Origin of the sequence: Cellulomonas sp., assembly GCF_035634735.1 — a bacterium.
GTDB lineage: Bacteria > Actinomycetota > Actinomycetes > Actinomycetales > Cellulomonadaceae > Cellulomonas.
In genome coordinates this window covers 1-47,440 of sequence record NZ_DASQCJ010000045.1, presented here as the reverse complement: position 1 = coordinate 47,440, position 47,440 = coordinate 1, and the positions used below count along the sequence as shown (strand labels likewise).

Here is a 47,440-nt window from a genome sequence, read left to right as displayed (position 1 = left end):
TCGGAGAGCCCGGCGGGGTCGTCCGTCGGCGGCTGCGCGGCCATGAGCGCGTGCAGCACGTCGACGTAGCGCTCGGGCGAGGCGTCCGCGACGACCGCCAGCGCGTTGACGGCGCGGGTGGAGTAGGTGCCGCCGAACCGGGCGTCGAGGAACGCGAGCGGCCGGTGCACCACGGTGACGCCGCCCTGGTCCACCAGGTCCATGAGGGCGTCCGCGTACTGCTCGTCGAACCGCTGGCACCAGGGGCACCACGGGTCCGCGTACACGTCGACGACGACGTCGCCCTCGCCGGCGACCCCGACGCCCGCCGCACTGATCGGGATGCCGCCCCGGTCGTCCGCCGCCTCCGGCGCGGTCACGTCCGCCAGCGCCGGCGGCACCACGTCCTCGTCGCCGCCGCCGTACCAGACCTGGTTGCCGGCGTCCCCGGGCGCGTCGTCGCCGCCCCCGCAGGCCGCGAGCGGCAGGGCGACGAGGCAGGCGGCGAGCAGGGTGCCGAGGGCGCGGGCCGTGCGGGACGGCGTGCGGTGCGCGCGGGCGCCGGCGCGGGTGCGCCACGGCGACGGTGCGGTCGTCATGGATGACTCCTCCGGGTGTGCCCCCCTCGAAGCGTCCGGCCCAGGCTCGCACGGCCCCGCGCGCCGGCGCCGCCCCCTAGGTCCCGGGTCCGGCGCAAAGCGCCCGACCTCCGCCGGACCTCCACGCGGCGACCACCGGCCCCGCCCGCCCGCGGGTCGCGACGCCCGCGGGGACGAGGGCCGGGGACGCCGGCAGCGCTCAGGGCCTGGCCGTCCGCGACGGGCACCTCTCCACCCACGCGACGACGGCTGTGGCGGCGGGGCTGCGGGTGCTCGCGGGGGCCCTCGCGGCTCTGCCGGTCGTTCGCTGTCCGGGAGGACCCGACCTCCCGCAGTGCGGACGAGGTTCGTCGGACACTGCCACCACCACCTCTCCCTCGCGGCAGCGAGGTCGAGGCGCCCCACTCCCACCCGGGACATCAGGTGCTGCGGCTCAGGTCGGAGGCGGCGTCGCGAGCCCAGGGACGCCGCCCACCTACGCAGTGCGGGGCCAGTCGCGTCATCCACAGGCCGGGGGCGGCCGCGCCTCCCGCGCTCACCCCCGCCGCGGCGCCAGCGCCCGGTCCACCGCGGCGAGCACCGTCGCCCCCGCCCCGGCGGCGAGGACCAGCCAGCCGATCGCGTGCAGCCCCGCGTCGGTCGGCTGCTCTCTGAACACCAGGCCGATCACGGCCGAGGACCCGATCGCCGCCAGGTACACCGAGGTCCGGGACAGGCCCGAGGCCGTGCCGATCTGGTCCGGCGGCGCCTGGCGGTACAGCGCCGCCTGGTTCGACACCGACGCCAGCCCCTGCGGCACCCCGAACACCGCGGCGACGACCAGCAGCAGCCACACCGGGGACGCCGACGTCAGCCCGAGCAGCAGCGTGCCCCCGACCACCGCGAGCGCCCCGGCGGCCACGAGCGGCGGCCGGAGCCGGGTGTTCCGCGCGACCGCGACCGACGCCAGCCCGGCGAGCACCGCCGTCGGCAGCTGGAGCAGCCCGGCGGCGTCGGGGTCGTACCCGGCCGCGCCCTGCAGCCACTGCGAGTAGCCGTAGACCACCGAGTACGCCGCGAGGTAGACGAGGAACATCCGCGCGTAGGTCCGGGTCAGCGCGCCGTTGCGGGCGAGCATCCGCACGTCGACGAACGGCGCCGCTCTCCCCCGCTCCCACAGCACGAACCCCGCCAGCAGCGCGACGGCGAGGGCGAGCAGCCACCACAGCGGGCGCGCGAGCTCGAGCAGGAACACCAGCAGCGCCGCGAGGCCCGTGGCGAACAGCAGGATGCCCACGACGTCGACGCCCGCCCGCGGTCCCGGCGCGTCCCGCGGCGGGCGCTCGTCGTCGCCCGGCACCCAGGCCGCCGTCATCGCCAGGGCGGTGAGCGCGAGCGGGACGTTGACCAGGAAGATCGCCCGCCAGTCGAACGCCGCGATCAGCACGCCGCCGAGCACCGGCCCCACCGCGGACGTGGTGAGGCTCGCGATCGACAGCCCGGACAGCAGGGCGGGCGGCGTCGGCCGGCCGGACCGCCGGGACTGGTCGCTGATCAGGGTCATCGCCGACGGGTACGCGGTGGACGTGCCGAGCCCGATGAGCACCCGGGCCGCGAGCACGCCGCCGAACCCGGGCCAGAGCAGCGGCAGCACGCCCGCGACCAGGACGCCGACCAGCCCGGCGGTGTAGACCCGCCGCGGGCCGAGCAGGTCGGCGAACCGGCCCATCACCGGCTGGGCGACCGCGCTCGCCAGGTACAGTCCCGCGACCAGCCAGATGGCGCGGGACGTCGGGATGCCCAGGTCCCGGGAGATCGGCACCAGCGCGACGGAGATCATCGTGGTGTTGATCGGGTTCAGCACGGGGCCGATCAGCACCGGCGCGACGAACCGGGGACCGAATCCGCGTTCTGAGGGCACGGCTCCCCACGCTACGACGTCGGGCGCCGCGGGGTTCACCCGGGCGGATCCCTCCCGGCCGCGGCACGGCTGCCGATGGGAGGCGGCGTCCCACCACCCCCTCCCCCGAACGGCGGTCCCGTGACCAGCAGCTGGAACCGGCAGTCCATCGGCGCGCGCATGGCGGCGGTCTTCGGGCTGCTGACCTCGCTGATCGTCGTCGCGATCGCCCTCGGCGTCGTCACCGCGCAGGTGCAGCGCACCTACGCCGGGCGGATCGCGGAGGCCGACCGGGTGCTGCGGCTGGCCGAGGAGGCGCGGTTCCAGATCGCCGACGCCACCGGCTGGCAGGGGCTGGTCGTGGCGGACACGGCGGCGCTCGGCCCCGAGGCGGCGCTCGCCGACTCGGCGTACAACCGCAGCAGCCTGCTGGCGACCGAGGTGGACGTGCGGGCCTGGCTCGCGGACCTGGACACCACCGGGGCGACGGCCGACGAGGTGCAGGCGTTCGACGCGCTGGCGGGCGCGTGGGACTCGTTCTTCGCCGGCGACGCCGCGGTGGTGGCGCTGCTCGCGACGGGGGACCCCGCGGACTACGCGGCGGCGCTGACCTCGATCAACGAGGGCGCCGCCGGCGACTCGTACGACGAGGTGCTGACCCTGGCGGACCAGATCCAGGCCTCGGCGGAGGCGCGCGTGCAGGACCTCCAGGCGCGGCAGCAGGCCGAGCAGGAGCAGGGCCGCGCGGTGCTCGTCGGGCTCGGGGTGCTGTCCGCGGCCTTCGCCGCGTACGCCGGCCGCAAGGTCACCCGGGACATCGCCGGGCCGGCCGGCCGCATCTCGGAGGTCGCCGCGGCGCTCGCCGAGGGCGACCTCACCCGCCGCACGGGCCTCGACGCGGGCGGCGAGATCTCCCGCGCGGGCAGGGCGCTGGACGACGCCGTCGACGCGGTGTCCGCGCTCGTCGGTCAGGTCGCGCGCACCGCGCAGGGCTCCGACGCCACGGTCGGCGCGCTGCGGGGTGCCGCGGCCGAGGGCGCCGCCGCCGCGCGGGACACGAGCGCGCAGGTCGGCGCGGTCTCGGCGTCCGCGGAGCAGGTGTCCCGGAACGTGCAGGCCGTCGCGGCGGGCGCCGAGCAGATGGGCGCGAGCATCCGGGAGATCGCGCAGAACGCGACCGAGGCGGCGCGGGTGGCCGCCCAGGCGATGTCCGAGGTGACGGCGACCAACGAGACCGTGGCCCGGCTCGGCGCCTCGTCCCAGGAGATCGGGAACGTCGTCAAGGTCATCACCTCGATCGCCGAGCAGACCAACCTGCTCGCGCTGAACGCCACCATCGAGGCCGCGCGCGCCGGCGAGGCCGGCAAGGGGTTCGCCGTCGTCGCGGGCGAGGTCAAGGAGCTGGCGACGGAGACGGCCCGCGCGACCGAGGACATCGCCCGCCGGGTCGAGGCCATCCAGGGCGACACCGCCGGCGCGGTGGACGCGATCGACGGCATCTCGCGGATCATCGGCCGGATCAACGACTACCAGCTGACGATCGCCTCCGCCGTCGAGGAGCAGACGGCGACCACGTCGGAGATGTCCCGCGGCGTCGCCGAGGCGGCCACAGGGGCCGGGGAGATCGCCGCGGGCCTGGGCTCGGTCGCGGCGGCGGCGGACGTGAGCGCGGGCACGCTCGCGCGCGTCGACGGCGACATGGCCCGGGTGGCCGACGCGTCGCGCGACATGGCGACGCAGATCGCCGCGTTCCGGGTCTGACCCCGGGCGCGCCGCGGGGTGCGCGCCCCGACGCGGACCGCACCGCCCGACCGCCAGGTGACCCCACCCTTGCGCGCCGCCCGGGCCCGGGAGAACACTCGCGGGCAGGTCCGCCGCCGTCCGGGCAGGCGCGGCGCACGCGGGCCCGGCCGAGGGGGTGGGCGCATGGACCTGGGGGCGCGCGCGATCGCGTTCTACCTGCCGCAGTTCCACCCGGTCCCGGAGAACGACGCGTGGTGGGGGCCCGGGTTCACCGAGTGGACCAACACCGTCCGCGGCCGGCCGCTGTTCCCCGGCCACCGCCAGCCGCACCTGCCCGCCGACCTCGGCTTCTACGACCTGCGGGTCCCCGAGGCGCGCGCGGCGCAGGCCGACCTCGCCCGCGCCCACGGCGTCGAGGCGTTCGCGTACTGGCACTACTGGTTCGGCGGGGGCCGGCGCCTGCTGGAGCGCCCGTTCGCCGAGGTGCTGGCCTCGGGCGAGCCGACGCTGCCGTTCTGCCTCGCGTGGGCGAACGAGACCTGGACCGGCACCTGGCACGGGGCGCCGGACCGCGTCCTGGTGGAGCAGACGTACCCCGACGGCGACGACCGCGCCCACCTGACGGCGCTGCTGCCCGCGTTCCGCGACCCGCGCTACCTGCGCGTCGACGACCGGCCCGTGCTGGTCGTGCACAAGCCGGGCGAGCTGCCCGACGCCCGGGCGTTCGTCGACCGCTGGCAGGCGCTCGCGCGCGCCGCCGGGCTGCCGGGCCTGTACCTGGTGGCGGAGGTCTCCGACTGGTTCGACTGGGGCGAGGGGTTCCCGGACGTCGAGGCGGTCGGCTTCGACGCGGGGATCCAGATGCGGCTGCCGGTGCGGTTCGGGCGACGGGAGTTCTGGCGCCGCCGGGTGGGACGGCGGCTGACCCGCGGGCCGGAGCACTACCCCGTGGACCCCGACCACCTCGCCCGCCGCGGGCTGGCCCCGACCCGGCAGCCCTGCGTGATGCCGAACTGGGACAACACCCCGCGGTCCGGGCGTCGCGGCGTCGTGATGACCGGCACCTCGCCCGCCGTGCTCCGCCGGCACGTGGCCGACGCGGTGGCGCTGCTCGCGGACCGGCCCGCGCCCGAGCGGCTCCTCTGGGTCAAGTCCTGGAACGAGTGGGCGGAGGGCAACTACCTGGAGCCGGACCAGGAGCACGGCACCGGCTGGCTCGAGGCGCTGCGGGACGGGCTGGCGGTGCCGGCGGCGAGGGCCGCCCACCGGGCCCCGGACCCGGCGCCCGCCTGACGATCAGCCCCGCGTCGCCCCGAACGGCCCGCCGGCCGCGAACGCCGCGGTCGCGAACCGCTCCCCGATCAGCCGGTGCGTCGCCGCGTCCGGGTGCAGCGCGTCCGGCAGCGGGTGCTGCTCGGCGTCCGCCGGGCCGTAGAGCGACAGGCCGTCGAGCAGGTGCAGGTGCGGGTCGTCGGCCCGCCGCCCCGCGACGGCCGCGAGCGCGTCCCGCACGACCCGGAGCGTGAGCCGCCCGGACGACGGGTCGCCGCCGCCCGTCGCCACGAACCGCGCCCGGCCCGCCGCGAGCTCCGTCACGTCGAACGCCCCGGGCCCGGGGGTGTCCTCGTGGATGCCGCAGAAGATCGGCGTCACCAGCACCAGGGGCGTGTCCGGGTGCCCGTCGCGGATCGTGTCGAGGAACCCGTGCACCGCCGCCTCGAACGTCCGCCGCCGCATCCCGTCGAGGTTCACGACGTTGATCCCGAGCTTCACGCTGATGAGGTCGGCCGGGGCGTCCCGGATCACCCGCGCGGTGGCAGGGTCGACCAGCGCGCTGCCGCCGAGGCCCAGGTTCCGCAGGTCGACGCCGCCGAGGCGCGCCGCGACGGCGGGCCAGGTCCCGGTGGGCGTCGCGGCGTTGGACCCGTGGCTGATCGACGAGCCGTGGTGCACCCACACCCGGCGGTCGTCGGCCGCGGGCCGCACCGGGGCGTCGGCGCGCAGGGCGACGACCTCGACCGACTCGTTGTGCGGCAGCCACACCTCGACGGTCTTGTCCCCCGCGGGCAGGCCGGTGAACGCGACGGCCTGCGGCGCGCCGGGCAGCAGCACGGAGGCGCCGGTCGCGAGGTCGGTCTCGACCGCGTCGCCCCCGGTCAGCGGCTCGCTCGCGAGCACGGCGCCGTCGACGACCAGGTCGACCGCGCCGCGGGGCCGCTCGACCTGGCGGTAGGCGAGCCGGGTCGGGTGCAGCACGACCTCGACGGCGGTGGCCGTGGTCGCGAACGCGAGCCGGACGCCGGACGGCTGCGCCTCCATCGCGGCCAGCTGCGGGTCGCCGAGCTGCCGGCCCACCCAGGCGGGCAGCCGGTGCGGGCGCAGCCCGCGCGCGGTCGTCTCGGTCCACGCGGCGCCGCGGACGAGGGCGGCGAGGTCGGACGGGGGGACGTCGATCATGCGGGGGTGTCCTCGGGGTCGGTGGCGGACGCGCGGGGCGACGCGGGGGCGGGCCAGGCCCGCAGGAGGGCGTCGAGCGCGTCGACGGCCCGGCCCCACGAGTCGGCGGGGGCGGGTGCGCTGTGGTCGAAGCTGCCGATGCGCTCGAGCTGGACGAAGCCGTTGATGGTGCTGCCGAGCAGCCGGATGACGTGCACCCGCTGGTCGGCGGGCAGGGCGTAGCCGCGGAGCAGGGCGTCCGTGAGCGCGACGACGTCCACGGCGGACGGCGCGGCGACCGCGGCCGGCCCGGCGCGGCGCTGCATCGCGGCCCACCGGCCGGGGTGCTCGCGCGCGTAGTCGCGGAACGCGTCGGCGTACCCGCGCAGCGCGTCCCGGCCCGACCGCCCGGCGATCCCGGTGGCGATCCGGGCCGCGACCTCGGCCATCGCGAGCGCCGTGACGCCGTCGAGCAGCGCGGCGCGGTCCCGGACGTGCGCGTACAGGCTGGCGGTCTGCACCCCCAGCCGCCGGGCGACGGCGGACAGCGTGAGCGCGTCGAAGCCGGCCTCGTCGGCCAGCGCCGCGGCGTCGGCGACGACGAGGGCGGGGGTCAGTCCGGCGCGGGTCACGGGCCCAACCTACACCTCGTAGGTAGCAACCTCACGGGCATAGGAACCCGCAGGTGCGAGAGGATGGGTCGCGTGACTGCTGCGCCCTCGGCCCCCCGGTACGTGTTCCTCGACGTCGACGGGACGTACGCGCACCACGGCGAGGTCCCCCCGGGCCACGAGCGGGTCGTCCGGGCGGCGCGGGCCAACGGGCACCGGGTGCTGCTGTGCACCGGCCGGCCGACGTCGATGCTGCCGGAGCGGATCCGCGCGGCGGGCTTCGACGGGATCGTGGCCTCCGCCGGCGGGTACGTCGAGGTCGGCGGCGAGGTCCTGCGCGACCAGCGGTTCCCCGCGGACCTCGCGGCGCGCGCGATCGAGGTGCTCGACCGGCACGACGCGGCCTACCTGCTGGAGGCGCCCGACGCGCTCTACGGCCGGCCCGGCGTGGACCGGCGGCTGGGCGAGCTGCTGGACGGCCACTTCGGCCGCGGCGGGGCGGACGGGGCGGCCAGCCCGCTGGAGATCCTCTCCGCGCTGCAGACGCCCGACGACCTGACGGCCTGCTCGTTCGCCAAGATCACCTACTTCGGCGCCGCGATCCCGTGGCCGGAGCTCGGCGCCGAGCTCGGGGACCGCCTCGGCATCCTGCCCAGCTCGATCGCCGCGATGGGCGAGTCCGCGGGCGAGATCTACCTGGTCGGCGTGCACAAGGCGCTCGGCATCGAGGCCGTCACCGCGCACCTGGGCGTGCCGCGCGAGGACGTGATCGCGTTCGGCGACGGGCTCAACGACCTGGAGATGCTGGAGCACGCCGGCACCGGCGTCGCCATCGAGGGCGCGGACCCGCGGCTGCTCGCGGTCGCCGACCTGGTCGTGGCCGGCCCGCAGGCCGAGGGCCTGGTGGCGGGGTTCGCGCGGGTCGGCCTGGTCTGACGCCGGGCGGCTGGGGAGGAACCGGGGTCGGCGGCAGATCGGCCGCCGAACCGGCCCACCGGGGGCGCCGACTGGCCTAGCGTGGCGGCGATGAGCCTGCCCAGCGCCGCCCCGCTCCCGCCCGCGCCCGGACCGCGCCTCGTGCCGCCGTCCTCCCGCGCCCTGCTGACCGCCCGCCTGGTGCTGGTCGTCGTGGTGCTCGCGGGCGCGGCGTACGCGCTGACCCGGCCTGGGCCCGGGGAGCCGTCGGCGACCGGGGCGCTCGGGGTGCTGGACGTCCTGCTGTCGGTCGCCGCGCTCGGCGGGACGATCGCGGTGGTCGCCGGCTGGCCCGAGCCGCGGCTCGCGACCCGGTGGGCGTGGTTCTGGCTGATCGCCTACTTCTGGCCGGCCGCGCTCGTGTTCCTGCTCCTGGAGCCGACGCCGGCCTGGCGCCGCGGGCCCGTCCGCGCGCCGCGCCGGCGGCTGACCGGCGGCTGGGGCTTCCTCCTCGCGCTGCTGCTCGGGACGCCGCTCATCGCGCTGCTGACGGGACGCTGACCGGCCGGTGAGCGCGACGACCCCCGCCGTGGCCCCCGACGTCCACCCCGCCGCCGGGCGCCGGGTGCCGCCCTCGTCGCGCGCGCACCTGGTCCTGCGGCTGGTGCTGCTCGTCGCGCTCGCCGCGGGCGCGGTGCAGTCGGCGACGCAGCCCGCGCAGCGCACCGCGGACCAGCTCGCGGCGGCGCTGGCGGCGGGCGAGGTCGCCACCCTCACCATCGAGCGGCCCACCGTGCCCACGGGCGGCGAGCTCGGCGTGGCGTGGACCGGCGACGGCCGTCCCGGTCGAGCGACGTACCGGTACGACTCGATGTCGGACACCCCGGTGGACGAGGGCCGCCGGCTGCTCGCCGCGGCCGCCGCCTCGCCGCGGGACGTCGAGGTGCGCCAGGTCGAGGAGCTCGCGAGCGCGTCCAGCCCGACGTGGCAGCTGTACCTCGCGCTCGGCGTGCTGGTCGCGCTGCCGCTCACCCTGTTCGCCGGCCCCGAGCCCCGGCTCGCGACGCGGTGGGCGTGGTTCTGGCTGGTCGTGCACGCGTGGCCGGCCGCGCTCGCCTACGTCGCGCTGGAGCCGACCCCCGTCTGGGACCGGCGCGGTCTCGCCGCGCCGGAGCGCCGGCTCACCGCCGGGTGGGCGTTCCTCATCGGCCTGCTGGTCGGCCCGCCGCTGCTGCGCGCGCTGACCGGCGCCTGACGCGCCCGCCCGCCGGGGTCACCAGCCGGCGACCTGCCGCAGCCCCTCGGCGGGCGTGAGCTGCACGAGCGAGAAGCCGCCCGCGTCCTCGACCTCCAGGCTCACCGCGGCGGCGCGGCCGCGCTGGTGCCGCGCGACCCACTCGAGCACCTCGAGCACGTCCCCGACGTCGACCAGCCGCCAGCGCTCCGCCGGCGCGCCCACCGAGGCGAGGAGGTCCACGACGTACACCGGGTGCTCCACCTGGACCCACGAGTACCGCGTGCCCACGTCCCGAACCGCCTGCATCCGCCCGACCTCTCTCGCGCCCGACCGTCGGCACCGAGTGTGGCGGGCGCAGGTGAACGCCGGGGGTCCGGGAGATGGGGACTCGCTGTGCGTCCGCGGGAGCCGTCCCCCTTGCCGCCATGCATCGCGCCGCGATATATATCGCCCATGGCCATGCGACTCACCGAGCAGGCGTACCTGGTGCTGCTCGCCCTCGCGGACGAGCCCCGGCACGGCTACGGCGTCGTCCAGGAGGTGCGCGCGCTGTCCGGCGGCACGGTGCGGCTCGGCGCGGGCACGCTGTACGGGATCCTCGACCGGCTCGTGGGGGCCGGCTACGCCGAGGGCTCGGGCGAGGTGGTCGTCGACGGGCGGCTGCGCCGGTACTACCGGCTCACCCCGGAGGGCCACGACGCCCTGACCGCCGAGACCGCGCGGCTGGCCGCGCTGGCCCGGCGCGCCGACCGGCTGCTCGGCGGCGTGGCCCGCCCGGGGATCGCCTGATGGGCCCGAGCGTGGACCCGGCGTTCGTGCGCTCGGTCGGCCGGTGGCTGCGCGCGTACCCGCGCCGGTGGCGGGTCGCCCGCGGGGCGGAGGTCACCGCGGTGCTCGCCGACCTCGCGCCCGCGGGAGCCCGGCGGCTCGACCTGCGCTCGGGGCTGGGGTTGCTCGTCGCCGGCTGGGCGACCCGGTGGCGGGAGCACCCGCCGCTGCTCGCGTACCTCGGCTACGTGGGCCTCGAGCTGCGGCTCGACCCGCGGTACCGCGACTGGGCGCGCGACGACATCGAGGGGCCGTGGTTCGCCGTCCGCCGGTGGCTCGTCACGTTCGCGGTGGTCGGCGTGATCGCCTGGCTCCCCGCGCTCGGCGGCGACGCCCTGTCGTTCGACTCGTCCACCTTCTTCCGCGCCTGGGCTCCGACGATACTGCTCGGCATCGCGATCTGGGGCGGGCACTGGCGCGCCCGGATGGTCGCCCGCCAGCTGGTGGTGCACCCCGGGGAGACGGTCACGCCGAGCGGGCGCATCCCCGGGCGCGTCGCCCGGCCCCGGGTCGAGGCGCGGTCCTGGCTGGCCGCCGCGCGGGTGGTGGCGGTGTCGGTTCTGGTGCTGTGCGGGGTCGCGCTCGCGATCGCCCCGAACCGGACCGACGCCGTCCTCGACGGCGTCGGCTTCCAGGTCACGTCGGCCCCGATGACGACGGGGACGCGGGCCGCCGGGATCGGGCTCGCGGCGCTCGGCGCGCTGGTGGGCCTCGCGCTCGCCCGGTGGGCGGTCGGTCCGCGCCTGCGCGCGTGGCGACCCGCCGCCCAGCCGTACCGGTGGGTCGTGCCGCTCGGCGCCCCGGGCCGCACCCGGCTCGCGGCGGCCGTCGGCGGCGGGGCACTGCTGGCCCTGGTGGTGCCGGGGTTCGCCGCGCTGCTCGCCGGCCCGGTCGCGGCGCTCGCCGCGGCGGCGCTCCCGGTGCTGGCCGCCGCCCGGCGCGTCGTCGCGGCCGGCGGGACGGGTGCCGTGGCCGGGGTCGACGTCGTCCGCGCGCTGCGCCGGCAGCCGGACCGGGCCGACCTCCCGGTCGACGGATACCTGCCCGCGGCCGACTGGCTGCCGGTCGGCACGGTCGTGCCGCTGCCCGGCGACCCGGCACCCCCCGCCCCCGCGCCGGGGACGGCGGTCGAGCGCCGGGGCTGAGCGCTGACGGCGACGCCGGGGCTGACCGCCGCGGCCCCGCCGAGATCGGTGGCTCTGCGCGAGATCGGTGGTGGCAGGCACCGATCTCGGCCCGAACCACCGATCTCGCCGCCCCGGTGGCCGGGCCGGCGCCCGCCCGGCGCGACCCCCGCCGCGGTCAGCCCACCGGCGCCGCGCGCCGGGTCAGCCGCCGCCCGACCCCGCGGGACAGCCGGTGCGACGGCCGCTCCACCGCCCGGAAGAACCCCTCCGCCAGGAGCAGGGACGCCGGCACCGTGAGCAGCAGCACCGCGGGCGAGGTCCACCCGGTCAGGTAGCCGACCGCCACGACGACCGGCTCGTGCACCAGGTACAGGCTGAACGACCGGGTGCCGAGCCAGCGCACCGCGGGGTGCCGCAGCGGCCGGGCGAGCGGCCCGAGCGCCGCGAGCACCAGCAGCCCCGCGCCCGCGGCCTGCAGCACGCGGGTCAGCGCCGCCACCCCGAGCGGGACGTCCGCGCGGTCCCCGCCGAGGTCGAGCAGCCAGTAGCTCGTCGTCAGCAGGACGGCCGCGACCAGCACCCCCGCCCACGCGGCGCTCCCCCACCGCGCCGTGACCGCGGCCACCCGGTCCCGCCCGGCGGCCAGCACGCAGCCCAGCGCGAACAGCGGCAGCTGGTACAGCGCGCCGAGCGCGTACGGCTGGTCGACCGGACCGGTGACCGCCCCGAGCCAGGCCACGGCCGCGAGCGCGCCGAGCACCAGCGGGGCCCAGTGCCGCAGCCGCGTCGCCAGCAGCACGAACGCCGGCAGCAGCAGGGAGAACAGCACCTCCCAGCGCAGCGACCACAGCGCCGTCATCGTGGAGCCGGCCGGGCCGACGAGCAGCAGCAGGTCGCCGAGCACGCCGGCCCGGCCGACGTCGCCGTGGAACGTCAGCCACGGGCTGAGCCCGGACGTGTCACCCGCCGGCACGGCGAACCGCAGGGCCACCGCCAGCACGACCGCGGCCCACACCGGCAGATACAGCCGGAGCAGCCGCTGCGGGTAGTACGGCCCCCAGCGGTGCGCGGGGCGGGTCGCCGCGACGGTCAGCACGAACCCGCTCAGCACGAAGAACACCTGCACCGCGACCTCGCCGTCCCAGAGCAGGTGCAGCGGGGTCGCCGACACGGCCTGGACGAGCGCGCCGCGCGGGGCGGCCGGGTCGTCGTGCACCGCCATCAGCGCCGGGGTCAGCAGCAGCGAGTGGTGCACGAGCACGACGAGCGCCGCGACGCCGCGCAGACCGTCGAGGCCCGGCAGCCGGCCGCCGGTCCCGCCGGCCGGTGCTCCCGGGGCCCGGCCGCGCACGGCCGTCGGAGCGGACATCGGCACCTCCGCGTCGAGGGGCCGGCCCGGGCGCCCGACGCGCCCCGGCGTCGCGACCCGAGGGTCCGTTGATAGCCCGGATCGCGGGCGCGCGTGTCCGTTTTGCACGGTTTTCGCCCGTTCGGCCCCGTCGACTCACCCGCCGCGGCCCGTCGGCGCCGGGGTCGAGTGGACGTCTGTGACGGACACGCCGTCGGCGTGTCCGTCAGCAACGTCCACTCCCGGGCGGCGGGAGGGGCGCGGGCGGGGAGCACCCGGGGAGCACCCGGGGAGCACCCAGGCAGGCCCGACGGTGGCAGGCTCGACGCATGGGTGCGACGACGCACGACGACCTGGTGGCCTCCGCCTGGACCTGGGCGGGCGACGTCCGGCCCGGCGACCCCTCCGAGGCGTCGCCGGTGCCCGTGCTCGAGCGCCTGGTCGCCGTGCGGGACGCCGGATGGGCGGGCGTCGGCCTCGTGCACGCGGACCTCGTGGCCTGGCGGAGCACGCTCGGCCTGCGTCGGCTGCGCCGGCTGCTCGCCGACCACGGCGTCACGCACGTGGAGGTCGAGCTGCTGGACGGCTGGTGGCGCCACGGCGACCCGCGGGCGGCCGCCGTCCGGCGGGACCTGCTCGACGCCGGCGAGGCGCTCGGCGCGGCGACCGTCAAGGCGGCGGTGGGCGTCGGCGCGGCCGGCCGGGGCCCGGTCGGGCGCGCGCGGCTCGCGGACGCCCTCGGGGCGCTCGCGACGGAGGCCGCGGGGCGCGGGCTGCGGGTCGCCCTGGAGCCCATGGCCATCTCCCGCCTGCCGTCCGTGGCGGAGGCCTGTGCCCTGGTGCGGGAGGTCGACCACCCGGCCGCCGGGCTGGCGCTCGACACCTGGCACGTGCACCGCGGCGGCACCCCGTACGCCGACCTGGCCGCGCTCCTGCCGCCGGGGCGGCTGCTGCTCGTCGAGCTCGGCGACGCGCGCGCCGCGCCGGCGGGCGACCTCGTCGCCGACGGCCGGGACCACCGCCTGCTCCCGGGGGACGGCGACCTCGGGACCGCCGCGTTCGCGGCCGCGCTGGTCCGGGCGGGCTGGTCGGGGCCGTGGGGCGTCGAGGTGCTGTCGGCGGCGCACCGCGCGGCCCCGCTGGGCGAGGCGCTGGCGGCGGCGCACCGGGCGGGGGTCGCGACGGTGGCCCGCGCGCGGACCCTCGCGGGGGCCTCGGCCTGACGGCCGCGCGCGCCGCGCCGCCCGCCGCGGCCGGCGCGCCGCGGCGCCTCCCCGGTTGCCGGGCGGCGCGGCGCGTGCGGGGATGGGGCGTGCCCGCCGACCCCGCCGGGGCGCGCCCGTGACCGGCCGCCCTCCCCTGCGCATCTCCGTCGTCGTCCCCGCGCGCGACGAGGAGGACCGGCTGCCCCGGTGCCTCGCCTCGCTCGCCGCGCAGACCCGCCCCGCCGACGAGGTCCTCGTCGTGGACAACGCGAGCGGCGACGGCACCGCCCGGGTGGCCGCGGCGGCCGGGGCGCGCGTCCTGCACGAGCCGGAGCTCGGCATCTGGCCCGCCGCCGCGGCCGGGTACGACGCCGCGACCGGCGACGTGATCGCGCGCGTCGACGCGGACACCGTGCTGCCGCCGGACTGGCTCGCCCGGGTGGAGGCGCTGCTCGCCGAGGACCCCGGCTGCGCCGCGGTGACCGGCCCGGGGCGGTTCCGGCTCGGGCCGCTCGGCGGGTGGCTCGCGCACCGGCTCTACATGCGGCCGTACTTCGTGCTCGGCGGGCTCGCGCTCGGCGGGTCGCCGGTGTTCGGCTCCGCCTGCGCGGTGCGGCGGTCGGCGTGGCGTGCGGCGCGGGCGGACGTGCACCGGGACCACGACGTGCACGACGACCTGGACCTGAGCTTCCACCTGCCGCGGGGCTCCGTGCGGTACGACCGGTCGCTCGCGGTGTCCATCTCCGCGCGCCCGCTGCGGTCGCCGGGCGGGATGCTGCGGCGGCTGGCGCGGGGCTGGCGGTCGGTGGTGCTGCACTGGCCCGAGCAGGCGCCGTGGCGCGCGGCCGCCCGCCGGTGGGACGCGCGGCGCGCGACCGGGAGCCCCCGGGGCCGACCCCGCTGACCCCGCTGACCCCGCCCGTCAGCCGACCGGCCGGACCGGCTGCCGCAGCACCGTCCGCAGCCGCTCCGCCGGGACCCGCCGCGGGTCGCCGAGGTAGATCTCGTGGTGCCGGCCGTTCCACGTGAGCCCGCGCGCGGGCATCAGCTCGTGGTGCAGCCGCGCGAGCATCGGCGCCTCGTCGTCGTACGACCCGACGTGCAGCACCTGCAGCGACCGTCCCTCGTCGAGGGTGAGCGGCCGCACCCGGTCGACGGGCCGCGCCGGCCTGCGCGTCGCGGCGGCGGCCAGCCCCGCCGCGACGTCGTCGGGCACGACCGCCCCCGGGAGCGGGATCAGCATCGTCCAGTCCCAGTCGGCCTTGCGGCCCTCGGCGAAGGCCGCCGGGTCCGGGCTCGACCACAGGCCCTCCAGCGGGCCGACCACGAACGCCTCCGCCGTGCGCGCCTTCAGCACGGCCCGCACCGCGTACGCCGAGGTGTACAGCGCGGCGACCGCGTCCGCGTACTCCGCGGCGGTGTTCGGGTCGCCGTGCCCGTCGACCGCGAGGTACTCGGCCGGCGGCACGTCGACCTCGGCCCAGTCCCGGCCGGCCCGGTACAGGTCCGCGCGCTCGCGCCGCACGTCGATCGCCATGGTCGTGCTCCCGCCGCTCCGCCGCCGCCCGTCCCGCCCATGATGGACCCGCGACCGGCGGGCGCGGGGGCGGTCCGGCCACCGGCCGCACCACCTAGGCCGCCGGACCGCAGCACTCAACCGCCGGCTGAGGGGCGCGCGACCCCTGCCTAGCGTGGCGCGGTGCCCCCGCCGACGGCCCCGGAGCCCGCCCCCGCGTCGCCCGGTCGCGACGGCGCCGGCAGCCATCGGCTGCTGCTCGGCGCCGCCCTGACGCTCGTGGTGCTCGGCCAGGTGATGGTGCTGTCCGCGTCGGCGGTCGGCGAGATCGCCCGCGGGAACTCCCCCTACGCGCTGGCCGCCGAGCAGGCGCGGTTCGCGGTCCTGGGGGTCGCGGTCATGCTCGCCGCCTCCCGCGTCCCGCTCCGGGTGCACCGCCGGGCGGCGGCCCCGCTGCTGCTCGGCGCGCTCGCGCTGCAGCTGCTCGTGTTCACCCCGCTCGGGCTGAGCCAGGGCGAGCGGCGGAGCTGGGTCGCGCTCGGGCCGGTGGCCGGCCAGCCGGCGGAGCTGCTCAAGGTCGGGCTGGTGCTGTGGCTCGCCCGGGTGCTGGCGGAGCGGCAGGACGGCATCCACGACTGGCGGACCGCCGCGCTCCCGGCGGTCCCCGGGGCGGTCGTGGTGGTCGCCGCCACGCTGGCGGGCCACGACGTCGGCACCTCGCTCGTGCTGGCCGCGCTGGTCGCGACGGCGCTGTTCGTCGCCGGCGCGCCGCTGCGGCTGTTCGCCGTCGGCGGGGCCGGGGTCGTCCTCGCCTTCCTCGCGGTCGCCGCCTCCGCGCCCCGCCGGGTGCAGCGGATCAGCGACTGGCTGGGCGGCGACTGCGACCCCCTGGGCAGCTGCTACCAGACCACCCAGGGGGTGCGGGCGCTGGCCTCGGGCGGCTGGCTCGGGGTGGGGCTCGGTCAGTCGCGGCAGAAGTGGTCCTACCTGCCGGAGGCGCACAACGACTTCATCTTCGCGATCGTCGGCGAGGAGCTCGGCCTCGCGGGGACGCTGCTGGTGCTCGCGCTGCTCGGCGCGCTCGCGCTGGCGATGATCTGGGTGATCGGCCGGCACCCGGACCCGTTCGCCCGCATCGCCACCGGCGGCGTCCTGGGCTGGGTGGTGTCGCAGGCGCTGGTCAACATCGGGACGGTCATCGGCCTGGCGCCGGTCATCGGGGTGCCGCTGCCGCTGGTGTCGGCGGGCGGGTCGGCGCTGGTCGCGACGATGCTGGCGCTCGGCGTCGTGCTGGCCTGCGCGCGCGGCGCGGCGCCGGGGCCCGGCGCCGGGGCCGCGGTCAGCCGCCCACGCCCGCCGCCCGGACCGCGAACGCCTGCAGGCGCTCCTGCACCGCCCAGTACGACGTCGCCGCCGGCGGCGTGCCGCCGTCCCGCACCGCCGTCGCCGACCCGACCGCCGCGTCGACCGCCGCGCGGTACGGCAGGGAACCCGTGCTGACCCGCCGGACCCCGAGCTCGCCCAGCCGGGCCAGCGTCAGCCCCGGCACCAGCAGGACGTTCACCGGCAGGTCGATCGCGGCGGTCAGCGCCGCGATGTCCGCCGGGTCGGTCGCGCCCGGCACGAAGATCCCGTCGGCCCCCGCGTCGGCGTAGGCCAGGGCCCGCGCCACCGTCGCCCCGACGGTCGCGTCCTCGCGCAGCCAGTAGGTGTCGACCCGGGCGTTGACGAACAGCCCGGGCGCGGCCGCCCGGATCGCCGCGACCTTGGCCGCGGCCCGCGCCGGGTCGGTGAGCGCCCCGGCGGCCGAGTCCTCGACGTTCACCCCCGCCGCGCCCGCCTCGGCCAGCTCGGCGACCGCGGCCGCAGCCTCCGCCGGGTCGTCGGCGTAGCCGTCCTCGGCGTCGGCGGACACGTGCACGGGCAGCGCGTGCAGCGCCTGCACCAGCCGGAGCGTCGCCTCGCGGGTCGCGCCGGAGGCGTCGGGCGCGCCGCGGGACGCCGCGACGCCGAGGCTCGTCGTGCCCACGGCCGGGAAGCCCGCCTCGGCGAACGCGAGGGCGGAGCCGACGTCCCAGGCGTTCGGCAGCAGCAGCGGGGCGGGTCCGTCGTGCAGGGCGGCGAAGGTCATCGGGGGTCCTCTCGGCGCCGCGCGCCGGGGCGGACCGCGCGGCCCCTCGATCGTAGGAGGACGGCTCCCGCGCCCCCGCCGCCGGGCGCCGGCGGTCGGGACGATCGTCCCGTTGACGATGTGTCAACGAGTCCTACGGTCGAGCCGTGACCAGCACGAACACCCGCACGGTGCTCGACCCCGAGGAGCGCCGCGCCGCCCTCCTCGACGCGGCCGAGCGCGCGTACGCCGCGAGCGGCCTGAGCCGGACCACCGTGAGCGACGTCGCTCGCGCCGCGGGTGTCACCCGCGGGCTCGTCTACCACTACTTCCCGACCACCGAGGACCTGCTCGACGCCGTCCTGGCCCGGCGGGTGGCCGCCTTCGCGGAGTCGGTGCGCGCGTGGGACGACCAGCGGACGGTCGGCGACGTCGAGGGCGCGCTGCGCGACGTGATCGCCCTGTTCCGCGCGCAGACCGCCCCCGCGGACCCGCTGCGCGCCGACCTGCGCCGGCCCGAGAACGCCGCGCTCTACCAGCGGTTCGTGGACGCGGCCGTCGGCGCGGTCGTGGACGCGCTCCAGGTCACCACCGTCGAGGCCTACTCCGCCCGGCACGGCCTCGCGATCGCCCACGTCCGCGCGACGTTCGTCGTCCTGGTGCACGGGCTGGTCGGGCTCGTCCGCACGGAGCCCGACGTCCCCGACGCCGTCCTCGCCGCGCTGGTCCGGCAGACCCTGCGGCTGGACCTGGTCGGCCGCACCCGCCCCCCGTCGTCCTGATCCCCCCGCGCCGCCGCCCGGCGGCACCGCTCGCAAGGAGGCAGCACCCGTGTTCCTGTTCGAGTCGATCCCGTGGTACTCCGCGGTCATGTGGTGCGTCGTGCTCGCGGCGCTCATCGGCCTCAACGAGGTCACCCGCCGCCGGCGCGCGGCCGGGCTCGCCTTCTTCGTCGCGCTGCCCGTCGTGCTGACGATCTTCGTCTGGCCGCACACCGCCGGCGCCGGCTCCAGCACCGGCACCTGGTTCCACTGGGTCAAGGTGTACTCGGCCCTGGCCGGCTGCCTCGGGTTCATGGCGCTGCGCTACCACCCGCGGCTGGCCGCGAAGCGCTGGGCGCTGGTGTTCCCCGCCGCGATCCTGGCGATCAACATCGCCGAGGCCGTGCTCCGCGACTTCCAGGTCGCCGGGATGTCCGAGGGCGTGGTCGACGGCGTCTACATGGTCCCGGGGCCGTGGAACGTCATGAACGGCGTCGCCGGCATCCTCAACCTGGTCACCATCTGCGGCTGGGCGGGGATCCGGATCAGCCGGTCGCGGTCCCGCGACATGATCTGGCCCGACATGCTCTGGTTCTGGATCATCCCGTACGACCTGTGGAACTTCGCCTACGTCTACAACTGCGTCGGCGACCACGCGTTCTACGCCGGCGCCGCGCTGCTGATCTCCTGCACCATCCCGGCCTTCGCCCTCAGGCGGGGCGCCTGGCTGCAGCACCGCGCGCACACGCTCGCGCTCTGGATGATGTTCACGATGGCGTTCCCGACCTTCGTGTCCTCGTCGCGGTTCGCGGTCGACGCCTCGCACGACCCGACGGCGCTGTTCCTGGTCAGCGCGGTCTCGCTCGCGGCCAACGTGGCCCTCGCGGCGTACCAGGTGCACCGCGTCGTCACCACGCGCCGCAACCCCCTCACCGGGACCGAGCTGTACCCGGAGCTGGCGGCGTACCGCCGGGTCGTGGCCGAGGAGCAGGCGCAGGCGGACGGCGACGGCGCGCCGCGGACGCCCGTGGCGGTCTGACCCCGGCCCCGTGCTCGACGCGAGCCCCCGTCCCCGCGGACCCCGCCGGGGCGGGGGCTCGTCGCGTGCGGGGCGCTCTGCGTCGGAAAACCGGAGGCGGCAGGCGGCGGCACCTTGCTACGGTCACCGGCGTGGAGACGATCGAGGTCGACAGAGCCTAGCCACCGGACCGCCGGTGGCTCGCCCCGTCGTCCGACGCGCAGCGCCGGTCCGCCCGCCGAGGGCGCCGACCGCGCGGCGACGAGCCCCCGCGCCCTCCGGCGCCGCGCCGCCCCGGCCCGCGCCCTCCGCGCACCCGGGGACCGGCCGCCCGAGCCGACCACACCCGCCCCGCCCCGCACCGCGGCACGCGAGGGAGAGAAGAGCACGCCCATGTCCCCGTCCCCCTCCGTCACCCTGCGCGCCGTCACCCTCGAGTGGCCCGACGGCACCCTCGCCCTGGACCGCGTCGACGGCACGTTCACCCCCGGCCGCACCGGGCTGGTCGGCCGCAACGGCTCCGGCAAGTCCACGCTGCTGCGGCTCGTCGCCGGCCTGCTGACGCCCACGTCGGGCGCGGTCGAGGTCGCCGGTGAGGTCGGCTACCTCCCCCAGACGCTCACGCTCGCCCGGGACGCCACGGTCGCGGAGCTGCTCGGCGTCGACCGCACGCTCGCGGCGCTCCGCGCGATCGAGTCCGGCGACGTGGACCAGCGCCACTTCGACGTCGTCGGCGACGACTGGGACATCGAGGCCCGCGCCGACGAGGCGCTGCACGCCCTGGGTTTCTCGGCCGGCGACCTCGGCCGGCGGGTGGCGGAGGTGTCCGGCGGCGAGGCGATGCTGATCGCGGTCACCGGCCTGCGCCTGCGCCGCACGCCCGTGACGCTGCTCGACGAGCCGACCAACAACCTCGACCGCCCCACCCGCGCGCGGCTCGCCGAGCTCGTCGACCAGTGGCCGGGGACGCTCGTCGTCGTCAGCCACGACCTGGAGCTGCTGGAGCACGTCGACCGGATCGCCGAGCTGCACGGCGGCACCCTGGAGACGTTCGGCGGGACGTACCGCGCGTGGCAGGAGCACCGGGAGGCCGAGCAGGCGGCGGCGGAGCAGGCCGCCCGGTCCGCGCAGCAGGCGCTCCGGGCGGAGAAGCGGCAGCGCGCCGAGGCCGAGACGACGCTCGCCCGGCGGGCCCGCACCGCCCGCGCGACCCAGCGGGACGGCGGCATCCCGAAGATCCTCGCGGGCAACCGGGCCAGCCGGGCGCAGCACTCCGCCGGCGCCCTGCGGTCCACGCTCGACGACCGGGTCCGCGCGGCGCAGACGGCGGTCGACGCCGCCGACGCCCGGGTGCGGGACGACGAGCACATCCGGCTCGTGCTGCCCGACCCCGACGTGCCGCGCGGGCGCCGGATCGCCGAGCTCGCGGACGCCGGGGGGACGCTCGTGGTGCAGGGGCCGGAGCGCGTCGCGCTCGTCGGGGCGAACGGCACGGGCAAGACCACGCTGCTGGAGCAGCTGGTCCGCGGGACCGCGCCGGCGCCCGGCCGCCCGCACGGCCGGCTGCTGACCGGCGCCGTCGGGTACCTGCCGCAGCGGCTCGACGGCCTGGACGACGAGGCGGGCGCGCTCGCCGCGGTGCAGGCCGTCGCGCCGGGCACGCCGCCGGGCACGCTGCGGAACCAGCTCGCCCGGCTGCTGCTGCGCGGCGACGCGGTCGACCGGCCGGTGCGCACGCTGTCCGGCGGCGAGCGGTTCCGGGTCGCGCTCGCCCGGCTGCTGCTCGCCGACCCGCCCGCGCAGCTGCTGGTGCTCGACGAGCCGACGAACAACCTCGACCTCGCGAGCGTCGCGCAGCTCGCGGAGGCGCTCGACGCGTACCGCGGGGCGCTGCTGGTGGTGAGCCACGACCGGCCGTTCCTGGAGCGGATCGGGGTGGACGCGGTGGTCGAGCTGGGTGCCGACGGGCGGATGCGGCGCCGGGCGGAGCTGCCCGCCTGAGGCGGGCCGCCCGCGTGCGCGTCCCCGTCAGCGGCGGCCCGCGCGCGGGCGGTCGCCCGCCTGGACGCCCTCCCACCCCGGGCGGCTCGGGCGCGCGCCCAGGCGGTCCGGGCGGGAGCGGTACACGACGTACGGCCGCCACAGGTAGCCGAGCGGGACGCTGAACACGTGCACCAGCCGGGTGAACGGCCACAGCGCGAACAGCAGCATCGCCGCCATGCCGTGCAGCTGGAACCCGAGCGGCGCGTCGGCCATGAGCTCCGGGTGCAGGTCGAACCGGAAGATGCCGCGGAACCACACCGAGACGCCCTCGCGGTAGTCGTAGTGCCCGCCGAGGTTGAGGATCGACCCTGCGACGGTGTTCCACATCCCGAGCGCGATCACGACCGCCAGCACCAGGTACATCACCTTGTCCATGCGGGTCGTCGCGCGGAACACCGGCCCGACGGTCCGGCGCCGGTAGATCAGCAGCACCAGCCCGACCAGGGTGCACACCCCGGCGACGGCCCCGATGCTGATCGCCAGCGCGTGGTAGACCTCGTCGCTCATCCCGACCGCCCGGGTCCAGGACTTCGGGATGCCGAGGCCCATCACGTGCCCGAGGAACACGGCGAGGATGCCGAAGTGGAACAGCGGGCTGGCCCAGCGCAGCAGCCGGCGCTCGTAGAGCTGGGAGGACCGGGTGGTCCAGCCGAACTTGTCGTACCGGTACCGCCAGACGTGCCCGAGCACGAACACGGCCAGGCAGACGTAGGGCACGACGACCCAGAGCAGCACGTCGCGGGTGGAGGTCATGGGCGGGCTCCGATCGTGACGGGCTGCGGTCCGGGGTAGCCGTCGAGGCCGACGTCCTCGTCGGGCGGGCCCTCGGCGGCGAGCCGGGCGACGGCCTCCCGGTCGTCGCCGCCGAGGGGCGGCAGGGTGGCGGACACCGCGACCAGGACGTCGGCCCACGGGGACCGGGCGTCCAGGAGCGCGAGCCGCAGCAGCTCGACGCCGGCGCGGTGCGCGAGCAGCAGGCCGATGCCGGCTGCGCGGCCGTCGGCATCGCCGGCGCCGCACAGCTCGAGCACGACCGCCAGGTGGTCGGGCAGCTCGCCGTCGGCGACCTCGAACCCGGCGCGCCGCAGCGCCCGGGTGACCTCGACCAGCGCGACGCCGCGGCGCCGGGTGTCGCCGTACGCGTAGTAGGTCAGGTACGGGCTGCACCGGCGCCTCAGGTCGAAGGTGGCGACGTAGTCGACGGCGAGCTCCGCGACCGGGCGGGCGCCGAGGTGGTCGGCGACCCGGCGCAACGGGTCGGCGACCTCCGGCCGCACCTCGTCGAGCGCGGCCCGGACGGCGGGCAGCAGCGCCACCAGGTCGTCGGTCGGGTAGTCGAGCAGCAGCGCGGCGGCGCGGTGGGCGACCGCGTGCTCGCGGGTGGCGAGGCGCCGCGCGGTGGCCGCCCGCTCGACGCGGTTCACGGGGCACCCGCCCCGGGCGCGCGCGGGTCCGCGGGCGGCCCGGCGTCCGGGCCCGGCTCCCCCGGGTCGTCCGCCCGCGGCGGGAACATCCCCTCGGGCGCGCCCTTCCCGTCCCAGTTGAGCAGGTTCACCCGCGCCCGCCGGCTCGACGGGTCGGCCACGGTGTCCGCCGTCTGCCGCTGCTGGAGCATGTGGAAGTTCTCCACCGCGACCGGGTCGTTCCGGAACGCGCCGCCCGACCCCTCGCCGAACGGCCCGGACCCGCCCATCCCCGGTCCGCCGTCGTAGTCGAGGGCGCACTCGGTGGCGAGCTCCTCCAGCTGGTGCGCCTGCTCGGCGTGCGCGGTCGGGATGACGTACCGCTCGTCGTACTTGGCGATCGCCAGCAGCCGGTACATCTCCCGCATCTCCGCCTCGTCCATCCCGACGCCCGCGGGGATGTCCGGGTCGCCCGCGCGGCCCATGTTCAGGTCGCGCATGTAGGACCGCATGGCCGCCAGCCGGCGGAGCACCGCGGTGACCGGGGCGGTGTCGCCCGCGGTGAACAGCTCGGCCAGGTACTCGACCGGGATCCGCAGGGCGTCGATCGCGGCGAACAGGTTGCCCGCGCCCTCGGCGTCCTCGCCCGTCTCGGCCACCACGTCGACGACCGGCGACAGCGGCGGGATGTACCAGACCATCGGCATCGTGCGGTACTCGGGGTGCAGCGGGAGCGCCACCTCGTAGTCGTGGATCAGCCGCCACACCGGCGACCGCTGGGCCGCCTCCACCCAGTCGCGCGGGATGCCCGCGCGCTCGGCCTCCCGGACCACCTCCGGGTCGCGCGGGTCGAGCAGGACCTCGCGCTGGGCGGCGAGCAGCCGCTGCTCGTCCGGCTCGCTCGCCGCGGCCAGCACGCGGTCGGCGTCGTAGAGCACCAGTCCGAGGTACCGCAGCCGGCCGACGCACGTCTCGGAGCACACCGTCGGCAGGCCGACCTCGATGCGCGGGAAGCAGAACGTGCACTTCTCCGCCTTGCCGGTGCGGTGGTTGAAGTAGACCTTCTTGTACGGGCACCCGGTGACGCACTTGCGCCAGCCGCGGCACTTGTCCTGGTCGACCAGGACGATGCCGTCCTCCGCCCGCTTGTAGATCGCGCCCGACGGGCAGGACGCGGCGCAGGACGGGTTGAGGCAGTGCTCGCAGATCCGCGGCAGGTAGAACATGAAGGTCTGCTCGAACTCGAGCCGCACCTTGTCCGAGACCTTCTGCAGCACCGGGTCCGCCGCCGTCAGCGTCGGGCCGCCGCCCAGGTCGTCGTCCCAGTTGGCGGACCACCGGACCTGCATGTCCTGGCCGGTCAGGAGCGACTTCGGCCGGGCGACCGGGCTGTGCTCCTGCAGCGGCGCCGACGTCAGCCGGTCGTAGTCGTAGGTCCACGGCTCGTAGTACGCGTCGATCGACGGCTGCTTGGGGCTGGCGAAGATCGTCAGCAGGTTCTTCAGCCGGCCGCCGGCCCTGAGCTGGAGCCGGCCGCGGCGGTTCAGGGTCCAGCCGCCCTCCCAGCGCTCCTGGTCCTCGTAGCCGCGCGGGTAGCCCTGGCCGGGCCGGGTCTCGACGTTGTTGAACCAGACGTACTCGGTGCCCGCGCGGTTCGTCCACGCCTGCTTGCACGTGACCGAGCAGGTGTGGCACCCGATGCACTTGTCGAGGTTCATCACCATCGCCATCTGCGCCATGACTCGCATCAGTACTGCACCTCCTGGCTGCGGCGGCGGACGACCGTGACCTCGTCGCGCTGGTTGCCGGTCGGACCGAGGTAGTTGAACGCGTAGGACAGCTGCGCGTAGCCGCCGACCAGGTGGGTCGGCTTGATGAGCAGCCGGGTCAGCGAGTTGTGGATGCCGCCGCGCCGCCCGGTGGTCTCGGTGAGCGGCACGTCGATCAGCCGGTCCTGCGCGTGGTGCATGTAGACCGTGCCCGCGGGCATCCGGTGCGAGACCACCGCCCGGGCCACGACGACGCCGTTGCGGTTGACCGCCTCGACCCAGTCGTTGTCCGCCACGCCGATGGTCGCGGCGTCCCGGTCGCTCATCCAGATCGTCGGACCGCCGCGGGACAGCGACAGCATGAACAGGTTGTCCTGGTACTCGGAGTGGATCGACCACTTGTTGTGCGGGGTCAGGTACCGCACCGTGACGCCCACCCCGCCGTCCCGCGCGCCGCCCGGTCCGCCGAGCAGCGGCTCGTCGAACAGCCGGTTCATGTCGAGCGGTGGCCGGAACACCGGCAGGTTCTCCCCGAGCTCGGTCATCCAGTCGTGGTCGAGGTAGAGGTGCTGCCGGCCCGTGAGCGTGTGCCAGGGCTTCAGCCGCTCGACGTTGATCGTGAACGGCGAGTACCGCCGGCCGCCCGTCTCGGAGCCGGACCACTCCGGGGAGGTGATCACCGGCACCGGCTCCTGCTGGGTGTCCCGGAAGCTCACCCGCTTGCCCTCGTGCTCCTCGGCCAGGTCGGCGAGGGGCCGTCCGGTGCGCGCCTCGAGGGTGTGGAAGCCCTGCACCGCGAGCCGGCCGTTGGTGGTGCCGGACAGCGCGAGGATCGCCTCGCAGGCGTCGACGTCCCGGGCCAGCGACGGCCGGCCCGCGGCCGGTCCGCCGCGGACGACGCCGTTGACCCGGCCGAGCAGCTCCACCTCCGCCGTCACGTCGAACGTGACGCCCTTGGTGGTGGTGCCGAGCGTGTCGACCACCGGCCCGAGCGCCGCCATCCGGGCCGCGACCGCCGGGTAGTCCCGTTCGACCACGACCAGCTTCGGCATCGTCCGGCCCGGCACCGGCTCGCACTCCCCGTCCTTCCAGTCGAGCACCCGGCCGTGCGGGGTCGCGAGCTCGTCCGGGGTGTCGTGCGTGAGCGGCACGGCGACGACGTCGCGGCGTACCCCGAGGTGCTCGGCGGCGAGCTCGCTGAACCGGCGCGCCAGGGTGTGGAAGGCGTCGAAGTCGGTGCGCGTCTGCCACGGCGGCGGGATCGCGGGGCTGAACGAGTTCACGAACGGGTGCATGTCCGTCGTGTTGAGGTCGTGCTTCTCGTACCAGGTCGCGGCCGGCAGCACGACGTCGGAGTAGATCGTCGTGCTGGTCATCCGGAAGTCCAGGGCGACGAGCAGGTCGAGCTTCCCGGACGGGGCGTCCTCCCGCCAGACCACGTCCCGCGGCCGGTCGCCGGGCGGGGCCTCGTCGGCGCGGAGGTTCGAGTCGGTGCCGAGCAGGTGGTGCAGGAAGTACTCGTTGCCCTTCGCGGAGCTGCCGAGCAGGTTCGCGCGCCAGACGGTCAGCACCCGCGGGAAGTTCTCGGGGGCGTCCGGGTCCTCCGCCGCGAACCGCAGGTCCCCGGACCGCAGCTGCTCCGGGATCGTCTCGGTCACGGGCCGCCCGGCGCGCTCGGCCTCGTCGGCGAGGTCCAGCGGGTTGCGGTCGAACGTCGGGTACGACGGCATCCAGCCCAGCCGGGCGGACTGCGCGATCAGGTCGGCGGTGGTGCGCCCCGTGAATCGGCCCCCGGTGCCCGGCGCGGCCGCCGCGAGGGTGTCGGCGGAGAACGGGTCGTACCGGAACTGGTCGGTGTTGAGGTACCAGTACGCGGTCTGGATCATCGTCCGGGCCGGCCGGCCCCAGTCGAGCGCGTTGGCGTACATGCCGTGGCCGGTGACCGGCCGGACCTTCTCCTGCCCGACGTAGTGCGCCCAGCCGCCGCCGTTCACGCCCTGGCAGCCCGTCAGCGTCGTCAGGGTGAGGAACGCGCGGTAGATGGTGTCGGAGTGGAACCAGTGGTTGGTCCCGGCGCCCATCACGATCATCGACCGGCCCCGGGACTCCTCCGCGTTCGCCGCGAACTCCCGGCCGATCCGCTCCGCCTTCGCCGCGGGCACGCCGGTGAACTGCTCCTGCCACGCGGGGGTGCACGGCGAGTCGGCGTCGTCGTAGCCGGTCGGCCACTGCCCCGGCAGCCCGGGCCGGCCCACGCCGTACTGCGCGAGGACCAGGTCGAACACCGTGGTCACGAGGTGCCCGCCGACCCGGCGGACCGGCACGCCGCGGGTGACGGTCGCCGCCGCGCCGTCGAGCGTGTCGAACCGCGGCAGCACCACCGCGACGGCGCCCTCGCCGGCCGGGTCGTCGGCCATCGTCAGCAGCGGGTCGACCTCCCCGAGGTCGAGGTTCCACCGCCCGGCGCCCGCCTCGCCGTAGTGGAACCCGAGCGACCCGCCCGGGACCACCGGCGCGCCCGTCACCCGGTCCACCAGGACGGTCTTGAACGCCGCGTGCTCGCCGGTCGCCTCGGCGCCCGGCAGGTCGGCCGCGGTGAGGAACTTGCCCGGGACGACGCCGTCGGCGGTCTCGTCGAGCCGGACCAGGAACGGCAGGTCGGTGTACCGCTTCACGTAGTCGGTGAAGTACGGCACCTGCCGCTCGACGTGGAACTCCCGGAGCATCACGTGGCCCATGGCCATCGCCAGCGCGCCGTCGGTCCCGGGCGCGGCGGCCAGCCACTCGTCCGCGAACTTGACGTTGTCCGCGTAGTCCGGCGCGACGGCCACGACCTTCTGCCCGCGGTACCGCGCCTCCGCCATCCAGTGCGCGTCCGGGGTCCGGGTCACCGGCAGGTTCGAGCCCCACATGACGAGGTAGCCAGCGTCCCACCAGTCGCCCGACTCCGGGACGTCCGTCTGGTCGCCGAAGACCTGCGGCGACGCGACGGGCAGGTCGGCGTACCAGTCGTAGAACGACAGCATCGGCGCCCCGATGAGCGAGTGGTACCGGGCGCCAGCGCCGTGCGACACCATCGACATCGCGGGGATCGGCGAGAACCCGGCCACCCGGTCCGGGCCGTAGGTGCGGATGGTGTGCACCTGCGCCGCGGCGACGATCTCGATCGCCTCGTCCCAGCTCGCGCGGACCAGGCCGCCCTTGCCGCGGACCTCCTTGTACCGGCGGGAGACCTCCGGGTCGTCGACGATGCTCGCCCACGCCGCGACCGGGTCGCCGCCGGCCCGGCGCCTCGCGTCCCGGTACAGCTCCAGCAGCCGCCCGCGGACGTAGGGGTACCGGACCCGGGTCGGCGAGTAGGTGTACCAGCTGAACGCGGCGCCGCGCGGGCAGCCGCGGGGCTCGTACTCCGGCCGGTCGGGGCCCACGGACGGGTAGTCGGTCTCCTGGGACTCCCAGGTGATGATCCCGTCCTTGACGTAGACCTTCCACGAGCACGACCCGGTGCAGTTGACGCCGTGCGTCGACCGGACGACCTTGTCGTGGCTCCACCGGTCCCGGTAGAAGGTGTCGGCGTCCCGGCCGCCCTGCTGGTAGAGCGTGCGCAGGTCGGGCGACACCTCGCCCCGGCGCAGGTGCCGCCCCAGGCGGAGCAGGGCGTCCGAGGCGGGCGTGTCGAGCCCCGGGGCGAGCGGGGCGGGGTCGGGTGCGTTCACGGGGGCTGCTCCTCGGTCGGACGGGTCAGCTCGGCTTCTCGGCGCCGGGCCGCGCGTAGTACCACCAGGTGAGCGCCGTGCAGAGGGCGAAGTACACGACGCAGCCGATGAAGAAGGTCCGCGGCGCCATCATCGACAGCGCGGTGCCGACCAGGAACGGCCCGAAGGCCGCGACGGAGGCGGTGAACCCGATGACCCCGCCCGCCTGACGCCGGGGGAAGATCATCGGCATCTGCTTGAAGGTGCCGGCGTTGCCCATCCCGGCGAAGAAGAAGATCGCGAGCATGCCGAGCAGCAGCCCGGTGAACTGCCCGCGGTCCGTCGGCGACAGGTAGAAGGCCGTGACGACGGTGCTGACGGTCATGCCGATCCCCGAGACCAGCGTGAAGACCGCGCCGCCGTACCGGTCGCACAGCGGGCCGAGCGCCGCCCGCACCACCGAGCCGATCAGCGGCCCCAGGAACGCGAACGCGAGCGGGTCGGGCGGGTTCTCGAAGCCGCCGTACTCGTTGGTGATGATCAGCCCGAACTGGGCGGCGAACCCGCTGAAGGCGCCGAACGTCATCAGGTAGATCGCCGTCATCACCCAGGTGTGCTTCTCCCGGAAGATGTCGAGCTGCTGCCGGATGTTCGCCTGCACCGGGACCCGGCGCAGCAGCACGGCCGCGAGCACGCCGCCGAGCACCACCCACGGCACCAGCACGAGCCCGGCGTTGTGCAGCCAGAGGTCCCCGCCGGTCGTGGTCTGCTGCGGGGTCAGCGCCGCCGTGCCGAGCAGGCCGAAGCCGACGACCCAGGGCGTGAGGAACTGGATGAGGCTGACGCCGAAGTTGCCGATGCCGGCCTGCAGGCCGAGGGCGGTGCCGGACAGCCGCCTCGGGAAGAAGTAGCTGGTCGAGGGCATGAACCCCGAGAACGCGCCGCCGCCGATGCCGGCCGCCGCGGCGAGGAAGATCAGCACCCAGTACGGCGTGGTGGCGTCCCGGACCGCGATGGTCCAGCCGAGCATCGGCATCAGCATGAGGGTCGCGGTGCCGCCGACCAGGGTGCGGGTGCCGACGATCGGCGGCAGGAACATGTAGACCATGCGCAGGAGCCCGCCGGCGAGGCCGGGCACCGCGACCAGCCAGTAGAGCTGGCCCTTGGTGAGGTCGAAGCCGATGTCGTTCAGCCGCGGCGCGATCGCGCTGACCAGGTACCAGACGCAGAAGGCGAGCGTCAGGTTGTAGGTCGTCACCCAGAGCGTGCGCCAGGCGAACCGCCGGTCCCAGGCCTCCTCGCGCTCCGGGTCCCAGCGCGCCAGGTCCACCTGCGGGTCGAAACGGCTCATGCGGTCTCCTTCGCACCACCCCGCGCCGCCTCGTCGCGCCGCCGGAGCACCCCTGTCGCGCCAGTCAACCGAGCACGCCCGCCGGGGCCAACCGCGGATCGCCGTGACAAATCCTGACCCGAGGGTGTGACGCACGTCTCACCGGCGAGGCTAGCGGGTCGCGGACTCCGGGGCGGGCCCCTCGCCCGGACCGGCGTCGGCGCGCTCCGTCGCGGCGCCGCCCGCGGCCGGCCGGAGCCCGAGGTGCAGCCGGCAGCGGTCCGGCTCGACGAACGGCTCCAGGCGCTCCGCGGTGAGCGGGCCGCCGCACGCCGCGAGCACCCCGCGGATCAGCCCCAGGTGGACGCCGCACACCTCGGCGGTGCGCTCGCGGGCGAGGTCGGCGAACGGGCACCGGTGCAGGCCGACCGCCAGCGGCTCGGGCTCCACCACCGGGTCGAGGCCGACCTCCTCGAGGTGCACCTCCAGCGCCGCGAGCTGGGGGCGGCAGGTGTCGGGGACGGCGCCGTCGTCCGTGCCGGCGGCGTCCTCGAGCAGCCGGGCCCGCAGCCGCTCGTCGAGGCCCGCGCCGGCCGGGCGCTCGACGCAGCGGTAGAGGACCCGCGGCCGGCCGCGGGTGGTCCGGCGCTCGGTCGTCCGCGCGACGAAGCCCGACGCGGCGAGCCGCTCGAGGTGCTCGCGGGCGGTGTTGACGTGCACCCCGGCCCCGCGGGCGAGGTCCTCCACCGCGACGTCGCCGCCCGCCCGCTGCAGCAGGTGCAGCAGCACGACCCGGCTCCGCGAGCCGAGCGCGGCTGCGGCGGGGGCGGGACGGGCCGGCATGGCGCCGAGTATCACGCCGCCCGCCGCGGGGGTCCACCCCCGGTTCCGCCGCGCGGTTTTCCACGGCGACGTCGTCTGGTCGGGCGCCCCGGCCGCGGGTAGCGTCGCGAGGGCGGCGCCGACGCCGCGCCGACCGGGACGCCACGGGGGGACCATGCTGCACGGCGAGGTGGTGGGCCACGACGGCGCGCGGCCGGGCGCGGCGGCCGGTCACCGCGCGGCCCGGCCGGCCGGACGCGGCGCGGTCGTGGTCGCCTCCGACCGGTGCGCCCGCGGGGAGACGACCGACCGCTCCGGGCCGCTCGCGGCCGACCTGCTGCGCGCCGCCGGGCTCGACGTCGGCGACCCCGCGGTGGTGCCGGACGGGGCAGACCCCGTCGCCGCGGCGATCCGCGCCGCCGTCGCCGGGGGCGCGCGCGTGGTGGTGACCAGCGGCGGCACCGGCGTCGGGCCGCGGGACGCGACGCCCGAGGGCACCCGGCCGCTGCTCGCGCGCGAGCTGCCCGGCCTCGCCGAGGCGCTGCGCCGGCACGGCGAGGCGCACGTCGCCACCGCGGTGCTGTCCCGCGGGCTCGCGGGCGTGACCGCCGAGGGCGCGCTGGTGGTCAACCTCCCCGGGAGCCCGGCGGGCGTCGAGCAGGGGCTCGCCGTGCTGGTGCCGCTGCTCGGCCACCTGCTCGACCAGCTCGACGGAGGAGCGCACGGATGATCCACGCCCGGCTGACGGCGGAACCGCTCGACCTGGCCGCCCACCTCGCGGTCCTCGACGACGCGCGGTCCGGCGCCGTCGCGACGTTCGTCGGCCGGGTCCGCGACCACGACCCCGAGGCGGACGGACCGGTGGTCGCGCTCGAGTACTCGGCGCACCCCGACGCGGAGGCGGTCCTGGCCCGGATCGCGGCGGAGGTCGCCGCGGGGCCCGACGTGCTCGGCGTCGCGGTGTCGCACCGGGTCGGCCGGCTGGAGGTGGGCGGCACCTCGGTCGTCGCGGCCGTCAGCACCGCGCACCGGGCGCCGGCGTTCGACGCGTGCCGGGTGCTGGTCGAGCGGGTCAAGGCGGAGCTGCCCGTGTGGAAGCGGCAGCTGCTCGCCGACGGGTCGCACGTGTGGGTGGGGTCGGCGTGACCGGGGGCCGGGGCGGCGCCGCCGACGCCGGCGGCCCGCTGGTCGACCGGTTCGGCCGGGTGCACCGCGACCTGCGGGTCTCGCTGACCGACCGCTGCCAGCTGCGCTGCACGTACTGCATGCCCGCGGACGGCGTCCCCTGGCTGGCCGGCCCCACGATGCTCAGCACGGACGAGATCGTCCGCGTGGCGGGCGTCGCCGTCGGGCTCGGCGTCCGCGAGGTGCGCCTGACCGGCGGCGAGCCGCTGCTCCGCCCGGACGTCGTGGACGTGGTGCGCCGGGTCGCCGCCCTCGAGGGCGCCGAGGGGCCGCCCGAGGTCTCGATCACCACGAACGCCCTCCGGCTGGCCGGCCTCGCGGGGCCGCTGGCCGACGCCGGCCTCGCGCGGGTCAACATCAGCATCGACACCCTGGACCGCGAGCGCTTCGCGCGCCTGACCCGCCGCGACCGGCTGCCGCAGGCGCTCGCCGGCATCGCCGCGGCGGACGCGGCGGGGCTGCACCCGGTCAAGCTCAACGCGGTCGCGATGCGCGGCGTGAACGACGACGAGGTCGTCGCGCTGACCGAGTTCGCCGTCGAGCGCGGCTACGAGATGCGGTTCATCGAGCAGATGCCGCTGGACGCCGGCCACACCTGGCAGCGGACGGACATGGTGACCCAGGCCGAGATCCTCGCCGCGCTGCGCACCCGGTTCGCGCTGACCGAGCTCCCCGGGCGGGGCTCGGCCCCCGCCGAGCGGTGGCTGGTCGACGGCGGCCCGGCGACCGTCGGGGTGATCGCCTCCGTGACGGCCCCGTTCTGCGGGTCGTGCGACCGGGTGCGGCTCACCGCGGACGGGCAGCTGCGCGCGTGCCTGTTCGCGCGGACCGAGACGGACCTGCGCGCGCTGCTGCGCTCGGGGGCCGACGACCGGGCGCTGGCGGCGGCGTTCCGGGCGTGCCTCGCGGGCAAGCGGGCGGGGCACGACATCGACGACCCGGGCTTCCTGCAGCCGGACCGGCCGATGAGCGCGATCGGGGGCTGACGCGTCGCGCGGCCGGGCCTCGGCGCCCGCTCAGCCACCCGCGAACGGCGGCAGCACGTCGACCACCCCGCCCGCGGCCAGCGGGCTGCCCGGGTCGTCGAGCCGCCGGCCGTCGTGCAGGAGCGCGCACCGCCCGAGCACCCGCTCCAGCTCCGCGCCGTGCCGGTCCGCGAGCGCCGCGCGGAGCTCGCCCGCGGTGCCCGCGTCCAGCTGCTCGGTCGCGGTGCCGGCCGCCTCGGCGGCGGCCGCGAAGTAGCGCACCGTGATCACGGCGCCCCCGTCCCCGGGTCGTCGTCGCCCCACGTCCGGGCCGCGGCGGTCAGCCGCGCGAGCACCCGCTCCAGCGCCGCGCGGTCCCCCGAGCCCGCGCCCACCGCGTAGCCGGCGAGGAACCCGGTCAGCGGCACCGCGGGCCGCCCGACGCCGTGCGCGACCTCGCGCGCCAGGTCGAGCACCCGGTCGACGTCGACCGCCGACGGGTCCACGCCGAGCGCCGCCGCCTGCGCCGCGACCCAGCGCTCCAGGTCCTCGCCGGCCGGCTCGTGACGGTCCGTGCTCATCCGGGTCCCTCCCCCGTGCCCGGCCGGCCCGGCGGGCCGGCGTCCGTCAGCGACCGCTCGAGCGCGGCCACCGCCTCCCAGGTGTCCGCGTCCCGGGCCGCGTCGGCCGACCCCTCGAGGCCGACCAGCCGCAGCCCGGCGACCAGGCGCCGCACCGAGCAGCCGTGCACGCCGCCGTCGGCCTCCCGCGCCCGGACCGCCGCGCGCAGGGCGTCCGCGCGGTACACGCCGGCCAGCGGCTGCGGGTACCCGTCCGCGTCCACGAGCACCGCCCCGTCGGCACCGGGGTCGGCGTCCAGGGCGCGGTGCAGGCCGGGCACCGCGGGCGCGGCGAGCGGCATGTCGCACGCCAGCACCAGCACCCGGTCCGCGAGCGGCGCGGGACCCGCGTCGAGCGCGCGCAGCCCGGCCGCCACCCCCGCCGCGGGGCCGCCCGCGGGCGGGTCCTCCAGCGTGGTGCCGACCCCGGGACGCGCGAGCGCGTCGGGCCCGACGACGACGACCCGGCGCGCGCCGGCGGTCGCGTCGAGCGCCCGGTCGAGCAGGGCGCGCCCGGCCACCGGCACCTCGGCCTTGACCACCCCGCCGAGCCGCAGCCCCTGCCCGCCCGCGAGGACGAGCGCGTCGAGCACGGTCACGGGTCCTCCCGGCGCCAGTCGCCGGACCGCCCGCCGGACTTGGCGACGACCCGGACGCCCTCGATCGAGACGCCCCGGTCGAGGCCCTTCACCATGTCGACGACGGCGAGCGCGGCGACGGACACCGCGGTGAGCGCCTCCATCTCGACCCCGGTGCGGTCGGCGGTCCGGACCGTGGCGGTCAGGTCGACGCCGTCGTCGGTGACCTCCAGGTCGACGACCACGCCGTGCACGCCGATGACGTGCGCGAGCGGCAGCAGGTCCGGCGTGCGCTTGGCGGCGGCGATGCCGGCCACCCGCGCCACGGCCAGGACGTCGCCCTTGGGCACGTCGCCCGCGCGCAGCGCCGCGACGACGTGGGCCGGGCACCGCACCCGGCCCTCGGCGGTCGCCGCGCGCACCGTCGGCTGCTTGGCGGTCACGTCCACCATCCGGGCGCGGCCCGCGTCGTCGAGGTGGCCGAAGGGCTGGGTCACGTGTCCGTCCTCAGGATCCGCAGGGTCGCGCCGCGCTCCACGGCGCCGGCGCCCGCCGGCACCACGGCCAGCCCGTCCGACCCTGCCAGACCGGCCACGAGGTGGGAACCCGACCCCCCGGACGCGGCGCGCCGGGCCCGCAGCACGTCGCCGTCCGCGGTCAGGGCGACCGGCATGTACTGGTCGCGGCCGGCCGGGGGCGTCCAGGCGTCGTCCGCGACCGCCTCGACCTCCGGGCGGCCCGCGCCGGTCAGCCCGCGCAGCCGGCGGATCGCGGGCCGCACGAACAGCTCCGCGGACACGTGCGCGCTCACGGGGTTGCCGGGCAGGCAGAGCACCGGCGTCCCGTCGGCCAGGCGCCCCGCACCCTGCGGCTTGCCGGGCTGCATCGCCACGGGCCCGAACCCGACGCCCTGCTTGCGCAGCAGCTCCTTCACCACGTCGTAGGCGCCGGCGGACACGCCTCCGGAGGTGACGACCAGGTCGGCCCCGGCCCCCGCCTCGTCGAGCGCCTCGGCGAGCCGCGCGAGGTCGTCCGCCACCGAGCCGACCCGCACCACCTCGGCGCCCGCGGCGGCGGCCGCGGCGGCGAGGAGCACGGAGTTCGAGTCGGGCAGCTGGCCGTGGGCCAGCGCGGTGCCCGCGGGGACGAGCTCGGAGCCGGTCGACAGCACCGCGACCCGGGGGCGCCGGTGCACCCGCACGGTCCCCGCGTTCACCGCCGCGGCGGCCGCGACCTGCGTCGGGCCGAGCAGCGCGCCCGCGCGGAGCACGAGGTCGCCCGCCGCCACGTCCTCCCCCGCCCGGCGGATGTGCGCAGCCGGCGCCGGCGCCCGGTCGATCCGCACGGTCGCGGTGCCGGCGTCGGTGTGCTCGACGGGGACGACCGCGTCCGCGCCCTCCGGCACGGGGGCGCCGGTCATGATCCGCGCCGCGGTGCCCGGCCCGACGACCACCCTGGCGCCCGACCCGGCCGGCAGGTCCGCCACCACCGGCAGCGTGGCCGGGTGCCCCGGCGCCGCGGCCTCGACGTCCGCCCGGCGCACCGCGTAGCCGTCCATGGCGGAGCTGTCCCAGCGCGGCAGCCGCTCGGCGGCGCGCAGGTCGGCCGCGAGCACGTGGCCGGCGGCGGCGCCCGGCGCCAGGTCGACCACCGGCAGCGGGGCCACCAGGTCGAGGACGGCGGCGAGGTGGTCGGCGACGGACCGCATCGTGGTCACCCGGCTCCTCCGCGTCGTGGTCGGTCGTGCTCCCCGATGTCTACCGCGCCCGGCGCGCGGGCTCCACCCCGGGGCGCCGTCAATAACGCGCGAGCGTCGGGTCCACCTCGTCGACCCAGCCCAGCACGCCGCCGTCCACGTGCGCGACGCCGGTCCGCCCCGCGGCGAGCAGGGCGAGCGCGGCCTGCTCCGACCGGACGCCGCTGCGGCACAGCACGACGACCGGCCGGTCCGCCGGCACCGCGCCCAGGCCCGACCCGTCGAGCACCCGCGCCAGCGGCACGTGCAGCGCGCCCGGGACCGAGACGACGTCGAGCTCGGCGGCCTCCCGGACGTCGAGCAGCGTGAACGGCTCGGCGCCGCGGTCGCGGCGGTCGAGCATGGCGGCGAGCTCGCGGGGGGCGACGAGGGGCACGGCGGGGGGCACGGCGGGGGCGTCCACGGGGACGGCGCAGCCGGGGACCGCGGCGGGCGCGGGGACCGACCCGCCCGCCGGCACCGCCCGGGCCCGCACCGGCACCTCCGACCACCGGGCCGCGAGCGCGTCCAGCACCAGCACCCGCCCGAGCAGTGGCCGCCCGGTCCCGGTCACCAGCTTCACGACCTCGGTCGCCATCAGGCTCCCGACCTGGCCGCACATCGCCCCGAGCACGCCGCCCTCCGCGCACGACGGCACGGTGCCGGGCTCGGGCGGCTCGGGGAACAGGTCCCGCAGCCCGACCCCGGGCACCCCGGCGGGCGGCGCGCCCCAGAACACGCTCACCTGCGCGTCGAACCGGAAGACCGAGCCCCACACCTCGGGCAGCCCGAGCCGCGCGCACGCGTCGGCCACGAGGTACCGGGTCGGGAAGTTGTCGGTGCCGTCGACCACGACATCGTAGTCGGCCAGCAGGTCCACCGTCCCGGCGTCGAGCCGCACGTGGTGGGTCACCACCCGCACCCCCGGGTCGAGCCGGTGCACCGCCTCCGCGGCGCTGTCGACCTTCCGCCGTCCGACGTCCGCCACCCCATGCACCACCTGGCGCTGCAGGTTCGACAGCTCGACCTCGTCCGCGTCGACCACGCCGATCGTGCCCACCCCCGCGGCCGCGAGGTACTGCAACACCGGCGCCCCGAGCCCGCCGGCGCCCACCACGCAGACGCGGGCGGCCCGGAGGCGGCGCTGGCCGAGCTCGCCGAGGGCGGGTAGCAGCAGGTGCCGCGACCAGCGCTCGCGCTCGGCGGACGTCAGCGGCGGCCCCGGCTCGACGAGCGGGGGAAGGGACGGCTCCGGCTCCACCCGGCCAGGCTAGGACCCCGGGGCCCGCCGCGGGAGTGCGGCGTCGGGCGGCGCCGCGACCAGCACGGCGGGGGCGACGGTGCGGAGGCGGAGCAGCGGGTCGGCGCGCGGGGCCGAGCGCTCCTCCCCGGGGGCCGCCGCGGCGGCGTCCGCGAGCGCCGCGGCGCGGTACGCGGCGAGCAGGGGCTGCGGGTGCCCGTCGGGGCCGAGCGCGACCGCGGCGCGGGCCCCCGGGTGCTCGGCGAGCGCGGCGAGGAGCCGGGGCACGGCGGCGACGGCGCCCGGCCGGTCCCCGGGCACGACGACCGCCACGTCCACGCCGTCCCCCAGCGCGCGGAGCCCGGCGGCGAGCGCCGCGACGGGTCCGCCGCCGGCCGCGCCCCGGAGCAGCCGGACGTGCGGACGCCGGCCGTCGGGCGCCGCGGGGCCGGGATGCTCGGCGAGGAGGACCGTGGGCCACGGCGCGAGGGCGTCGAGCACCGGGCCGAGGCCCGCGGCGGTGGCGGCCTCGGGCCCGGGCGCTCGGCCGCCCGCGCCGTCCGCGCCACCCGCGACGACCAGGGCCCCCACCCGACCCGCGTCCGCCGCCCCGGGCGCGCTCCCGGCGGCCGTCGCCCCCCGGGCCACCACCCGCCCCCGGTCCAGCCGCACCACCCGGTCCGCGAGCCCGTCCAGGTCGGCCGCGTCGTGCGACACCAGCAGCACCGGCACCCCCGCCTCGGCCAGGTGCTCCCGGAGCAGCGCGCGCACCTCCGCCCGCGAGCCCGCGTCGAGCGCCGAGAACGGCTCGTCGAGCAGGAGCAGCCGGGGGCGCGAGGCCAGCGCCCGGGCCAGCGCCACCCGCTGCGACTGCCCGCCCGACAGCCGGGCCGCCCGGAGCCCCGCGCGGTCGCCGACCCCGAGCCGGTCGAGCCAGCGCGCCGCCTCCGTCCGCGCGTCCGCCGCACGCACCCCGCGGGCGCGCAGCCCGAACGCCGCGTTCTCCAGCGCGGACAGGTGCGGCACCAGCAGGTGGTCCTGGAACACGGTGCCGATCCCCCGCTCGGCGGACGGCACGTGCACGCCGTCGCCGTCGAGGACCCGGCCGGCGAGCTCGACCCGGCTGCCGGCGGCGGGCACCAGGCCGGTCAGCGCGTGCAGCGCCGTGGTCTTGCCGGAGCCGTTGGCCCCGACCAGCGCGACGACCTCGCCGGGACCGGCGTCGAGCGCCACGTCCAGCGCGAAGTCGCCCCGCCGGACCGCGAGCCGCGCGCGCAGGCCGGTCACGCCCGCACCCCGGTGAGCCAGCGGCCGCGCAGCGCGAGCAGGATGACCAGGCTGACCGCGACGAGCACCAGCGACAGCGCGATCGCCGCCTCGGGGTCGCTCTCCATCGTCAGGTAGATCGCCAGCGGCATCGTCCGGGTCGCGCCCGGGAAGTTGCCGGCGAACGTGATCGTCGCGCCGAACTCGCCCAGCGCGCGGGCGAACGCGAGCACCGCGCCGGACACGATGCCCGGCAGCGCCCGCGGCAGCGTGACCCGGCGCAGCACGTACCAGGGGCTCGCGCCGAACGTGGCGGCGGCCGCCTCGGTGCGGCCGTCCAGCCCCCGCAGCGTGCCCTCGACGGCGATCACCAGGAACGGCAGCGCCACGAACGTCTCCGCGATCACCACCGCGGGCGTCGTGAACGGCAGCGTCACGCCGGTCCACCGCTCCAGCGGCCCGCCGAGCAGCCCGACCCGCCCGAGCAGCATGAGCAGCGCGACGCCGCCGACGACGGGTGGCAGCACCAGCGGCACCGTGACCAACGCGCGCACCACCCGGGCCGCCCACCCCCCGGAGCGGGCGAGCACCCACGCGAGCGGCACGCCGAGGACCAGGCAGATCGCCGTCGCCGCCGTCGCGCAGCGCAGGGACAGCCCCAGCGCCTCGACCACCGGCTCCGAGGCGATCGTCGTCGTCAGCCGCCCCCACGGCGCCCGGACGACCAGCGCGACGAACGGCAGGACCAGCAGCGCGACGGCCAGCGCCGCGGGGACGAGCAGGCCGGCGGGCGCGCGGGGGCGGGTGCGCATCAGCTCACGACGAACCCGGCGGCCTCGAGCGCCTCGGCCCCGACGACGGACAGCACCAGGTCCCGGAACGCGGCGGCGGCCTCGGGGTTCGGCGCGTCGGCGAGCACGGCGACCGGGTAGTCGTTCACCACGTCGACGTCCTCGGGCACGTCGACGCCCTCGACGGCGTCGCCGGCCGCGATCACGTCCGTCCGGTAGACCACGGCCGCGTCGACCTCGCCGAGCACCACCTTGGTCAGCGTCGCGGACACGTCCTTCTCGTACGTGTCGGGCTGCGGGACGACGCCCGCGGCCGCGAACATCTCCGCCGCGGCCGACCCGCACGGCACCTCGGCGGCGCACAGCGCGAGCGTGCGGTCCGGGTCGGCGAAGTCCTCGACGCCGGTGACGCCGCCCGGGTTGCCGGCCGGCACCGCGATCTGCAGCGTGTTCGTGGCGAACACCTCGGGCGTCCCGGTGAGGTCGGCGACCTGCTCCATCGTGCTCGTGTTCGCGGTCGCCAGCAGGTCCGCGGGCGCGCCGGCCCGCACCTGCTGCGCCAGGGCCGAGCTCGCCCCGAAGCCGAACGTCACGGTGGCGCCGGGGTTCTCCTGCTCGAACCGCTCGCCGAGCTGGGTGAACACCTCGCTCAGCGAGGCGGCCGCGAGCACCACGACCTCGCCGGTGAGCTGCGGTGCCGCGGTCGCGTCGCCGCCCGCCTCGGCGGCGCCCGGGGGCGCGTCGGTCCCGCCGGGGGCCGACGAGCAGCCGGCGAGCGCGGCGGCCACGGCGACGAGCAGGGCGAGCGCCGTGCGGGTCCGGGTGGTGGTCATCCTGGCTGCTCCCCCTCCAGCGAGACGTTGGTGGCCTTCACCGTGGCGATCGCGGCGCTGCCGACCTCCAGGCCGAGCTCGTCGACCGCCTCGCGGCTGATCAGCGACACGACCCGGAACGGCCCCGCCTGCAGCTCGACCTGCGCCATCACGGTGTCCTTCGTGACCCGGGTGACCACCCCGCGCAGCCGGTTCCGCATCGACACCGTCGCCGCCCGGCCGTCGGTGGCCGACCGGCGCTCGCCCTGGCGGCGCAGCTCCTCCGCCAGGTCGACGCCCTCGACCGTCCACCGGCCCGTGCCGGGATCGCGGTGCCCGGGCAGGCGCCCCTGCTCGATCCACCGGCGGACCGTGTCGTCGCTGACCCCGACCAGGTCGGCCGCCTCGCTCACCGTGAAGGTGGTCATGCGGCGAACCTAGCGCGGTTCGGCCCGCATCTGCGTCCCGAGCGGGGTCACGGATCCGCATCTGCGTGCTCGGGGCGCGTCGCGGCTCACCCGAACCACGTCAGGTCGAAGCTCCGGCGGTCGTGGACACCGGGTGGATTCCCCCGGGCACGCGCGCGCAGTGTCAGCACGTAGCCCCACAGGGTGTCCGTGTCGACGAGCTTGACCTTGCCCGCGAGCCGGAGCAGGTCCCACGTCGTGTAGGTCGTGATCCCCCGCATGTCGGCGAGCATGCGCGCGTCCCGGTCGTCGGTCGCGAAGGCCGCGTCGATCTGCCGACCCGAGATGATCGCGACCGTCTCGGCTTCGCCGAGGTGCCTCGTCGGACCGTCGCCCGGCCCGACGAGCCGGTCTCGGAGCAGCCGGACCTCCAGGTGCTCGGCCGGCGTAGCGGGGTACAGCGGCGACCCCAGGATCGCGGGGTACGCGGCCATCGCCTCCAGCCCGACCTCCTTCTCGGACTGCGCGCACTCGTCGGAGACGGCGGCGCACCACCGGCCCTGGCCCCGCATGATCCGGTCGAGGATGTCGACGCGGTTGAGCAGAGCGAAGTTGATCAGGACCGTGTTGTCCGGGAAGAGGATCGTCGTCATGGCGTCGGCATCAGCCCCAGGCCGACGGCGAGCTCGTCGACGTCGCCGCCCGGACGGGCGGGAGGTTCGACCTCCAGCTCGTCCACAGCCACGTCGAGCATCCACGCGAGCGTCCGGGCGCTGATCGCGCCCGACTCGACCAGGTCGACGTGCGCGCGCAGCAGCGGCTGGGGGAAGCGCCGGCGGGCCGCCTCATCCATCCGCGCGGTGATCGCGTCGAGGCCCGGCTCCGGGCAGCGCCAGTGGCGGCGGAGCAGCCGCTGTGTCTTCTGGCCCATCCACTCGCGCAGGACGAGAGGGGCCTCGATCCCGAGCGCGTCCAGGCGGTTCGCCGTCGCGTCGATCGACACCCCGTGGTCCCAGACCCAGGACGCGAGGCCCTCGACCGTCAGACTCGGGAAGTCGGCCGCGACGACGTCGGCGCGCGGCATCAGCAGGTCGGCCGCCCACCGGTTCGCGGCGAGCTCCGCCGCCTCGGTGGCCGGCTCGTCGTCCAGGTGGCCGGCGGCGACGTGCGCGAGCTCGTGAGCAAGGGAGAAGTTCTCCCAGAACCAGTTCCCCGTGGCAGGCACGGCGATCACGTACCGCCCGTCGACCGCGAAGCTGTAGCCGGTCGAGAGGTCCGGCACGCGGACGACGTCGACCGCCAGCCGCTCCTCGAGCCGGTCGATGAACGGCCGCACGAAGCCGCTGCCGAGGACCTCACGCATCTCCGCGGGGGTGCGCGGGACGTCGTGCGACGGCGGCAGCGCCCCCGCCTGGCGGTAGGCCAGCTCGAGATCGGCCAGGATCAGCTCGTCCTGGTCGCGTCCCGGGACGTCACGGGCGCCGGTGTCCCGGTCGAACCGGTGGCGCGCGGCGTACCGCCGGCGGTGCGGGTCGGGCTCTCCGGTGATCAGCCAGTGGACCTCGACGCCCAGGTAGTCGGCGAGCCGGGCGAGCTCGACGGACGAGAAGGCCCGCTTGTCGTTCATGGCACGCGAGAGCGCGTCGGGCGTCATGCCGACGGCCTCGGCGACCTGGTACTGCGTCACCGAGGACGCCCGGTCCGCGATCGCCCGACGAACGCGCGCGCCGATCGTCTGGGTGTCCATCACCCCACGGTAGTGCCGTTCGTTGGCATTTTCCCAACGACTCGCGGCGGCGGCTCGTGCCGGCCGGCTCACCCCGCGGGCGTCGCCCCCGCGTCGTCGCCGCCGGCGCCCGCCGTCATCCGCGCGGCCCGCACCGCCCGCCGCCGGTCGACCACGACCACCACGCCGAGCACCGCGACGGCCAGCGCGAACCCCGCGATCACGTCGGTGAGGAAGTGGTACCCGAGGTACAGCCGGCTCCCGGCGACCAGCGCGATCCCCAGGCCGGTCGACAGCGCCCAGAGCACCAGCGACCGCACGTGCGGGCTGCGGATCCAGATCAGGTACCCGGCGGTGAGCAGGAACGTCGCCGTGCCGACGGTGTGCCCCGACGGGAACGAGTAGGTGGACTCCGAGCCGGGCACCGACATCGTGTCGAGCGGCGGGCGCGGCCGGCCCACCGCCGACTTGATCGCCACCGACACGAGCGTCGACAGCACCATGGCGCCGGCGAGCAGGGCGGGCTGCCACCACGAGCGGGTCACCAGCCCCCACACCAGGCACGCGGCCACCACCACGACCGGCAGCACGCTCGGCCCGGTCACCGCCGAGACCCCGGTGAGGAACGCCGTCACCGCCGGGCCGCGCGCGGCGACCAGCCAGTCGAGCACCGGCAGGTCGGCCTCGGCGAGGTCGTCGCCCTCCGCCACGGCGTCGTGCACGACGAGCAGGCCGACCACCCCGACCACGACCAGCAGCAGGCCGATGACGACGGCCGCGCCGGACGTCGGGTCGCGCACCTCGCCGCGGCGGGCCCAGAGCGCGAGCGACGACCGGCGGGTGGCTGCGGCGGCGCGGCGGTACCAGGGCTCGGGTGACATCGGGCGATCGTCGCAGCAGCGGCGCGCGGGCGCCCGGGGAAGGACCCGTGGCCGGCACCCGAGCCGGCGCGTGCGGCAGCAGCCGGCCGATGGTCCTACGGCGGCGGACCGCCGGGGTGGGACCGTGCTCGGGCCGGCCGGGCACCGCCCCGGCGCCCACCTGCGAGGAGGCACGACCGTGAGGGATTCCGTGGTGGAGGCCGGCGACGCCGGCACCGGGCGTCGCCCGGCTCGCACGGCGGCCCTCCTGATGGTGCTCGCGTCGCTGTCCGTGATCGCCGCGATCTCCGTCCTGGCCGAGGGCGGGAGCGCGGCCGTGGCGGGAGCTCTCGCCGTGATGGGCGCGGCCGGGCTCGTCGCCGCACGCCGGTCCCGCCGCCCCGCCGCCTGACCTCGTCCGGCACCCCCGCACCGTCCGCCCTCAGGACGGCGGTGCGTCCTCCGGCGCGCGCGCGGCCCTCGGCCCCGGCTCGTGCGGGACCAGCTTGAGCCCGATGACCGCGGCGACGATGCCGACGAGGAACAGCACCTTCGCCGGCGAGGCGGTCTCGCCGCCCGCGACCATCGCGTAGGTGACCGTCAGCGCCGCGCCCACGCCGACCCACACCGCGTAGGCCGTTCCGATCGGGATGGTCCGGGTGGCCCAGGCGAGGCCGGCCATGCTGGCCGTGAGCGCCACGAAGAACACGATCGTCGGCGTCGGACGGCTCAGGCCGTCGGACATCCCGAGCGCGGTCGCCCACACCGCCTCGAACACGGCGCTGACCAGCAGCACGATCCACGGCACGTCAGCTCACCGCCTTCAGGCCGACGACCGAGCCGATGAGCAGGACCAGCAGCGCGACCCGGGCGACGCCGAGCCGGTCCTGGCCGGTCACCGCAGCCCACAGGACCGTGAGCGTCGCGCCGATGCCGACCCACACGGCGTACGCCGTGCCCGTCGGCAGGGACTGCATGGCCCACGCGAGGCCGACCATGCTCAGGCCCATCGAGAGGAGGAAGACGACCGTCGGGACCGCGCGCCGGAAGCCGTGCGAGGCGGCGAGCGCCGTCGCCCACACCGCCTCGAGCATGCCGGAGCCGATCAGGATGAACCACGCCATGGCGAACCCGTCTGAGTCAGTCTTGTCGTGGTGCGGGTACTGCTCCCTCGTCCGCGAGCCCTGTCGCCGGGCTCCGCGTCGATGCTAACCCGGGCCGCGGCGGGGGTCGAGGCGGTCGCGTCAGACCGAGGTCACCCCGGCCGGGCTGGGTTCCCGGCGCGCCACGAGGCGGTTCAGGCGCTCGGACATGACCAGGCCCAGCGCGACCAGCACCGCCGCGAACAGCGGGAAGATCCACGTCCCCGCCCAGGCCGACAGCACCCCGAACAGCGGCGGCGCGAGCGTCGAGCCGGTGTACGCCGCGGCCATCTGGATGCCGATGATCGCCTGCGAGCTGCTGCGGCCGAAGTTGACCGGCGTCGAGTGGATGATCGCGGGGTAGATCGGCGCGCAGCCGAGCCCGGCGACCACGAGGCCCGCGAGCGCGAGCACGTCGGTCCCGACCGGGAGGCCGATGAGCGCGACGCCGACCGCGACGGTCGCGAAGCCCCCGCGGATGAGGAGCGTGTCGCCGATGCGGTCGGCGAAGAACCCGGCCAGGAACCGCCCGCCGGTGATGCCCAGCAGGAACAGCGAGCCGAACGCCGCCGCCGTGGCGGTGTCGACCCCGCGGTCGGTGACGAGGTAGGTCGACGCCCACAGGATCGCGGTGCTCTCGAGGGCGCAGTAGGCGAAGAACGCGGTGAGGATCAGCAGGACGCCCGGGATGCGCAGCGCCTGCGCCAGCGGGACGTGCGCGCGGGTCGTCGACGGGTCGTCCCCGCCGGCGCCGGCAGCGTCCGCGGACCCGGCCGCGCGGACGGCGTTGACCCGGCCCCAGAGCGGCAGGCTGACGAGCAGCACGACCGTCAGGGCGATCTGGATCCCGCCGACGATCCCGTAGGCCCCCGACCACCCGAGCTGGGTGCCGAGCGCGTAGCTCATGATGAACGGGCTGATCGACGCGCCCACGCCCCAGAAGCTGTGCAGCCAGTTCATGTGGCGCGCGGCGTAGTGCAGGGCGACGTAGTTGTTGAGCGCCGCATCGACCGCGCCCGCCCCGAGGCCGTACGGGATCGCCCACAGGCAGAGCAGCCAGAACGACCCGGACAGCGAGAAGCCCACCAGCGCGGCCGCCGTCATCCCGACGCTGACGGCGGTGACCAGCCCGGCCCCGAACCGGCGCGTGAGGCGGTCGGACGCGAGGCTGGACACGATCGTCCCGACCGAGATGATCATCGTCAGGATGCCCGCGAACGCCAGGGGGACGCCGAGGTCCTCGTGCATCACGGGCCACCCGGAGCCGACCAGGGAGTCGGGCAGCCCGAGGCTGATGAAGGCGACGTAGACGATCGTCAGGAGGAGCGAGTACACGGCGTGCGGTGCTGCCTTTCCGCGGTTCGGACGTCCTTGGCCCCGCCGGCGAGCGAGCGCAGCGTTGCCGGGCGATCCTACCGACCGGTCGGGGTCGGCCGCGGGTGGCCCTCTCATCTCGACGCGCAGGTCGACGTCGCCGGCCACGCAGCTGCCGCCACCCAGCCCGTACCACCCCGTCTCGACTCCCCGTAACTCGCCCGGCACACCGGCCCGAGGCCGGGGAGCCGGACGACGCTGGTCGCACCGCGGCGACCTCGTGCGACCCCACCTCGCTCGCCGTCGTCGCCGCTGATCCCGACACGAAAGGTGATGATCCCCGTGCTGCGCCGACTCTGCTCGGTCCTCGCGTGCCTGGCGACCCTGGGCGTGCTCGTCGTCGCGCCACCGGCGGGGTCGGCGGCAGCGGTCGCCGAGGGCTCCGAGGGCGTCGCCGGCACCGAGGGCGACACCGACGACGTCCCGCCGGGGACGCGCGGCCTCAACAACATGACCAACCCGGGCGTCCAGACGGCCGTCGAGCGCGGCTCCCTCTCGTTCGGCGTCGAGGGTCACCTGGGGTCCGTCGTCGGGGGGTACGCCTACCTCCAGCGATGGGTCGACACCGCGACGAACCCGTGGCCCGCGTGCGAGCGCGACGAAGCGCTCAACGACCTGTGGCGGCGTGGGCAGCTCGACCACCAGACCAAGTGGATCAGCGGCACGCTCGGCACGAAACGGCTCGACTGGTCGCTGTCCGCTACGGATCTCACGGCCGACCGCGCAGGGCGTTACCGGGTGGCCACCTGGACCGGTATCGGCTCGGGTCGCCACGCCTACGTCTGCTTCTCGATCTACCTCCGCCTCCACGCGCCGTTCGTGAGCAACCCGCAGTCGACCACGGTGAACGAGCGCGGAACCGCGACCTTCACGTCGACCTCCTCCTCGCCCACCGGCACCATCGCACCCTCCACCCAGTGGCAGAGGTCGACCGACGGCGGATCGACGTGGACCGACATCAACGGCGCCCGGTCCACCACCTACACCGTCAGCAACGTCACCGCGGAGATGCACGGCCACCGGTACCGAGCCGTCCACCAGCGCCTCGCCACCAACGAGTTCCAGCTCAGCTCGGACGCCGTCTCCACGACCGCCGCGACCCTGAACGTGCGTGCGGCGGCCCGGATCGCGCAGCACCCGTCCGGAGTCACCGTGGACCCCGGGCAGACGGCCTCGTTCTCCGTGACCGCGACCGGCCAGGCGCCGCTGACCTACCAGTGGCAGCGGTCCACCGACGGCGGCAGCACGTGGACCGACCTGACCGGTCAGACCGGCGCGTCCCTGACCGTCGAGGGCGCGACCGCCGAGATGGACGGTCACCGGTTCCAGGTCCGGGTGAACAACGTGGTGGGCGTGCCGGCCACGTCCGAGGCCGCCGTGCTCACGGTCCGCCAGCCCCCCGTGATCACCGCCCAGCCGGAGCCCCGGACCGTCACGGCCGGCGAGACGGCGGAGTTCGCCGTCGCCGCCGAGGGCACGGGCGACCTCGGCGTGCAGTGGCACCGCTCGTCCGACGGCGGGGAGACCTGGACCCCGCTCGACGGGCAGACCGGCTGGTCGATGACCACCTCGCCCACGACCATCGCCATGTCCGGGTGGCTGTACCGCGCCGAGGTCACCGACCCCGCCCTCGCGGGAGCCGCCGGGAGCGTCACCTCCGAGCCGGCCACCCTGACCGTCCGGCCGCGGGTGACGATCCAGGTCACGGTGACCCCCCGGGTCGTCCTGGTCGACCGCCTCCCCGCGTGGGAGGCCGCCCCGTGAGACCCGCGCGCGTGGCGAGGACCGTCCCGGCGAGCGCCCCGGCGTCCTCGCTCTTCGAGGACCGACGACCTCCGGCGTAGCCCCGCGCCGCCTGGCACCGTCGCCGCGTTCTGGTGGGCGTCGGCCGCGCCGTCGCGCCCCGCCGCGGTGAGACCAGCGGTCAGCGCGGCCCCGTCAGGCGCCGTCCGCCTGCGCGACGCAGAACTGGTTGCCGTCGGGGTCGGCGACGACCGTCCAGCGGAACCCGGGCATCTCCTGCTGCGCCACCAGCGTCGCGCCGTCCGCGAGGAGGGCGCGCACGGCGGACTCCCGGTCCTGCGCGTGCATGTCGAGGTGCACGCGGTTCTTCCCGGGCGTGGGGTCGGCGACCTTCTGGAACGCGAGCGCGGGGCCGTCGGGCCGCTCGACGGTGACGAACCAGCCGTCCGCCTCGTCGCGCGCGGTCCCGCCGACGTGCCGGGCCCACCACGTCGCCAGGGCGACCGCGTCGGTGGTGTCGAAGGTGATCATGCCCACGGAGAGGGTCGTCATGACCACACCGTAGGGCGCGGCCGGCCTCGCAGGGGCCCGTTCCGCGGAGCCGCGGCGGGCTCACGCGTGC

48 protein-coding genes, 1 pseudogene and 1 riboswitch are annotated in these 47,440 nt (G+C 76.9%); of the genes and pseudogenes, 18 read left to right on the top strand and 31 right to left on the bottom strand.

Features of this window, described 5'->3' with window-relative positions:
- The coding region (locus tag VER05_RS04500) for a DsbA family protein (protein WP_324844204.1) at positions 1–578 on the bottom strand (578 nt) is incomplete at its 3' end.
- 535 nt (positions 579–1,113) lie between these two features.
- Positions 1,114–2,478 carry an MFS transporter gene (locus VER05_RS04495; RefSeq protein ID WP_324844203.1) on the bottom strand — a complete coding sequence of 455 codons (1,365 nt, stop codon included), beginning with the start codon at positions 2,476–2,478 and terminating at the stop codon, positions 1,114–1,116.
- 120 nt (positions 2,479–2,598) lie between these two features.
- Here VER05_RS04495 and VER05_RS04490 point away from each other — a divergent pair, with 120 nt between their 5' ends.
- Both VER05_RS04490 and VER05_RS04485 read left to right on the top strand, forming a co-directional pair.
- Complete coding sequence (locus VER05_RS04490; protein ID WP_324844202.1) at positions 2,599–4,218, top strand: methyl-accepting chemotaxis protein; 1,620 nt, start codon at positions 2,599–2,601, stop codon at positions 4,216–4,218.
- A gap of 165 nt (positions 4,219–4,383) precedes the next feature.
- Positions 4,384–5,493, top strand: a complete 1,110-nt coding sequence (locus VER05_RS04485; protein ID WP_324844201.1) for a glycoside hydrolase family 99-like domain-containing protein — start codon at positions 4,384–4,386, stop codon at positions 5,491–5,493.
- A 3-nt stretch (positions 5,494–5,496) separates the two neighbouring features.
- Here the strand turns inward: VER05_RS04485 and VER05_RS04480 are convergent, their stop codons facing one another.
- On the bottom strand, positions 5,497–6,657 hold the full coding sequence (locus tag VER05_RS04480) for a GDSL-type esterase/lipase family protein (protein ID WP_324844200.1): 1,161 nt from the start codon (positions 6,655–6,657) through the stop codon (positions 5,497–5,499).
- Entirely contained in the window at positions 6,654–7,268 is a 615-nt protein-coding gene (locus VER05_RS04475; RefSeq protein ID WP_324844199.1) for a TetR/AcrR family transcriptional regulator, read from the bottom strand. Before VER05_RS04475 ends, VER05_RS04480 begins: the two co-directional genes overlap by 4 nt.
- Before the next feature lie 72 nt (positions 7,269–7,340).
- Here VER05_RS04475 and VER05_RS04470 point away from each other — a divergent pair, with 72 nt between their 5' ends.
- The 3 genes from VER05_RS04470 to VER05_RS04460 all read left to right on the top strand — a co-directional run bounded on the left by VER05_RS04470 (position 7,341) and on the right by VER05_RS04460 (position 9,417).
- The gene (locus tag VER05_RS04470; RefSeq protein WP_414647553.1) at positions 7,341–8,183 is read left to right on the top strand and encodes an HAD hydrolase family protein; all 843 of its coding nucleotides are present in this window, start codon (positions 7,341–7,343) and stop codon (positions 8,181–8,183) included.
- Positions 8,184–8,273: 90 nt separating this feature from the next.
- Complete coding sequence (locus tag VER05_RS04465; RefSeq protein ID WP_324844197.1) at positions 8,274–8,723, top strand: hypothetical protein; 450 nt, start codon at positions 8,274–8,276, stop codon at positions 8,721–8,723.
- A gap of 7 nt (positions 8,724–8,730) precedes the next feature.
- The gene (locus tag VER05_RS04460; protein WP_324844196.1) at positions 8,731–9,417 is read left to right on the top strand and encodes a hypothetical protein; all 687 of its coding nucleotides are present in this window, start codon (positions 8,731–8,733) and stop codon (positions 9,415–9,417) included.
- 18 nt (positions 9,418–9,435) lie between these two features.
- On the opposite strand, the gene VER05_RS04455 is transcribed toward VER05_RS04460, so the two are convergent.
- Entirely contained in the window at positions 9,436–9,705 is a 270-nt protein-coding gene (locus tag VER05_RS04455; RefSeq protein WP_324844195.1) for a hypothetical protein, read from the bottom strand.
- 147 nt (positions 9,706–9,852) lie between these two features.
- On the opposite strand from VER05_RS04455, the gene VER05_RS04450 reads away from it, so the two are divergent.
- The gene (locus tag VER05_RS04450; protein ID WP_324844194.1) at positions 9,853–10,188 is read left to right on the top strand and encodes a PadR family transcriptional regulator; all 336 of its coding nucleotides are present in this window, start codon (positions 9,853–9,855) and stop codon (positions 10,186–10,188) included.
- Complete coding sequence (locus tag VER05_RS04445) at positions 10,188–11,372, top strand: hypothetical protein (protein ID WP_324844193.1); 1,185 nt, start codon at positions 10,188–10,190, stop codon at positions 11,370–11,372. The genes VER05_RS04450 and VER05_RS04445 overlap by 1 nt, the downstream gene beginning before the upstream one ends.
- Before the next feature lie 157 nt (positions 11,373–11,529).
- On the opposite strand, the gene VER05_RS04440 is transcribed toward VER05_RS04445, so the two are convergent.
- On the bottom strand, positions 11,530–12,723 hold the full coding sequence (locus tag VER05_RS04440) for an acyltransferase (RefSeq protein WP_324844192.1): 1,194 nt from the start codon (positions 12,721–12,723) through the stop codon (positions 11,530–11,532).
- Positions 12,724–13,031: 308 nt separating this feature from the next.
- Here VER05_RS04440 and VER05_RS04435 point away from each other — a divergent pair, with 308 nt between their 5' ends.
- Both VER05_RS04435 and VER05_RS04430 read left to right on the top strand, forming a co-directional pair.
- Positions 13,032–13,925, top strand: a complete 894-nt coding sequence (locus VER05_RS04435) for a sugar phosphate isomerase/epimerase family protein (RefSeq protein WP_324844191.1) — start codon at positions 13,032–13,034, stop codon at positions 13,923–13,925.
- A 118-nt stretch (positions 13,926–14,043) separates the two neighbouring features.
- On the top strand, positions 14,044–14,811 hold the full coding sequence (locus tag VER05_RS04430) for a glycosyltransferase family A protein (RefSeq protein ID WP_324844190.1): 768 nt from the start codon (positions 14,044–14,046) through the stop codon (positions 14,809–14,811).
- A gap of 18 nt (positions 14,812–14,829) precedes the next feature.
- Here the strand turns inward: VER05_RS04430 and VER05_RS04425 are convergent, their stop codons facing one another.
- Positions 14,830–15,444 carry a GyrI-like domain-containing protein gene (locus VER05_RS04425; RefSeq protein WP_324844189.1) on the bottom strand — a complete coding sequence of 205 codons (615 nt, stop codon included), beginning with the start codon at positions 15,442–15,444 and terminating at the stop codon, positions 14,830–14,832.
- 162 nt (positions 15,445–15,606) lie between these two features.
- Here VER05_RS04425 and ftsW point away from each other — a divergent pair, with 162 nt between their 5' ends.
- The gene (ftsW, locus tag VER05_RS04420) at positions 15,607–16,923 is read left to right on the top strand and encodes a putative lipid II flippase FtsW (RefSeq protein WP_414647552.1); all 1,317 of its coding nucleotides are present in this window, start codon (positions 15,607–15,609) and stop codon (positions 16,921–16,923) included.
- Here ftsW and VER05_RS04415 read toward each other — a convergent pair.
- Positions 16,919–17,554, bottom strand: a pseudogene (locus tag VER05_RS04415) (isocitrate lyase/PEP mutase family protein); the annotation flags it as partial. The gene ftsW and the pseudogene VER05_RS04415 overlap by 5 nt on opposite strands.
- A gap of 146 nt (positions 17,555–17,700) precedes the next feature.
- Between VER05_RS04415 and VER05_RS04410 the strand changes: the two are divergent.
- The 3 genes from VER05_RS04410 (at position 17,701) to VER05_RS04400 (ending at position 21,313) form a co-directional block, all read left to right on the top strand.
- Positions 17,701–18,315, top strand: coding sequence for a helix-turn-helix domain-containing protein (locus tag VER05_RS04410; protein ID WP_324844187.1), 615 nt, complete (start codon positions 17,701–17,703; stop codon positions 18,313–18,315).
- 49 nt (positions 18,316–18,364) lie between these two features.
- Positions 18,365–19,333 carry a DUF5692 family protein gene (locus tag VER05_RS04405; RefSeq protein ID WP_324844186.1) on the top strand — a complete coding sequence of 323 codons (969 nt, stop codon included), beginning with the start codon at positions 18,365–18,367 and terminating at the stop codon, positions 19,331–19,333.
- A 372-nt stretch (positions 19,334–19,705) separates the two neighbouring features.
- Positions 19,706–21,313: an ABC-F family ATP-binding cassette domain-containing protein gene (locus VER05_RS04400; protein WP_324844185.1), complete on the top strand. Its 1,608-nt coding sequence runs from the start codon at positions 19,706–19,708 to the stop codon at positions 21,311–21,313.
- 27 nt (positions 21,314–21,340) lie between these two features.
- Here VER05_RS04400 and narI read toward each other — a convergent pair whose 3' ends face one another.
- The 6 genes from narI to VER05_RS04370 form a co-directional block, all read right to left on the bottom strand.
- Positions 21,341–22,108, bottom strand: a complete 768-nt coding sequence (narI, locus tag VER05_RS04395) for a respiratory nitrate reductase subunit gamma (RefSeq protein ID WP_324844184.1) — start codon at positions 22,106–22,108, stop codon at positions 21,341–21,343.
- Positions 22,105–22,779: a nitrate reductase molybdenum cofactor assembly chaperone gene (narJ, locus tag VER05_RS04390; protein WP_324844183.1), complete on the bottom strand. Its 675-nt coding sequence runs from the start codon at positions 22,777–22,779 to the stop codon at positions 22,105–22,107. Before narJ ends, narI begins: the two co-directional genes overlap by 4 nt.
- On the bottom strand, positions 22,776–24,506 hold the full coding sequence (gene narH, locus VER05_RS04385) for a nitrate reductase subunit beta (RefSeq protein ID WP_324844182.1): 1,731 nt from the start codon (positions 24,504–24,506) through the stop codon (positions 22,776–22,778). Before narH ends, narJ begins: the two co-directional genes overlap by 4 nt.
- On the bottom strand, positions 24,506–28,243 hold the full coding sequence (locus tag VER05_RS04380; RefSeq protein ID WP_324844181.1) for a nitrate reductase subunit alpha: 3,738 nt from the start codon (positions 28,241–28,243) through the stop codon (positions 24,506–24,508). Before VER05_RS04380 ends, narH begins: the two co-directional genes overlap by 1 nt.
- Positions 28,244–28,268: 25 nt before the next feature.
- Positions 28,269–29,573 carry an MFS transporter gene (locus VER05_RS04375; RefSeq protein WP_324844180.1) on the bottom strand — a complete coding sequence of 435 codons (1,305 nt, stop codon included), beginning with the start codon at positions 29,571–29,573 and terminating at the stop codon, positions 28,269–28,271.
- 150 nt (positions 29,574–29,723) lie between these two features.
- A complete protein-coding gene (locus VER05_RS04370; RefSeq protein ID WP_324844179.1) occupies positions 29,724–30,395 on the bottom strand; it encodes a helix-turn-helix domain-containing protein in 672 nt (223 codons plus the stop codon).
- A gap of 154 nt (positions 30,396–30,549) precedes the next feature.
- Between VER05_RS04370 and VER05_RS04365 the strand changes: the two genes are divergently transcribed.
- From VER05_RS04365 to moaA, 3 genes are read left to right on the top strand one after another with little or no spacing between them, the layout of a single operon-like run.
- The gene (locus VER05_RS04365) at positions 30,550–31,104 is read left to right on the top strand and encodes a MogA/MoaB family molybdenum cofactor biosynthesis protein (RefSeq protein ID WP_324844178.1); all 555 of its coding nucleotides are present in this window, start codon (positions 30,550–30,552) and stop codon (positions 31,102–31,104) included.
- The gene (locus VER05_RS04360) at positions 31,101–31,520 is read left to right on the top strand and encodes a molybdenum cofactor biosynthesis protein MoaE (RefSeq protein WP_324844177.1); all 420 of its coding nucleotides are present in this window, start codon (positions 31,101–31,103) and stop codon (positions 31,518–31,520) included. The genes VER05_RS04365 and VER05_RS04360 overlap by 4 nt, the downstream gene beginning before the upstream one ends.
- Positions 31,517–32,545: a GTP 3',8-cyclase MoaA gene (gene moaA, locus VER05_RS04355; protein WP_324844176.1), complete on the top strand. Its 1,029-nt coding sequence runs from the start codon at positions 31,517–31,519 to the stop codon at positions 32,543–32,545. Before VER05_RS04360 ends, moaA begins: the two co-directional genes overlap by 4 nt.
- Before the next feature lie 30 nt (positions 32,546–32,575).
- On the opposite strand, the gene VER05_RS04350 is transcribed toward moaA, so the two are convergent.
- The 13 genes from VER05_RS04350 to VER05_RS04290 form a co-directional block, all read right to left on the bottom strand.
- Complete coding sequence (locus VER05_RS04350; protein WP_324844175.1) at positions 32,576–32,815, bottom strand: MoaD/ThiS family protein; 240 nt, start codon at positions 32,813–32,815, stop codon at positions 32,576–32,578.
- A complete protein-coding gene (locus VER05_RS04345; protein WP_324844174.1) occupies positions 32,812–33,105 on the bottom strand; it encodes a DUF6457 domain-containing protein in 294 nt (97 codons plus the stop codon). Before VER05_RS04345 ends, VER05_RS04350 begins: the two co-directional genes overlap by 4 nt.
- Complete coding sequence (gene mobA / locus VER05_RS04340; RefSeq protein WP_324844173.1) at positions 33,102–33,743, bottom strand: molybdenum cofactor guanylyltransferase; 642 nt, start codon at positions 33,741–33,743, stop codon at positions 33,102–33,104. The genes VER05_RS04345 and mobA overlap by 4 nt, the downstream gene beginning before the upstream one ends.
- Positions 33,740–34,219 (bottom strand): cyclic pyranopterin monophosphate synthase MoaC, encoded by a 480-nt coding sequence (gene moaC / locus VER05_RS04335; protein ID WP_324844172.1) that lies wholly within the window; start codon positions 34,217–34,219, stop codon positions 33,740–33,742. The genes mobA and moaC overlap by 4 nt, the downstream gene beginning before the upstream one ends.
- A complete protein-coding gene (gene glp, locus VER05_RS04330; protein WP_324844205.1) occupies positions 34,216–35,430 on the bottom strand; it encodes a gephyrin-like molybdotransferase Glp in 1,215 nt (404 codons plus the stop codon). Before glp ends, moaC begins: the two co-directional genes overlap by 4 nt.
- Before the next feature lie 88 nt (positions 35,431–35,518).
- Positions 35,519–36,718 carry a ThiF family adenylyltransferase gene (locus tag VER05_RS04325; RefSeq protein ID WP_324844171.1) on the bottom strand — a complete coding sequence of 400 codons (1,200 nt, stop codon included), beginning with the start codon at positions 36,716–36,718 and terminating at the stop codon, positions 35,519–35,521.
- Positions 36,719–36,727: 9 nt separating this feature from the next.
- Positions 36,728–37,984 (bottom strand): ATP-binding cassette domain-containing protein, encoded by a 1,257-nt coding sequence (locus tag VER05_RS04320; protein ID WP_324844170.1) that lies wholly within the window; start codon positions 37,982–37,984, stop codon positions 36,728–36,730.
- On the bottom strand, positions 37,981–38,775 hold the full coding sequence (gene modB, locus VER05_RS04315; protein ID WP_324844169.1) for a molybdate ABC transporter permease subunit: 795 nt from the start codon (positions 38,773–38,775) through the stop codon (positions 37,981–37,983). The genes VER05_RS04320 and modB overlap by 4 nt, the downstream gene beginning before the upstream one ends.
- A complete protein-coding gene (gene modA / locus VER05_RS04310) occupies positions 38,775–39,587 on the bottom strand; it encodes a molybdate ABC transporter substrate-binding protein (protein WP_324844168.1) in 813 nt (270 codons plus the stop codon). The genes modB and modA overlap by 1 nt, the downstream gene beginning before the upstream one ends.
- The gene (locus VER05_RS04305) at positions 39,584–39,994 is read right to left on the bottom strand and encodes a TOBE domain-containing protein (RefSeq protein WP_324844167.1); all 411 of its coding nucleotides are present in this window, start codon (positions 39,992–39,994) and stop codon (positions 39,584–39,586) included. Before VER05_RS04305 ends, modA begins: the two co-directional genes overlap by 4 nt.
- Positions 39,995–40,080: 86 nt before the next feature.
- Positions 40,081–40,626, bottom strand: coding sequence for a hypothetical protein (locus VER05_RS04300; protein WP_324844166.1), 546 nt, complete (start codon positions 40,624–40,626; stop codon positions 40,081–40,083).
- Positions 40,623–41,720 (bottom strand): XRE family transcriptional regulator, encoded by a 1,098-nt coding sequence (locus VER05_RS04295; RefSeq protein ID WP_324844165.1) that lies wholly within the window; start codon positions 41,718–41,720, stop codon positions 40,623–40,625. Before VER05_RS04295 ends, VER05_RS04300 begins: the two co-directional genes overlap by 4 nt.
- 68 nt (positions 41,721–41,788) lie before the next feature.
- A complete protein-coding gene (locus VER05_RS04290) occupies positions 41,789–42,580 on the bottom strand; it encodes a phosphatase PAP2 family protein (protein ID WP_324844164.1) in 792 nt (263 codons plus the stop codon).
- Between the two features lie 178 nt (positions 42,581–42,758).
- On the opposite strand from VER05_RS04290, the gene VER05_RS04285 reads away from it, so the two are divergent.
- The gene (locus VER05_RS04285) at positions 42,759–42,971 is read left to right on the top strand and encodes a hypothetical protein (protein WP_324844163.1); all 213 of its coding nucleotides are present in this window, start codon (positions 42,759–42,761) and stop codon (positions 42,969–42,971) included.
- A 30-nt stretch (positions 42,972–43,001) separates the two neighbouring features.
- Here VER05_RS04285 and VER05_RS04280 read toward each other — a convergent pair whose 3' ends face one another.
- From VER05_RS04280 to VER05_RS04270, 3 genes are all read right to left on the bottom strand, one after another.
- Entirely contained in the window at positions 43,002–43,367 is a 366-nt protein-coding gene (locus VER05_RS04280) for a multidrug efflux SMR transporter (protein WP_324844162.1), read from the bottom strand.
- A gap of 1 nt (position 43,368) precedes the next feature.
- Positions 43,369–43,683, bottom strand: a complete 315-nt coding sequence (locus VER05_RS04275) for a multidrug efflux SMR transporter (RefSeq protein WP_324844161.1) — start codon at positions 43,681–43,683, stop codon at positions 43,369–43,371.
- A gap of 10 nt (positions 43,684–43,693) precedes the next feature.
- Positions 43,694–43,760, bottom strand: a riboswitch (guanidine-III (ykkC-III) riboswitch).
- A 43-nt stretch (positions 43,761–43,803) separates the two neighbouring features.
- Complete coding sequence (locus VER05_RS04270; protein ID WP_324844160.1) at positions 43,804–45,036, bottom strand: MFS transporter; 1,233 nt, start codon at positions 45,034–45,036, stop codon at positions 43,804–43,806.
- Positions 45,037–45,357: 321 nt separating this feature from the next.
- On the opposite strand from VER05_RS04270, the gene VER05_RS04265 reads away from it, so the two are divergent.
- A complete protein-coding gene (locus VER05_RS04265) occupies positions 45,358–46,839 on the top strand; it encodes an immunoglobulin domain-containing protein (RefSeq protein WP_324844159.1) in 1,482 nt (493 codons plus the stop codon).
- Positions 46,840–47,013: 174 nt separating this feature from the next.
- Here the strand turns inward: VER05_RS04265 and VER05_RS04260 are convergent, their stop codons facing one another.
- The gene (locus VER05_RS04260; RefSeq protein ID WP_324844158.1) at positions 47,014–47,370 is read right to left on the bottom strand and encodes a VOC family protein; all 357 of its coding nucleotides are present in this window, start codon (positions 47,368–47,370) and stop codon (positions 47,014–47,016) included.
- Between the last annotated feature and the right edge of the window lie 70 nt (positions 47,371–47,440).

Coding starts and splice junctions, on each gene's coding strand:
- narH (WP_324844182.1), bottom strand. CDS start 24,506: ATGCGAGTCATGGCGCAGATGGCGATGGTGATGAACCTCGACAAGTGC.
- VER05_RS04480 (WP_324844200.1), bottom strand. CDS start 6,657: ATGATCGACGTCCCCCCGTCCGACCTCGCCGCCCTCGTCCGCGGCGCC.
- VER05_RS04345 (WP_324844174.1), bottom strand. CDS start 33,105: ATGAGCACGGACCGTCACGAGCCGGCCGGCGAGGACCTGGAGCGCTGG.
- VER05_RS04275 (WP_324844161.1), bottom strand. CDS start 43,683: ATGGCGTGGTTCATCCTGATCGGCTCCGGCATGCTCGAGGCGGTGTGG.
- VER05_RS04445 (WP_324844193.1), top strand. CDS start 10,188: ATGGGCCCGAGCGTGGACCCGGCGTTCGTGCGCTCGGTCGGCCGGTGG.
- VER05_RS04400 (WP_324844185.1), top strand. CDS start 19,706: ATGTCCCCGTCCCCCTCCGTCACCCTGCGCGCCGTCACCCTCGAGTGG.
- VER05_RS04300 (WP_324844166.1), bottom strand. CDS start 40,626: ATGACGACGATCCTCTTCCCGGACAACACGGTCCTGATCAACTTCGCT.
- VER05_RS04305 (WP_324844167.1), bottom strand. CDS start 39,994: ATGACCACCTTCACGGTGAGCGAGGCGGCCGACCTGGTCGGGGTCAGC.
- VER05_RS04425 (WP_324844189.1), bottom strand. CDS start 15,444: ATGGCGATCGACGTGCGGCGCGAGCGCGCGGACCTGTACCGGGCCGGC.
- VER05_RS04455 (WP_324844195.1), bottom strand. CDS start 9,705: ATGCAGGCGGTTCGGGACGTGGGCACGCGGTACTCGTGGGTCCAGGTG.
- VER05_RS04365 (WP_324844178.1), top strand. CDS start 30,550: ATGCTGCACGGCGAGGTGGTGGGCCACGACGGCGCGCGGCCGGGCGCG.
- VER05_RS04450 (WP_324844194.1), top strand. CDS start 9,853: ATGGCCATGCGACTCACCGAGCAGGCGTACCTGGTGCTGCTCGCCCTC.
- VER05_RS04260 (WP_324844158.1), bottom strand. CDS start 47,370: ATGACGACCCTCTCCGTGGGCATGATCACCTTCGACACCACCGACGCG.
- modB (WP_324844169.1), bottom strand. CDS start 38,775: ATGCGCACCCGCCCCCGCGCGCCCGCCGGCCTGCTCGTCCCCGCGGCG.
- glp (WP_324844205.1), bottom strand. CDS start 35,430: ATGCGGTCCGTCGCCGACCACCTCGCCGCCGTCCTCGACCTGGTGGCC.
- VER05_RS04435 (WP_324844191.1), top strand. CDS start 13,032: ATGGGTGCGACGACGCACGACGACCTGGTGGCCTCCGCCTGGACCTGG.
- narI (WP_324844184.1), bottom strand. CDS start 22,108: ATGACCTCCACCCGCGACGTGCTGCTCTGGGTCGTCGTGCCCTACGTC.
- VER05_RS04295 (WP_324844165.1), bottom strand. CDS start 41,720: ATGGACACCCAGACGATCGGCGCGCGCGTTCGTCGGGCGATCGCGGAC.
- VER05_RS04465 (WP_324844197.1), top strand. CDS start 8,274: ATGAGCCTGCCCAGCGCCGCCCCGCTCCCGCCCGCGCCCGGACCGCGC.
- modA (WP_324844168.1), bottom strand. CDS start 39,587: ATGACCACCACCCGGACCCGCACGGCGCTCGCCCTGCTCGTCGCCGTG.
- VER05_RS04370 (WP_324844179.1), bottom strand. CDS start 30,395: ATGCCGGCCCGTCCCGCCCCCGCCGCAGCCGCGCTCGGCTCGCGGAGC.
- VER05_RS04360 (WP_324844177.1), top strand. CDS start 31,101: ATGATCCACGCCCGGCTGACGGCGGAACCGCTCGACCTGGCCGCCCAC.
- VER05_RS04290 (WP_324844164.1), bottom strand. CDS start 42,580: ATGTCACCCGAGCCCTGGTACCGCCGCGCCGCCGCAGCCACCCGCCGG.
- VER05_RS04485 (WP_324844201.1), top strand. CDS start 4,384: ATGGACCTGGGGGCGCGCGCGATCGCGTTCTACCTGCCGCAGTTCCAC.
- VER05_RS04440 (WP_324844192.1), bottom strand. CDS start 12,723: ATGTCCGCTCCGACGGCCGTGCGCGGCCGGGCCCCGGGAGCACCGGCC.
- VER05_RS04375 (WP_324844180.1), bottom strand. CDS start 29,573: ATGAGCCGTTTCGACCCGCAGGTGGACCTGGCGCGCTGGGACCCGGAG.